Origin of the sequence: Thermus oshimai DSM 12092, from assembly GCF_000373145.1 — a bacterium.
GTDB classification, from domain to species: Bacteria; Deinococcota; Deinococci; order Deinococcales; family Thermaceae; genus Thermus; species Thermus oshimai.
Map to the genome: position 1 here is coordinate 1 of NZ_KB890602.1, position 49,332 is coordinate 49,332.

Sequence of the window (49,332 nt, forward strand, 5' to 3'; positions counted from 1 at the left end):
ACATGGTGGACGACCCGGAGCTTTTGGACCTGGTGGAGATGGAGGTGCGGGACCTTCTGAACCAGTACGAGTTTCCTGGGGACGAGGTTCCGGTGATCCGTGGGAGTGCGCTTTTAGCGCTGGAGCAGATGCACAAGAACCCCCAGACGAAGCGTGGGGAGAACGAGTGGGTGGANCGGATTTGGGAGNTGTTGGACGCGATTGACGAGTACATTCCCACGCCGGTGCGGGACGTGGACAAGCCGTTCTTGATGCCGGTGGAGGACGTATTTACGATCACGGGTCGTGGGACGGTGGCCACGGGCCGGATTGAGCGGGGGAAGGTGAAGGTTGGGGACGAGGTGGAGATTGTGGGGCTGGCTCCTGAGACGCGGAGGACGGTGGTGACTGGGGTGGAGATGCACCGTAAGACGCTGCAGGAGGGGCTGGCTGGGGACAATGTGGGGTTGTTGTTGCGTGGGGTAAGCCGGGAGGAGGTGGAGCGGGGCCAGGTGTTGGCGAAGCCTGGGAGCATTACTCCGCACACGAAGTTTGAGGCGTCGGTGTACATCTTGAAGAAGGAGGAGGGCGGGCGGCACACGGGGTTTTTTTCGGGGTACCGTCCGCAGTTTTACTTTCGGACGACGGATGTGACGGGGGTGGTGGAGTTGCCCCAGGGGGTGGAGATGGTGATGCCTGGGGACAACGTGACGTTTACGGTGGAGCTGATCAAGCCGGTGGCGTTGGAGGAGGGCTTGCGGTTTGCCATCCGGGAGGGTGGGCGGACCGTGGGCGCCGGCGTGGTCACCAAGATCCTGGAGTGAGGTGAGGCATGCCCAAGATCCGAATCAAGCTGCGGGGCTTTGACCACAAGACCCTGGACGCCTCGGCCCAGAAGATCGTGGAGGCCGCCCGGCGTTCCGGGGCCCAGGTCTCCGGCCCCGTTCCCTTGCCCACCCGGGTGCGCCGCTTCACCGTGATCCGGGGGCCTTTCAAGCACAAGGACTCCCGGGAGCACTTTGAGCTCCGCACCCACAACCGTCTGGTGGACATCATCAACCCCAACCGCAAGACCATCGAAAGCCTCATGTCCCTGGACCTTCCCACCGGGGTGGAGATCGAGATCAAGACCGTGGGAGGTGGCAAGTGAAGGGCATCCTGGGCACCAAGGTGGGCATGACCCGCATCTACAAAGACGACCGGGCCATCCCCGTCACCGTCATCCTGGCGGGGCCCTGCCCGGTGGTCCAGCGCCGCACCCCCGAGAAGGACGGCTACACCGCGGTCCAGCTGGGCTTTCTGCCCCAGAACCCCAAGCGGGTCAACCGTCCCATGAAGGGCCACTTCGCCAAGGCGGGGGTGGAGCCGGTGCGCATCCTTAGGGAGATCCGGGACTTCAGCCCCGAGAAGGACGTGGTGACCGTGGACATCTTCCAGCCTGGGGAGCGGGTGGACATCACCGGCACCTCCAAGGGGCGGGGCACCGCGGGCGTGATGAAGCGCTGGAACTTCGCGGGCGGGCCCGATTCCCACGGCGCCCACAAGATCCACCGCCACCCCGGCTCCATCGGCAACCGCAAGACCCCGGGCCGGGTGTACAAGGGCAAGCGCATGGCGGGCCGCTACGGGGCGGAGCGGGTTACGGTGGTGAACCTCGAGGTGGTGGACGTCATCCCCGAGGAGAACCTCCTTCTGGTCAAGGGCGCGGTGCCCGGGCCCAACGGAGGCCTCCTCATCGTGCGCGAGACCAAGAAGGTGGCCAAGTAAAGGTGAAGGAGGACATGGTGTACCAGATTCCTGTGCTCTCCTCTTCCGGCACCCGGGAGCTTTCCGCCGAGCTGCCGGCGGAGATCAACCCCCACCTGCTTTGGGAGGTGGTGCGCTGGCAGCTGGCGAGCCGCCGCCGGGGCACGGCCAGCACCAAGACCCGGGGGGAGGTGGCCTACTCCAGCCGCAAGATCTATCCCCAGAAGCACACCGGCCGTGCCCGGCACGGGGACATCGGCGCGCCCATCTTCGTGGGCGGCGGGACGGTCTTTGGGCCCAAACCCCGGGACTACAGCTACACCCTGCCCAAGAAGGTGCGGAAGGCGGGCCTGGCCATGGCCGTGGCCGACCGGGCCCGCGAGGGGAAGCTCCTCCTGGTGGAGGACTTCGCTGGGGTGAACGGCCGGACCAAGGAGTTTTTGGCCTGGGCCAAGGGAGCCGGGCTTAACGGGGAGGAGACGGTGCTCCTGGTGGCCCAAGACGAACGGGTCCGCCGGGCGGCCCGCAACCTGCCCTGGGTGGTCACCCTGGCCCCGGAGGGCCTGAACGTGTACGACATCCTGCGCACCGAGCGCCTGGTCATGGACCTTGCGGCCTGGCAGGCCTTCCAGGCCCGCCTGGGGGGTGAGGCATGAAGACCGCGTACGATGTGATCCTGGCCCCCGTGCTCTCGGAGAAGGCCTACGCCGGCTTCGCCGAGGGCAAGTACACCTTCTGGGTCCACCCCAAGGCCACCAAGACGGAGATCAAGAACGCGGTGGAGGAGGCCTTTAAGGTCAAGGTGGTGGGGGTGAACACCCTCAAGGTGCGGGGGAAGAAGAAGCGCCTGGGCCGCTACATGGGCCGGCGCCCCGACCGCAAGAAGGCCATCGTGCAGGTGGCCCCCGGGCAGAAGATCGAGGCCTTGGAGGGCCTCATCTAAAAGACCATCCGGGAGGGGAGCCCGGGCCCCGATCCGGAGGGAGGAAACCCAATGGGGATCAAGAAGTTCAAACCCTACACGCCGAGCCGCCGCTTCATGACGGTGGCGGACTTCTCCGAGATCACCAAGACCGAGCCGGAGAAGTCCCTGGTCAAGCCCCTGAAGAAGACGGGTGGGCGGAACAACCAGGGCCGCATCACCGTGCGCTTCCGTGGGGGCGGGCACAAAAGGCTTTACCGCATCATCGACTTCAAGCGCTGGGACAAGGCGGGCATCCCCGCCAAGGTGGCGGCCATAGAGTACGACCCCAACCGCTCCGCCCGCATCGCCCTCCTCCACTACGCCGATGGGGAGAAGCGCTACATCATCGCCCCCGAGGGCCTGCAGGTGGGCCAGCAGGTTCTGAGCGGGCCCGATGCCCCCATCGCCGTGGGCAACGCCCTCCCCTTGCGCTTCATCCCCGTGGGCACCGTGGTGCACGCGGTGGAGCTGGAGCCCAAGAAGGGGGCCAAGCTCGCCCGCTCCGCGGGGACCAGCACCCAGATCCAGGGCCGGGAGGGGGACTACGTGATCCTGCGCCTGCCTTCTGGGGAGCTCCGCAAGGTCCACGGGGAGTGCTACGCCACCGTGGGGGCGGTGGGCAACGCGGACCACAAGAACATCGTCCTGGGCAAGGCCGGGCGCACCCGCTGGCTTGGGCGCAAGCCCCACGTGCGCGGTGCGGCCATGAACCCGGTGGACCACCCCCACGGCGGTGGTGAGGGCCGGGCCCCCCGGGGCCGTCCCCCCGCTTCCCCCTGGGGCTGGCAGACCAAGGGGCTTAAGACCAGGAAGCGCCGCAAGCCCTCCAGCCGCTTCATCATCGCCCGGCGCAAGAAGTGAGGTGAGGTATGCCGCGTAGCTTGAAGAAAGGCGTCTTCGTAGATGACCACCTCCTGGAGAAGGTGCTGGAGCTGAACGCCAAGGGCGAGAAGCGGCTCATCAAGACCTGGAGCCGCCGCTCCACCATCGTCCCGGAGATGGTCGGCCACACCATTGCCGTCTACAACGGCAAGCAGCACGTGCCCGTCTACATCACGGAGAACATGGTGGGCCACAAGCTGGGTGAGTTCGCCCCCACCCGCACCTACCGGGGGCACGGCAAAGAGGCCAAGGCCACCAAGAAGAAGTAGCCATGGAAGCGAAAGCCATTGCCCGATACGTGCGCATCGCCCCCAGGAAGGTCCGGCTGGTGGTGGACCTGATCCGGGGGAAGAGCCTCGAGGAGGCCCGCGCCCTCCTGCGCTACACCCCCAAGCGGGGGGCCTACCACGTGGCCAAGGTGCTGGAGTCCGCCGCCGCCAACGCCGTGAACAACCACGACATGCTGGAGGACCGCCTCTACGTGAAGGCGGCCTTCGTGGACGAGGGCCCCGCCCTCAAGCGGGTTCTGCCCCGGGCCCGGGGCCGGGCGGACATCATCAAGAAGAAGACCAGCCACATCACCATCATCCTGGGGGAGAAGCATGGGAAATAAAATCCACCCCATCGGTTTTCGGCTCGGCATCACCCGGGACTGGGAGTCCCGCTGGTACGCGGGCAAGAGGCAGTACCGCCACCTTCTGGTGGAGGACCAGAACATCCGCGAGTTCCTCACCAAGGAGCTCTACCCCGCGGGGCTGGCCCGGATTGACATCGAGCGGGCGGCGGACAACGTGGCCGTGACCGTGCACGTGGCCAAGCCCGGCGTGGTCATCGGCCGGGGGGGGGAGAAGATCAAGGTCCTCCGCGACCAGCTCTCCAAGCTCACCGGGAAGAACGTGGCCCTGAACGTCCAGGAGATCCACAACCCCAACCTCTCCGCGCCCCTGGTGGCCCAGCGGGTGGCGGAGCAGATCGAAAGGCGCTTCGCCGTGCGCCGGGCCATCAAGCAGGCGGTGCAGCGGGTCATGGAGTCCGGGGCCAAGGGGGCCAAGGTCATCGTTTCGGGCCGCATCGGCGGGGCGGAGCAGGCCCGCACCGAGTGGGCCGCGGAGGGCCGGGTGCCCCTTCACACCCTGCGTGCTAACATAGACTACGGCTTTGCCCTGGCCCGCACCACCTATGGGGTGCTGGGGGTTAAGGCGTACGTCTTCCTGGGCGAGGTGATCGGCGGCCAGAAGTCCAAGGCCCGCCCCGAGGCCCCGAAAGGGGAGGAGCGGCCCCGCCGCCGCCGCCCGGCCGTGCGCGTGAAGAAGGAGGAGTAGGCCATGCTGATGCCCAGGCGCATGAAGTACCGGAAGCAGCACCGCGGCCGCATGCGGGGGGCCGCCAAGGGTGGGGACTACGTGGCCTTCGGGGACTATGGCCTCGTGGCCCTCGAGCCCGCCTGGATCACCTCCCAGCAGATCGAGGCCGCCCGTGTGGCCATGGTGCGCCACTTCCGGCGCGGCGGGAAGATCTTCATCCGCATCTTCCCCGACAAGCCCTACACCAAGAAGCCCCTGGAGGTGCGGATGGGTAAGGGGAAGGGCAACGTGGAGGGGTACGTGGCCGTGGTCAAGCCGGGCCGGGTGATGTTTGAGGTGGCGGGGGTCACGGAGGAGCAGGCCCTCGAGGCCCTGCGCATCGCCGGCCACAAGCTCCCCATCAAGACCAAGATCGTGCGGAGGGACGCCTACGATGAAGCTCAGTGAGGTCAAAAAGGCCCTGGAGGAGGCCCGCAAGCTCTCCCCGGTGGAGCTGGAGAAGCTCATCCGGCAGAAGAAGCGGGAGCTCATGGAGCTCCGCTTCCAGGCCTCCATCGGCCAGCTCTCCCAGAACCACAAGATCCGGGAGACGCGGAAGATGATCGCCCGGCTCCTCACGGTCTGGAACGAGAAGAGGAGGCAGAATGCCTAAGAAGGTGCTGACCGGGGTGGTGGTGAGCGACAAGATGCAGAAGACCGTGGCGGTCCTGGTGGAGCGCCAGTTCCCCCACCCCCTTTACGGCAAGGTCATCAAGCGGTCTAAAAAGTACCTGGCGCACGACCCCAACGACGAGTACAAGGTGGGGGACGTGGTGGAGATCATCGAGGCCCGCCCCATCTCCAAGCGCAAGCGCTTCCGGGTCCTGCGCCGGGTGGAGGAGGGCCGGATGGACCTGGTGGAGAAGTACCTGGTCCGCCGCCAGAACTACCTGAGCCTTTCCAAGCGGGGAGGTAAGGCATGATCCAGCCCCAGACCTACCTGGAGGTGGCCGACAACACCGGGGCCCGCAAGATCATGTGCATCCGGGTGCTCAAGGGGAGCAACGCCAAGTACGCCACCGTGGGGGACGTCATCGTGGCCAGCGTCAAGGAGGCCATCCCCCGGGCTTCGGTGAAGAAGGGGGACGTGGTCAAGGCGGTGGTGGTGCGCACCAAGAAGGAGGTCAAGCGCCCCGACGGCTCCGCCATCCGCTTTGACGACAACGCCGCGGTGATCATCAACAACCAGCTGGAGCCCAGGGGAACCCGGGTCTTCGGCCCCGTGGCCCGGGAGCTCAGGGAGAAGGGCTTCATGAAGATCGTCTCCCTGGCGCCGGAGGTGCTCTGATGCAGCCCAAGCTACACGTGAAGAAGGGGGACACCGTCTTGGTGGCCTCCGGGAAGTACAAGGGGCGGACCGGTAAGGTCAAGCAGGTCCTGCCCAAGAAGTACGCGGTCATCGTGGAGGGGGTGAACATCGTCAAGAAGGCGGTGCGCCCCAGCCCCAAGCACCCCCAGGGCGGCTTTGTGGAGCAGGAGGCCCCCCTGCACGCCTCCAAGGTGCGGCCCATCTGCCCTTCCTGCGGCAAGCCCACCCGGGTGCGCAAGAAGGTTCTGGAGGACGGCCGTAAGGTGCGGGCCTGCGCCAAGTGCGGCGGCGTTCTAGACGTGGAGGAGTGAGATGCCTCTGGAAGTGGCCCTGAAGAAGAAGTACTACGAGGAAGTCCGGCCCGAGCTCATCCGCCGCTTCGGGTACCAGAACATCTGGGAGGTGCCCCGCCTGGAGAAGGTGGTGGTGAACCAGGGGCTGGGGGAGGCCAAGGAGGACGCCCGCATCCTGGAGAAGGCGGCTCGGGAGCTGGCCCTCATCACCGGCCAGAAGCCCGCCGTCACCCGGGCCAAGAAGTCCATCTCCAACTTCAAGCTCCGCAAGGGCATGCCCATCGGCCTTAGGGTCACCCTGCGGGGGGATCGGATGTGGATCTTCCTGGAGAAGCTCCTCAACGTGGCCCTGCCCCGCATCCGCGACTTCCGGGGCGTGAACCCGAATAGCTTTGACGGCCGGGGGAACTACAACCTGGGCCTCCGGGAGCAGCTCATCTTCCCCGAGATCACCTACGACATGGTGGATGCCCTGAGGGGGATGGACATCGCGGTGGTCACCACCGCCAAGACCGACGAGGAGGCCCGGGCCCTGTTGGAGCTTTTGGGCTTCCCCTTCCGCAAGTGAGGGCGAGATGGCGAGAAAAGCGCTGATTGAGAAGGCCAAAAGGACCCCTAAGTTCAAGGTGCGGGCCTACACCCGGTGCGTGCGCTGCGGGCGGGCCAGGAGCGTTTACCGCTACTTCGGCATCTGCCGGCTTTGCCTGAGGGAGCTCGCGCACAAGGGGCAGCTGCCCGGGGTGAGGAAGGCCAGCTGGTAGGGCGGTGGCCGGTCGGGGGGTTTCCCTCGAGACCGCACGGCCTAAGGGCATGAGGTAAAAGGAGAGAGGAAATGCTGACGGACCCCATCGCCGACATGCTGACCCGGATTCGGAACGCCACCCGGGTCTACAAGGAGAGCACGGAGGTGCCCGCCTCCCGCCTCAAGGAGGAGATCCTCAGGATCCTGGCGCGGGAGGGCTTCATCAAGGGGTACGAGCGGGTGGAGGTGGACGGCAAGCCCGTCTTGCGCATCCACCTCAAGTACGGTCCCCGGCGCCAGGGCCCCGACCCCAGGCCCGAGCAGGTCATCAACCACATCCGCCGCATCAGTCGGCCCGGGCGGCGGGTGTACGTGGGGGTGAAGGAGATCCCCCGGGTGCGCCGGGGCTTGGGGATCGCCATCCTTTCCACGTCCAAGGGCGTCCTCACCGACCGCGAGGCCAGGAAGCTCGGCGTGGGCGGCGAGCTCATCTGCGAGGTGTGGTGATGTCTAGGATCGGCAAGATGCCCATTCCCTTGCCCAAGGGGGTGACCGTGGAGGTGACCCCGGGGCTCGTGAGGGTGAAGGGGCCCAAGGGCGAGCTTTCCGTGCCCGTGAGCCCCGAGATGAAGATCACGGTGGAAGACGGGGTGGTCCGGGTGGAGCGCCCCTCGGACGACCGCCGCCATCGAAGCCTCCACGGCCTCACCCGCACCCTCATCGCCAACGCGGTGAAGGGGGTGGCCGAGGGGTACGCCAAGGAGCTCCTCATCAAGGGCATCGGCTACCGGGCCCGGCTGGTGGGGCGGGCGGTGGAGCTTTCCGTGGGCTACAGCCACCCGGTGGTGGTGGAGCCCCCGGAGGGGATCACCTTTGAGGTGCCCGAGCCCACCAAGATCCGGGTCCTGGGGATTGACAAGCAGAAGGTGGGCCAGGTGGCCGCCAACCTGAGGGCCATCAAGAAGCCCAGCGCCTACCACGAGAAGGGCATCTACTACGCGGGCGAGCCCGTCCGCCTCAAGCCCGGCAAGGCTGGGGCCAAGAAGTAGGAGGAGGCATGGCACGGCTAACCGCTTTTGAGCGTCGGAAGTTCCGGGTGCGCAACCGCGTCAAGCGCTCCGGGCGTCTCAGGCTTTCCGTTTTCCGCAGCCTCAACCACATCTACGCCCAGATCATCGACGACGAGAAGGGCGAAACCCTGGTGGCCGCTTCCAGCCTGGCCCTGAAGCTGAAGGGCAACAAGACGGAGGTGGCCCGGCAGGTGGGGCGGGCCTTGGCGGAGAAGGCCTTGGCCAAGGGGATCAAGCAGGTGGCCTTTGACCGCGGGCCTTACAAGTACCACGGCCGGGTGAAGGCCCTGGCCGAGGGGGCCCGGGAGGGTGGCCTCGAGTTCTAAGGAGGGACCATGCCCGAGACCGATTTTGAGGAGAAGATGATCCTGGTGCGGCGCACCGCCAAGACCTACCAGGGCGGCCGCCGCTTCCGCTTCGGCGCCCTGGTGGTGGTGGGGGACCGGCAGGGCCGGGTGGGCCTGGGCCTGGGCAAGGCCAAGGAGGTGCCCCTGGCGGTGCAGAAGGCGGGGTACTACGCCCGCCGCAACATGGTGGAGGTGCCCCTTCTGAACGGCACCATCCCCCACGAGGTGGAGGTGGAGTACGGGGCCTCCAAGATCCTCCTCAAGCCCGCGGCCCCCGGCACCGGGGTGATCGCGGGGGCCGTGCCCCGGGCCATCCTGGAGCTTGCCGGGGTGACGGACATCCTCACCAAGGAGCTGGGGAGCCGCAACCCCATCAACATCGCCTACGCCACCCTCGAGGCCCTGCGCCAGCTTAAGACCAAGGACGAGGTGGCCCGCCTCAGGAAGGGCAAGGAGGAGTGATGCCCAGGCTCAAGGTCAAGCTGGTGAAAAGCCCCATCGGCTACCCCAAGGACCAGAAGGCGGCCCTTAAAGCCCTGGGGCTCACCCGCCTGCAGAAGGAGCGGGTGCTGGAGGATACCCCCGCCGTCCGGGGCAACGTGGAGAAGGTCCGCCACCTTCTCCAGGTGGAGGTGCTGGAATGAAGCTCACGGATCTAAAGCCCAATCCAGGGGCCAACAAAAAGCGCAAGCGCGTGGGCCGGGGGCCGGGCTCCGGGCACGGCAAGACGGCCACCCGGGGCCACAAGGGCCAGAAGTCCCGCTCCGGCGGGCTTAAGGACCCCCGCCGCTTTGAGGGCGGGCGCTCCACCACCCTGATGCGCCTGCCCAAGCGGGGCATGCAGGGCCAGGTGCCCGGGGAGATCAAGCGCCCCAAGTACCAGGGGGTGAACCTCAAGGACCTGGCCCGCTTTGAGGGGGAGGTGACCCCGGAGCTTCTGGTCCAGGCCGGCCTCCTCAAGAAGGGGTACCGGCTGAAGGTCCTGGGGGAAGGGGAGGCCAAGCCCCTTAAGGTGGTGGCCCACGCCTTCTCCAAGAGCGCCTTGGAAAAGCTGAAGGCCGCGGGCGGCGAGCCCGTCCTTCTGGAGGCCTAAGATGCTGAAGGCCTTCCGGAGCGCCCTCCAGATCCCCGAGCTCCGCCAGCGCATCCTCTTCACCCTCTTGGTGCTGGCCGCCTACCGCCTGGGGGCCTTTATCCCCACCCCGGGGGTGGACCTGGACAAGATCCAGGAGTTCCTGCGCACCACCCAGGGTGGGGTGTTCGGCATCATCAACCTCTTCTCCGGCGGGAACTTTGAGCGCTTCTCCATCTTCGCCTTGGGGATCATGCCCTACATCACCGCGGCCATCATCATGCAGCTTCTGGTCACGGTGGTCCCGGCCCTGGAGAAGCTCTCCAAGGAGGGGGAGGAGGGCCGCCGCGTCATCAACCAGTACACCCGGATCGGCGGCATCGCTCTGGGGGCCTTCCAGGGCTTCTTCCTGGCCACGGCCTTCCTGGGGGCCGAAGGGGGGCGGTTCCTCTTGCCCGGCTGGTCCCCGGGGCCCTTCTTCTGGATGGTGGTGGTGGTCACCCAGGTGGCGGGCATCGCCCTCCTCCTCTGGATGGCGGAGCGCATCACGGAGTACGGCATCGGCAACGGCACCAGCATGATCATCTTCGCTGGCATCGTGGTGGACTGGCTGCCCCAGCTCCTGCGTACCGTGGGCCTCATCCGCACCGGGGAGGTGAACCTGGTGGCCTTCCTCTTCTTCCTGGCCTTCATCGTCCTGGCCTTTGCCGGGATGGTGGCGGTGCAGCAGGCAGAACGGCGCATCCCCGTCCAGTACGCCCGCAAGGTGGTGGGCCGCCGGGTGTATGGGGGGCAGGCCACCTACATCCCCATCAAGCTGAACGCCGCCGGGGTCATCCCCATCGTCTTCGCCGCGGCCATCCTGCAGATCCCCATCTTCCTCGCCGCCCCCTTCCAGGACAACCCCGTCCTCCAGGCCATCGCCAACTTCTTCACCCCCACCCGCCTCTCCGGCCTCCTCATCGAGGTGGTCCTCATCGTCCTTTTCACCTACGTGTACACCGCGGTGCAGTTTGACCCCAAGCGCATCGCGGAAAGCCTCCGGGAGTACGGGGGCTTCATCCCCGGCATCCGCCCGGGGGAGCCCACGGTGAAGTTCCTGGAGCACATCGTCTCCCGCCTCACCCTGTGGGGGGCGCTCTTCTTGGGGCTGGTGGCCGCCCTGCCCCAGATCATCCAGAACCTCACCGGGGTCCAGAGCATCGCCTTCTCTGGGATAGGGCTCCTCATCGTGGTGGGCGTGGCCCTGGACACCTTGAGGCAGATTGAAAGCCAGCTGATGCTCCGGAACTACGAGGGGTTCCTCTCCAAGGGCCGCATCCGCGGCCGCACCCGCTAGGAGGCAGCATGGGGGAAGCGGTGATCTTCTTGGGGCCGCCGGGGGCGGGGAAGGGCACCCAGGCGGCGAGGCTTTCCGAGGAGCTGGGCTTTAAGAAGCTCTCCACGGGGGACCTCCTCCGGGACCACGTGGCCCGAAAGACCCCTTTGGGGGAACGGGTGCGCCCCATCATGGAGCGGGGCGACCTGGTGCCCGACGACCTCATCCTGGACCTCATCCGGGAGGAGCTCTCGGAGCGGGTGATCCTGGACGGCTTCCCCCGCACCCTGCCCCAGGCCGAGGCCCTGGACGAGCTCCTTAAGGAGACGGGGATGAGGCTTCTTGGGGTGGTGCTGGTGGAGGTGCCGGAGGAGGAGCTTATCAAGCGCATGCTCAGGCGGGCGGAGCTCGAGGGCCGCGCGGACGACAACGAGGAGACCATCCGCCGCCGCCTCGAGGTCTACCGGGAGAAGACCGAGCCGCTGGTGCGCTACTATGGGGAGCGGGGCGTGCTCCGGCGGGTGGAGGGCTTAGGGACCCCCGATGAGGTCTACGCCCGCATCCGGGCCGCCCTGGGAATCTGATGGCCATCAAACTGAAAAGCCCCTGGGAGATCGAGCGCATGCGGGAAGCGGGCGCCCTCCTCACCGAGGTGGTGGAGGAGGTGGGCCGCCACGTGGAGCCCGGCATCACTACCAAGGAGCTGGACCGGATCGCCTACGAGGCCATCAAAAGGCGCAAGGCCAAGCCGGCCTTCCTCGGGCTTTACGGCTTCCCCGCCACCTTGTGCACCTCGGTGAACGAGGTGGTGGTCCACGGCATCCCCTCCGACGAGCCCCTGAAGGAGGGGGACATCCTCTCCGTGGACGTGGGCCTCATCTACGGGGGCTTCGCCGCGGACATGGCCCGCACCTTCCCCGTGGGGCGGGTCTCCCCGGAGGCGGAAAGGCTCATCCGCGACACGGAGGAGGCCTTCTGGGAGGGGTTTAAGTACCTCCGGCCGGGCTACCGCACCGGGGACGTGGGCCACGCGGTGCAGACCTTTTTGGAAGCCCGGGGCTACGGGGTGGTGCGGGAGTTCGTGGGCCACGGGGTGGGGCGGGAGATCCACGAGGACCCCAAGCTCCCCAACTTCGGAAAACCCGGCACCGGCCCCAAGATCCGCCCCGGCATGACCCTGGCCCTGGAGCCCATGGTGACCCTAAGGCCAGCCCCTGTGGTAATATTGGAAGATGGCTGGACGGCGAGCGCCGGTAAGGGCAACCTCGCCGCCCACTACGAGAACACCGTCTTGGTGACGGAGGAGGGCCCGGAGCTTCTCACCGGGAAGCCCCTGGTGCGGGCGAGGTAGGGTATGGCGAAGGAGAAGGACACCATACGGGCGGAGGGCGTGATTACGGAGGCGCTTCCCAACGCGACCTTTCGCGTGAAGCTGGACTCGGGGCCGGAGATTCTGGCCTACATCTCCGGCAAGATGCGCATGCACTACATCCGCATCCTGCCCGGGGACCGCGTGGTGGTGGAGATCACGCCGTACGACCCCACCCGGGGGCGGATCGTCTACAGGAAGTAGGAGGCAAGATGAAGGTACGGGCTTCGGTCAAGAAGATGTGCGAGAAGTGCAAGGTGGTGCGCCGGCACGGCCGGGTGTACGTGATCTGCGAGAACCCTAAGCACAAGCAGCGTCAGGGCTAAGGAGGCGAGCGTGGCGAGGATTGCAGGGGTAGAGATTCCGAGGAACAAGCGGGTGGATGTGGCCCTCACCTACATCTACGGGGTGGGGCCGGCGCGGGCCAAGGAGGCGTTGGAGAAGACGGGGATCAACCCCGCCACCCGGGTCAAGGACCTCACCGAGGCCGAGGTGGTCCGCCTCCGGGAGTACGTGGAGAACACCTGGAAGCTGGAGGGTGAGCTCCGCGCGGAGGTGGCCGCCAACATCAAGCGGCTCATGGACATCGGCTGCTACCGGGGCCTGAGGCACCGCCGGGGCCTTCCCGTGAGGGGCCAGCGCACCCGCACCAACGCTCGCACCCGCAAGGGCCCCCGGAAGACCGTGGCCGGCAAGAAGAAGGCCCCCAGGAAGTAAGGCTGGGCCAGTGGATACTCCGTAGAGGGAGAGTATGGCCAGGAAAGTCACCAAGAAGAAGGTCAAGCGCCAAGTCGCCAGCGGCAAAGCCTACATCCACGCCTCCTACAACAACACCATCGTCACCATCACCGACCCGGACGGCAACCCCATCACCTGGTCCTCGGGCGGGGTGATCGGCTACAAGGGCACCCGCAAGGGGACCCCCTACGCCGCCCAGCTTGCGGCCATGGACGCGGCCAAGAAGGCCATGGCCTACGGCATGCAGAGCGTGGACGTCATCGTCCGCGGCACCGGGGCGGGCCGGGAGCAGGCCATCCGCGCCCTCCAGGCCTCCGGCCTCCAGGTGAAGTCCATCGTGGACGACACCCCCGTGCCCCACAACGGCTGCCGTCCCAAGAAGAAGTTCCGCAAGGCTTCGTAAGGAGAGGAGAAGATGGGTCGTTACATTGGACCAGTTTGCCGCCTTTGCCGCCGGGAAGGTGTGAAGCTTTACCTGAAGGGGGAGCGCTGCTACAGCCCCAAGTGCGCCATGGAGCGCCGGCCCTACCCCCCGGGCCAGCACGGCCAGAAGCGGGCCCGCCGCCCCTCCGACTACGCGGTGCGCCTGAGGGAGAAGCAGAAGCTCCGCCGCATCTACGGCATCTCGGAAACCCAGTTCAGGAACCTCTTTGAGGAGGCGAGCCGCAAGAAGGGCGTCACGGGCACGGTCTTCCTGGGGCTTTTGGAGTCCCGGCTGGACAACGTGGTCTACCGCCTGGGCTTCGCCCAAAGCCGCCGCCAGGCCCGGCAGATGGTGCGCCACGGGCACATCACCGTGAACGGCCGCCGGGTGGACCTGCCCGCCTACCGCGTGAAGCCGGGGGACGAGATCGCCATCGCCGAGGGGAGCCGGAACCTGGACTTCATCCGCCAGAACCTCGAGGCCATGAAGGGCCGCAAGGTGGGGCCCTGGCTCTCCCTGGACGTGGAGGCCATGAAGGGCAAGTTCCTCCGCCTCCCCGACCGGGAGGACCTGGCCCTGCCGGTGAACGAGCAGCTGGTGATTGAGTTCTACTCCAGGTAGGCCTAAGGAGGGCTATGTTAGAGAGCAAGCTGAAAGCCCCGGTCTTTACCGTGCGCACCCAGGGGCGGGAGTACGGGGAGTTCGTCCTCGAGCCCCTGGAGCGGGGCTTCGGGGTGACCTTGGGGAACCCCCTAAGGCGCATCCTCCTCTCCTCCATCCCGGGCACCGCGGTCACCAGCGTCTACATTGAGGACGTCCTCCACGAGTTCTCCACCATCCCCGGGGTGAAGGAGGACGTGGTGGAGATCATCCTGAACCTCAAGGAGCTGGTGGTCCGCTTCCTGGACCCCAAAATGCAGACCGCCACCCTCCTCCTCAAGGCGGAAGGGCCTAAGGTGGTGCGGGCGGCGGACTTCGTGCCCCAGGCGGACGTGGAGATCCTGAACCCCGACCTGCCCATCGCCACCCTGGAGGCGGGGGGGAGGCTCCACATGGAGGTGCGGGTGGACCGGGGGGTGGGCTACGTGCCCGCGGAGCGCCACAACACCAAGGACCGCATCAACGCCATCCCCGTGGACGCCATCTTCTCCCCGGTGCGCCGGGTGGCCTTCCAGGTGGAGGACACCCGTCTGGGCCAGCGCACGGACCTGGACAAGCTCACCTTGCGCATCTGGACTGACGGGTCCATCACCCCCATGGAGGCCCTGGAGCAGGCGGTGAACATCCTGAAGGAGCACCTCTCCTACTTCGCCAACCCCCAGACCACCGCCCTCCCCGAGGAGGCCCCCGCCCCCAAGCTCGAGGAGAAGGAGGAGGAGCTGGACCTCCCCTTGGAGGAGCTCGGCCTTTCCACCCGCGTCCTCCACAGCCTGAAGGAGGAGGGGATCGAGTCCGTGCGGGCCCTTCTGGCCCTGAACCTCAAGGACCTGAAGAACATCCCCGGCATCGGGGAAAGGAGCCTGGAGGAGATCCGCGAGGCCCTGGAGAAGCGGGGCTTCACCCTGAAGGAGTGAGAGCATGCGCCACCTCAAGTCCGGCCGCAAACTAAACCGCCACTCGGCCCACCGTCTGGCCCTTTTCCGTAACCAGGCCAAAAGCCTCCTGACCCACGGCCGCATCACCACCACCCTTCCGAAGGCCAAGGAGCTCACCGGCTTTGTGGACCACCTCATCCACCTGGCCAAGCGGGGCGACCTGCACGCCCGTCGCCTGGTTCTCAGGGACCTGCAGGACGTGAAGCTGGTGCGGAAGCTCTTTGACGAGATCGCCCCCAAGTACCAGAACCGCCCCGGGGGCTACACCCGGGTCCTCAAGCTGGCGGAGCGCCGCCGGGGGGACGCGGCGCCTTTGGCCCTGGTGGAGCTGGTGGAGTAGCCCGAGAAGACCCCAGGCCCCGCCCGCGGGCGGGGCTTCCTATTCTTTTTTCAGGAGCTTCAAAAGCTGGTCTTCCAGCTCGCCGATGTAGGCGGCTAGGGTGTTCCCGTGCTTTTCCAGAATGTCCACCAGGCGGGCTTCCAGGGCCCGGATCTCCTCCTTTTCCGCCTCTCCTAGCCGGGCGAACTCCGCCTCCAGGTAGCGCTTAAGCTCGGTGTAGCGGCTTTCCTCGGCCTCCTCCGCCAGCTTCTTGTAGTGGAGGAGCTCCCGGGCGTAGCGCTTCACCTCCAGAAGGGCCGCGGTCTCGAGGCCGATGGTGAAGAGGAGGTAAAGCAGGGTCACCAGGAAGAGGGCCACCACCAGCACCAGCCCCAAGGGGGCCTCCACCCGGGTGAGGCCCAAGGAGAGGGCGGTGGGGCGGGTGATCTCCCCCCAGTTGAGCCAGCTGAAAAGGCCGAGGAGGAGGAGGAAGACCAGGGCGAAAAGGGTTCGTGCGCTCATGATAGGCCTCCTTCGGGCACCGGGGGGATTATACACTTTTCAGCATGGGCTACCTCTACCTGCTCCTGGCCGCTTCCCTGTGGGGCCTCCTGGGCCCGGTGAGCCGGGTGGCCTTCGCCGAAGGGGTGACCCCCCTCACCGTGGCCTTCTTCCGCGCCCTTGTGGCCTGGGCCTTCTTCGCCCTGCACGCGGCCCTTCTCGGCCAGACCCGGGTGGCCCCCAAGGACCTTCCCGTGCTCCTGGGCTTCGGGCTTTTGGGGGTTTCCCTCTTCTATGGGGCCTACCAGCTGGCCGTGGGCTACGGGGGGGCCGCCTTGGCCTCCGTCCTCCTCTACACCGCCCCCGCCTGGGTGGCCCTCATGGCCCGGCTTTTCCTAAAGGAGCCCTTGGGGCGCCGGGGGGCGCTTGCGGTCCTCCTCACCCTCCTCGGGGTGGGCCTCATGGGCCTGGGGGGCGGCCAGGGGGTGCGCCTGGGAGCCCTCGCCCTTTTCTTCGGCCTCCTTTCCGGCTTCACCTACGCCCTGTACTACATCTTTGGCAAGGTCTACCTGCCCCGTTACGCCACGCCCACCCTCTTCCTCTACGCCCTCCCCGTGGGGGCTTTGGGGCTTTGGCCCTTCGTGGACTGGCCCGCCCTTTCCCCCAAGGCCCTTGGGGCCCTCCTCTTTTTGGGGGTCTTCTCCACCTACGGGGCCTACCTGGCCTACTACGCGGGGCTTAGGCGCCTCTCCGCCACCCGGGCCAGCGTGGTGGCCACCCTCGAGCCCGTGGTGGCCAACCTGGCGGCCTACCTGCTCTTCGGGGAGGTTTTGGCCCCCCTGGCCTACCTGGGGGCGGGGCTCGTCCTCCTGGCCGTCCTCCTCACCCTGGGGAAGGAGTAGGGCTCTAGGCCATCTGCAAGAAAGGCTGCCAGGCCTCGGGGATTTCCTTAAGGTCGGCCAAAAAAAGGGGCGCTTTGGGCGCCCTAGGCGGCTTTAGAAGGCGCATGCCGGCCTCCTCGGGGGTGCGGTCCCCCTTTTTCAGGTTGCAGGCCCGGCAGGCGGCCACCAGGTTTTCCCAGGTGCTCTTCCCCCCCCGGCTTTTGGGGAGGACGTGGTCCACCGTGAGGTCCCCCCCCTGGCGGCCGCAGTACTGGCAGGTGTACCGGTCCCTCCGGAGGACGTTCCTGCGGTTTAGGGGTACCCGGCTTGGCCCCCGGCGCACCAGGCGCTTCAAGCGGATCACGCTGGGCACGGGGATGCGGGTGGAGGGGGTGTGGAGGTAAAGCCCGCTTTCCGCCACCATCTCCGCCCCCCCGCCCAGGACCAGGAGGACGCTGCGCTTGATGCTGGCCAGGCCCAGCACCTCGTAGGTGGCGTTCAGGACCAGGACCCGGGGAGCGTCCAGGTTCACGGGTTCAGCATACCAAAAAGCGTTCCGTGCTATGCTAAGGCCAAGGTTGGGGTTGGGAGGGTTCCCTATGGCGAAAAGGCTCTTTTGGTCCTTCTTTCTGGTATTTTTGGGCGGGTTTTCCTCCTTGTCCTGGGCGGAGGATGCCCTCCTGGAGAAGGCGGAGGCCTTATTGAAGGCGGGTTCCTATGAGGAGGCCGCGTTGGCCTACGAGGCCTACCTGGCCCAGGACTACGGCCGCCTCGAGGCCCACCTGGGCCTGGGGGTGGCCCTGGCCAAGGCGGGCCGTCTGCAGGAGGCCCGCTTCGCCTTTGACCAGATGACTCGCCTCTTCCCCGAGCGCTACGAGGGCTTCTTCAACCTGGGCCAGGTCCTCCTCCTTCTGGGCAAGCCCCAGGAGGCGGCGGAGGCCCTGGCCCGGGCGGCGGAGCTTAGGCCTACGGAGGAGGCCTACCTGGCCCTGGCCCAGGCCCTGGCCCAGGCCGGGAATGCCCAGGGGGCGGCGGAGGCCTTGAGGAAAGGCCTCGCCCCGGAGCGGAGCGCGGCCTACCGTCTGGCCCTGGCCCAGGCCCTCTACGCCTCGGGGGCCCGGTCGGAGGCGGTGCCCGTGCTCTACGCCCTCCTCAACCGCGAGCCCAAGGTGGCCGAGGCCTGGGACCTCCTGGCCCTGATCCTCGCGGAGGAGGGCCTGAAGGGGCGGGCCTTAAGGGAGCTGGACCGGGGCCTGGCCCAGGTGGAGGGGAAGGGAAGGGCCAGGCTCCTTCTTCGCAAGGCCCTCCTTTCCCCTAACCCCGAACCCCTCCTCAAGGAGGCCTACGCCCTGGACCCGGGGCTTTGGACCGCCGCCTACCTCCTGGGCCGGTCCCGCCTCGAGGCCAAAGACCCCAAGGGGGCCCTCCCGTACCTCCTCTCCGCCTACCGCACCGCTCCTGAGCCCGAGGTGGCCCTGGCCCTGGCGGGGGCCTACTGGGCCTTGGGGGACTACAAGAACGCCTACCGCTACGCCGGCGAGGCCGGCCCCGCGGGGCGCTTCCTGAAGGCCCAGGCCGCCCACCGCCTGGGGAGGAGGGAGGAGGCCTTGGCCCTCCTGGAAGGCCTCGCCACCCCCGAGGCCTTGAGCCTTAGGGGGGTCCTGCTTTTGGAGCTCGGCCGGGCGGAGGAGGCCGTGGCCGCCTTGGGCCAGGCCTACCAGGCCACCCCAAGCCCCGAGGTGGGGGCCAACCTGGGGGCGGCCCTGGTGGCCCTCCGCCGCTACGGGGAGGCGGAGGTGGTCTTGCGGGAGGTCCTCCTCAAGGCCCCTCGCTTGAGCGCGGCCTGGTACAACCTGGGCCTGGCCTTAAGGGCCCTGGACCGCCAGGCGGAGGCGGAGCGGGCCCTGAGGCAGGCGGCCCTCCTGGGCTCCAAGGAAGCCGAGGCCCTTCTTAGGAGGTAGGATGCGCTGGCTTAGGGAGAACTGGCTGGATTTCCTCATCTTCCTCCTCATCGCTTTGGTGGCCGCGGGGGTGGTGCTCTACCTCACGGGGGTCAATCCCTTCGCCCGTCCCAGGCCGGAGGGGGTGGCCCCCCCGCCTGCGCCCAGCGTTCCCGCGGCCCCCGCCCCCTCCGGGCCAGCCTCCCCCGAACCCCCTCCTAACGCCCCAGCCCCGGAACCCGTGGTGACGGTCCTCCCCCTGCCCCAAGCCCCCAGGGAGGCTCCCACGCCTCCAGAACCCCAGAAGCCCACCCACGGGGCCCCACGGCCCGCCCCGCCCCAGGCCTCCCCCACGGGGGCCTACCGGGTGGTGGTGGGTGCCTTTGCCGACCCCAAGAACGCCACCCGGCTGGCCCAGGAGCTCTCCGCCCAGGGGTACCCCGTGCGCCTCGAGGCCGCCGGCGCCCTCACCCGCGTGGCGGTGGGCCCTTACGCCTCGGAGGCGGAGGCGGCCCGCGTGGCCCAAGCCCTCCAGGCCTACGGGGCCCGGGTCTACCGGGGCCAGGGCCCCCTGCCCCCCCAAGGGGGGTCTTACCTCCAGGTGGGGGCCTTCCAGAAGGAGGAAAACGCCCTGGCCCTGGCGGAGAAGCTGAAAGGGGAGGGCTTTCCCGTAACCCTGGTCCGGGACGGCCTTTACCGGGTGCGGGTAGGCCCCGTGGCTGAGGGGGAGAAGGAAGGCTACCTCAACCGGCTTAGGGCTTTGGGCCTGGAACCCGTGGAGGTGCGATGAAGGTTCCCAGCGCCGCCATCAGCCGACTGGTCACCTACCTGCGGATCCTAGAGGAGCTGGAAGCCAAGGGCATCCACCGCACGAGCTCTGAGCAGCTGGCGGAGGAGGCCCAGGTCACCGCCTTCCAGGTGCGCAAGGACCTCTCCTACTTTGGCTCCTACGGCACCCGGGGGGTGGGGTACACCGTCCCCGTCCTGAAGCGGGAACTCCGCCACATCCTGGGCCTGAACCGGAAGTGGGGCCTCTGCATCGTGGGCATGGGCCGCCTGGGGAGCGCCCTGGCGGACTACCCGGGCTTTGGGGAAAGCTTTGAGCTCCGGGGCTTCTTTGATGTGGACCCGGAGAAGATCGGCCGGTCCGTGCGGGGGGGGGTCATAGAGCCCTTGGACCTCCTGCCCCAACGGGTGCCGGGGCGCATAGAGATCGCCCTCCTCACCGTGCCCCGGGAGGCGGCCCAGGAGGCCGCGGACCTCCTGGTGCGGGCAGGGATCAAGGGCATTTTGAACTTCGCCCCGGTTATCCTGGAGGTGCCCAAGGAGGTGGTGGTGGAGAATGTGGACTTCCTCGCTGGACTTACCCGGCTCAGCTTCTTTATACTTAACCCTAAGTGGCGCGAGGAGATGATGGAGTGAGGAGGTGGCGGATGTATAGAGCAGGGCTTTTCCTATTGGCGCTGGCCTTGGCGGCCTGCGGGCAGCTTTCTATCTTTTTTAACCCCGAGCCCTACCGGGTGCGCCTCGAGCCCACCCAGTTGGGGTACGAGGTGGACGACGAAGGCAATATTATCGTGGTTCAAAACAGCGCGGTTGTTGAGGTGGCTCCTGGGGCACCGGAAGGGGTTTTGGAGCGGTACGAATACGTGGTGGTGGACGATAGCGGCCAGGAAGTCTTCCCCGGTGCCTCCTTGGGAAGCGGCGTGGTGGGGATTCCCTTCCCTCCGGGCCGCGAGGAGGTGAACGGGCAGATTCGGTACGCCTGGGGTCGTTCGCAACCGTTTACCTTCTCCTTAGACGGCGCTGTGGCGGCTGAGCACCTGAGCCAGGGCGCTCCGCTGAACTGGCGCGTCCAGGTTACTTGGTACGCTCGGCTTACCGACGGCAAGGAGATTTCTTGGGAACAGACTTATCAGATTAAGTTCCCCTTGACTGGGGGCGATTAGCAATCCAACCAAAACTTCTGTGTGGAAACCCAAGGTGAAGGGGCCCCGGGGTGGGGCCCTGGTGTTTTGGGTAAAGGGCCTGGGGCTGGCGGGCCTTATACTGGGCCAGGTGGGGACGAATCTGCCCGAGCTAAACCCCTTCCTCCTTCGCTTTGAGGAGGCCTTGGGCCAGCTGGTCCGGTCCGAGGTCCTCTTCATCCGCCTCATCCACCAGGACCTGGTCACCGCCGGGGGAAAGCGCATCCGGCCGCGGCTGGCCTTCCTGGCCTCCCGGGCCTTGGGGGGCGCTCCTTTTGAGCTGGAGCTGGCGTTGGCGGTGGAGCTCCTCCACTCCGCCACCCTCCTCCACGACGACCTCATAGACGAGGCCGAGCTCCGCCGGGGCAAGGAGGCCGCCTACCGGCGGTACGGGAACGCGGTTTCCGTGCTCTCCGGGGACTTCCTCCTTTCCCGCCTCCTCCACGTCATCGCCAAGACGGGGAGCCTCGAGCTCGTGGAGATGTTCGCCGAGACCGCCCGGGTGCTTTCCGAGGGGGAGGTCCTGCAGTTCCAGGTGGCGGCCCTGGAGGACTACAGCCTGGAGAACTACGAGCGCATCATCACCGCCAAGACCGCGGTCCTCATGGCCCTGGCCACGGAAGGGGCGGCGGTCCTCAAGGGGGTGAACGGGGCGGTGCGGGAGGCCCTAAAGCGCTTCGGCCTCCTCTACGGGCAGGCCTTCCAGATGCGGGACGACTACCTGGACCTCATGGGAAGCCCTGAGGTCCTGGGCAAGCCCGTGGGGGGGGACGTTAGGGAGGGGAAGGCCACCCTCATCACCCTCCTCCTCATGGAGGAGGCCCCCTGGGTGCGGGAGGTGCTGAAGCGCCGGGCCTCGGAGCCGGGGGACCTGGAGAGGCTTAGGGCCCTGGCCCGGGAAAGCGGGGTGGCGGAGGAGGTGGAGCGGCGGATCCGCCTCCGGGCCGAGGCCGCGCAACAGGCCCTAGACCCCCTGCCCGACTCCCCCTACAAGGAGGCCCTGAAGGGGCTGGCGCAGGCGGAAGGGGAGCGCTTGGCCTAGGCTTACCCTGGAAGGTGTATGCTAAGGGCGCATGCGCGTGGTCTTGGCCACCTCTAACCCCGGCAAGGTGCGGGAGCTCCAGGCGGGGCTCGCCCCCTTGGGCTGGACCCTCCTTTCCCTGGCGGACTTCCCCTTGCGCATGCCCAAGGAGGAGGGGGCCACCTTCCTGGACAACGCCCTCCTCAAGGCGGCCTATGTGGCCAAGGCCACGGGCCTTCCCGCCTTGGCGGACGACTCCGGCCTGGTGGTGCCGGCCCTCGGAGGGGAGCCTGGGGTCTACAGCGCCCGCTACGGGGGCAAGGCCACGGACCAAGAGCGGAACGTCTACCTCCTGGAGAGGATGCGCGGCCTTAAAGGGGAGGCGCGGCGGGCCTACTTCGTGGCCGTCTTGGTCCTGGCCTACCCCGATGGGCATGCGGAGAGCTACGAGGGGCGGGTGGAGGGGGTGATCCTCGAGGCCCCCCGGGGGGAGGGGGGCTTCGGCTACGACCCCCTGTTCTACGTGCCCGAGGCGGGCAAGACCTTCGCGGAGATGACCCTGGAGGAGAAGGCCCGCTACTCCCACCGGGGCCGGGCCCTGGAGGCCCTCCTCAAGGCCCATGAGCACGGCCCCCCGCCCCGGGAGATCTCCAAGCTGGAATGAGGCTCCTTTCCCCCCACATCGCCCTCTACCGCCTCTACGACCTGGCGGACGAAATCGACCTCTCCCGCCTCTCCGTGCCCCGGTTAAGGCTTTCCCGGGCGCGGCTCGGGGCGGTGCGGTTCCAGAACCCTCCGGCGGAGCTGGAGCTTGGGGTGCGGATGGTGGAGGGGCTTTCCGGCCTCCTCACCGCCCGGCTCTACGAGTTTGGGGTGGCCTCCCTCTCCTTCCGCGTCCACCTGGGAGAGGCCTTGGACTGGCCGGACTTTTTAGAAAAGGCCCTGGACCTGCCCAACCTGCCCTTCTGGGACGGGTTTTTCCTGGCCGAGCTCGCCGCCCTCGAGCCCTACCTGCAAGGGGCCCTCCTCCGCCCCGAGGAGAAGCGGCTTTCCGAGGAGTTCGTGGTCTACCACGCCCTGGGCTTCCAGGGCCACCCGGCCCACGAGCCCCCGGTGGACCTCACCCCCCTTTGGATGGGGGCGGCGGAGGCCTTCGCCCCCGAGGTGCGCCGGGAGATGGAGCGCTACCGCTACAGCTACTCCACGGAGGACCTGGCCCTTTTGGGCTTTGACCGGGTGCTCATCCTGGACTCCGAGGGCATCTGGGACGTGGCCGACCTGGTGGAGTTCGTCCACGCCCAGCTTTTGGAGCTCTCCTACTACGACCGCATCCTCGCGGAGGCCCTGGAAACCGTCCCCCAGGTCCTCCGCCACCGCGGGCTTTTGGGCTACGGCCGCCTCCAGCGCCTCCGCCGCCGCCTCATGGCCCAGCACGCGGAGATCGCCGACGTGAAGGCCCGCATGGAGGGGGCCCTTCGCATCACCGAGGACCTCTTCTACGCCAAGATCTACCGGGCCGCCTTGGAGCTTTACGGGGCCTACGAGCTGGAAAAGAGCGTGGAGGAGAAGCTTAGGGTCCTGGAGGCCACCTACGAGATGGTCACGGAGGAGGTGATCCACCTGCGGAGCCAGGCGGTGGAGGTGGGCATCCTGGCCTTGATCGCCTTTGAGGTGGCCCGGGCCCTCTTGCACGGCCTATAGACCGGATATAGAATCTCTGCGGAAGCGCTACCAGCGCTCGAGGAGGTGCGGTATGAAAAAGTGGCTCACCGCGACGCTCTTGGGTCTGGGTCTGGCCCTGGCCCAGGGCAAGGTTACGGTCTGGACCCACTTCGGGGGCCCGGAGCTGGAGTGGCTCAAGGCCCAGGCCAAGGCCTACGAGAAGACCTCCGGGGTCCGGGTGGAGGTGGTGGAGGTCCCCTTCGGGGACATCAAGCAGAAGTTCATCCTGGGGGCGCCCCAGGGCCAGGCCGCGGACCTCATCGTCTCCATCCCCCACGACTGGCTGGGGGAGATGGCCCAGGCCGGGGTGCTGGAGCCCATGGACAAGTACGTGACCCAGGCCTACCTCGCCGACCTCCAGGGGGTGGCCATCGAGGCCTTCACCTTCGGGGGGAAGCTCTTCGGCCTCCCCGCCTTCGCGGAGAGCGTGGCCCTCATCTACAACAAGAAGTACGTGAAGGAGCCCCCCAAGACCTGGGACGAGTTCCTTAGGCTCGCCCAAAGCCTCACCAAGGGCAACACCTTCGGCTTCCTCTACAACATCGGCGACCCCTACTTCAACTTTGGCTTCTTCAAGGCCTTTGGGGCGGAGAACGTGTTCGCCAAGGACGCCAAGGGCAACCTGGACCCCTCCAAGCTCCTCCTGGGCGGCGAGGTAGGGGAGAAGGCCCTCCAGTTCATCAAGGATCTCCGCTACCGGTACAACCTGGTGCCCGAGGGGGTGGACTACGGGGTGGCGGATGGGGCCTTCAAGGACGGGGCCCTGGCCATGATCATCAACGGCCCCTGGGCCCTTGGGGACTACAAGAAGGCCAAGATTGACTTCGGCATCGCCCCCTTCCCCACGCCCCCTGGGGCCAAGGCCCCTTGGGGCCCCTTCCTGGGCGTCCAGGGGGTGGTGGTGAACGCCTACTCCAAGAACAAGACCGCCGCGGTGAACTTCGCCAAGACCCTGGTCACCGGCAAGAACCTGGTGTCCTTCAACCAGGCGGGCGGGCGGATCCCCGTGTCCAAGAGCGCGGTGAAGACCCTGGAGAAGGACCCCGTGGTGGCGGGCTTCGCCCAAGTCTTCCCCTTGGGCACCCCCATGCCCAACATCCCCGAGATGGGCAAGGTCTGGGGCCCCTGGGGGAACGCCATCAACCTCGCCATCCAGAAGCCCGACTCCAACGTGAAGAAGATCGTGGAGGACATGGTGGCCGAGATCAAGAAGGCCATCGGGCGCTAAGGGCAATGAAGGCCCTCCAGGGGACATCCTTCGCCCCTGGGGGGCTTTATGTTTAGGTCATGCGACACCCACCCGGTTTAAAAGGCTTCCTCCTCGCCCTGGGGCTCGTCCTCCTCCTCCTTTTCCTGAGCACTGGGGTGGGGCTTCTCGGGTACTTCCTCCTCTCCGCCTACCTGCCCGTGCCCGGCTGGGCGGTCCTCCTGCTCGGCCTTCTGGTCCTGGTGCCGGGGGCCCTCCTCCTAGCCCGGCTTTTCCCCTGGCTTACGGACTGGTACTACCTCCTCCCCGCCTTAAGCTTCCTCCTGGTCTTCACCCTTTACCCCATCGGCCTCACGGTCTACCTGGCCTTCACCGACTACTCGGGGGCCAAAAACGGCTTCCCCGACCGCTCCACGGAGGTGGCGGTGCTGGAGGCCCAAGGGGCCACCCTGCGCCTGGAGGTGCCCCTGGAGGAGGCCTTCCGCTGTAGCCCCTGCGCGGGGCTATGGGTGGAGGGGGAGCGGGAGGGGCGCCGCTTCCGGGCCAGGGTCCTCGAGGCCCGGGGGGAGGAGGTGGTCCTGGACCGCACCCCGCCCTTCCCCCCCGCCTACCTCTACCGGATCAACACCTTCGGCTTTGTGGGCTTCCAGAACTTCGCCCGCATCCTGGCCCAGGCCAACCAGGCCCTGTGGCCGGTGTTCCTGTGGAACGTGGCCTTCGCCGGCCTCACGGTGCTCCTTAACGCCTTCTTCGGCCTCATCCTGGGCCTCATCCTGAACAACAAGGCCCTGAAGTTCCGGAACCTCTACCGGACCCTTCTCGTGGTCTCCTGGGCCCTTCCGGGGGTGATCACCGTCCAGGTCTGGGTGGCCCTTTTGAACTACAACTTCGGGGCCATCAACCGCCTGCTCGGGGTCTTGGGGGTCTACCCCATCCCCTGGCTCAACGACCCCGACTGGGCCAAGGTGGCCGTGCTCCTGGTGAACCTCTGGCTCGGCTTCCCCTACATGATGACCGCCACCCTAGGGGCCCTTTCCACCATTCCCGACGAGCTCTACGAAGCGGCCCGGGTGGACGGGGCCACCCCCTGGCAGGCCCTTTGGGGGATCACCCTGCCCCTTTTGGAAAAGCCCATGATGCCCATCCTCCTCTCCTCCTTTGCCTTTAACTTCAACAACTTCTACATCATCTACCTCCTCACCGGGGGCGGGCCCGCAGAGGAGGGGCGCCTGGCCACCGCCCAGGCCACGGACATCCTCATCTCCTGGGCCTACAAGACCGCCTTCAGCGCCGAGGGGCAGTCGGCCTACGGGCTGGGGGCGGCCATCAGCATCCTCATCTTCTTCCTCACCGTGGCCATCAGCCTGGTGAACTTCCGCCTCACGGGGGCCTTGAGGGAGGTGCGCTGATGCGGAGGCTCTTTTACGCCCTTTTCGCCCTCTTGGGCCTGTATGGGCTTTACTGGTACGCGGCGAACCGCCTGTTTGACGAGGGCTCCTACCAGAGGCGGGTGGCCTTCGGGAGCGTCTTCGTGCCCTACGGCTGGGCCTACGCCCTTTTGGGCTACCTGGGGCTTGCCCTCCTCGTCCTCCTCTATAGCCTCCTCTACACCGCCTTCCTCCGCCAGAAGGGGAGGCGGTTGAGCCCCTGGCCCCTCTTCCTCCAGGGCCTGACCCACCTCTTCCTCTGGACCGTGGTCCTTTTGGCCTACTACCCCGTGGTCCAGGTGGTGGCGGCGAGCTTTGACCCCACCAACAACCTCTTCAGCTTCCGCCGCCCCGAGACGGGCTTCCTCCTCCTGGACGCCAAGGTCATCCCCTACCTCCCGAACCCCTCCCTGGAAAACTACGCCCGGCTGGTGGAAGGGGTGGTGCTCTACCCCTACCAGCTCCTCCTTCTCCTGGTGGCGGGGCTTAGCCTTCTTGGGGTGGGGGCTCTGGCCCTCCTCCGCCGGATGGTGGGGGATGGGGAAGGGCTCGAGCGCGGGCAGGGGCGGCTTCTCCTCCTCCTCGCCCTTTCCGTGTTTGCCCTGGCCCTTTCCCTTTCCCCGGGGCAGTTTACGGGTCAGGGCACGGAGACCAAGTTCCTCCTCTGGGTGCGGAACACCTTCCTCATCTCGGGGATGACCGGGCTCCTCGCCGTCCTCCTCACGGCCACCGCGGGGTACGCCTTCGCCCGCTTCCGCTTCCCTGGCCGCTACCCCCTCCTCCTCTTCTTCATCTTCGTGCAGATGTTCCCCGGGTTTTTGGCCCTGGTGGCCATCTACTACCTCCTTTCCCGCCTGGACCTCCTGAACACCTTCACCGGGCTGGTCCTGGCCTACTCGGGAGGGATCATCAGCTTCGGGACCTGGGTGTACAAGGGGTACCTGGAGAGCATCAGCCCGAGCCTCGAGGAGGCGGCCATGGTGGACGGGGCCACCAAGTGGCAGGTCTTCACCAAAATCCTCCTCCCCCTTTCCGCCCCCATGTTCGTCTTCATCTTCCTCCTGCAGTTCGTGGGCACCTACTCGGAGTTCGTCCTGGCCAACCTGGTCCTCACGGGGGTGGAGAGCTGGAACGTGGGGGTGGGCCTGAGGAGCTTCACCACCGGCCAGTTCCAGACCAAGTGGGGGGTCTTCGCCGCGGCGAGCGTCTTAGGCTCCCTCCCCATCCTCTTTCTCTTCTACGGCTTCCAGCAGTACTTCGTGTCCGGCTACACCGCGGGGGCGGTGAAGGAATGAGGCACGACCTGGAGCACCTGGACCCCCCGTTCCCTGGGCTTGGGGAGGAGGTGGAGTTCCGCCTGGAAACCCGCGCCCGGGAGGGCCTTTTCCTCTACCAAAGGGACGGGGAGGTGCACGCCAAGCCCATGAGCCCCTTCCCCGGGGGGCTTCGGGTGCGGGTCCGGGTGGGGGAGAGCCCCTTTCGCTACCTCTTCCGCCTCCCGGAGGGGTTTTTCGGAAGCCACGGCCTGGAAAAGACCCTGCCCCGCTATGACCGCTTCTTCCACCTCCTGGCCGGTCCCCCCTTGCCCCCTTCCTGGGCCTTGGGGGCCGTGTTCTACCAGATCTTCCCCGACCGCTTCCGGCAGGGGCGGCCTGGGCTCGCCCCAAAGGACGGGGCCTGGACCCTCGGGGGAAGGCCCATCCGCAGGAAGGCCTGGCACGAGCCTCCGGGGCCGGAAGGGGCCTTGGAGTTCTACGGGGGGGACCTCTTCGGGGTGGTGGAGGCCCTTCCCTACCTGAAGGCCCTGGGGGTGGAGGTCCTCTACCTCACCCCCATCTTCCAAAGCCCCTCCAGCCACCGCTACGACACCGAGGACTACCTGCGGGTGGACCCCCACCTGGGGGGCGAGGAGGCCCTGAGGGCCCTGTACGAGGCCTTGGAGGCGGGGGGCATGCGGCTCGTGCTGGACGGGGTCTTCAACCACGTGGGGGCCACCCACCCCTGGTTCCGCCGCGCCCTGGAGGAGCCGGAAAGCCCCGAGCGGGGGATGTTCACCTTTTACCCCGATGGGAGCTACGCCAGCTTTTGGGGGGTAAAGAGCATGCCCAAGCTGGACTACGCCTCCCCGCTCACCCAGGAGCGCTTCGTCTACGCCCCCAAGGCCCCCATCCGCCACTGGATGCGCCTCTGCCACGGCTGGCGGCTGGACGTGGCCCATTCCATCGGGGAGGGGGGGACGGACCGGGAAAACCCCCGCTGGCTTAGGGCCCTGGCCCTGGCGGCCAAGGAGGCCCGGGAGGACGCCTTGGTGTTTGGGGAGCTCTCCTACGACACCATCCCCACCTTGAGGGCCCACACCCTGGACGGGGCCATGCACTACGCGGGCTTCGCCCACCCGGTCATGGCCTGGCTTTCGGGCCGGGACCACGAGGGAAGGCCGGTGGACCTGGACGCGGAGGGGCTTTGGGGGGTGCTCTTCGACCACTACGCCGCCCTTCCCCTAGGGCTCCGCCAGAGCATGTACACCCTCCTCTCCTCCCACGACATCCCCCGGGCCCTGTGGCGGCTTAAGGGGGACAAGGACCGCCTCCGGCTGGCCTACGCCCTCCTCTTCGCCTTCCCGGGAAGCCCGGCCATCTACTACGGGGACGAGGTGGGCCTCTCCCAGCCGAACCCCTACGGGGAGTGGCGGGGGGACCCCTACTGCCGCGCCCCCTTCCCCTGGGACGAGTCCCTTTGGGATAAGGGCCTTCTCGCCTTCATCCAAAGGCTCGTGGCCCTGAAGAAGGGCCTCCTCCCTTTGCGGCAAGGAAGCCTCCTTCCCCTCAAGGCCCCTAAAGGGGTGCTGGCCTTCAGGCGGCGCCATGGGAAAGAGGAGGTCTGGGCCTTTTTCGCCCCGGAAGGGGCTAGGCTTCGGCTTCCTAGGGGGGAGGACCTCCTCACGGGGGAGGTCCTGGAGGGGGAGGTGGAGCGCAGTTTCCTCCTCTTCCGGCCCGCCCCGGTATCCTGAAGGCATGGGCATCCGGAGGCTCTGGCGGGCCCTGGTCCTTTGGGGACGCGTCTTGGGCGGGGTGCGGGCCTTTTGGCGGAGGTTACCCCCCGGGCGGCGGGCTGAGCTTCTCGCCTTCCTCCTAAGCCTCCTCCCCTTTAGGCCCCTCCGCTGGCTGGGGGCCCTCCTGGGGCTCTTGGCCGCCCTCAGAAGGTGATACCCTAAGGGCCATGATCGCCCGCTACCAGACGGAGGAGATGCGGGCCCTCTGGTCGGAGGCCAGCCGCTACCGGACCTGGGCCCGGGTGGAGGCCTACGCCCTCGAGGCCTGGGAGGCCCTGGGGGAGGTGCCCAAGGGCACCGCGGCCAGCCTCCTCAAGGCCCTAGAGGAAAAGCCCCTGGACGAGCGCTTCGCCCTGCGGGTGGCGGAGCTTGAGGAGGTCACCCGGCACGACCTGGTGGCCTTCACCCGGGCCCTGGTGGAGTGGACGGGGGACGAGGAGGTGGCCCGCTACCTCCACCTCGGCCTCACCAGCTCGGACATCGTGGACACCGCCCAGAACTTCCTCCTGAAGGAGGCCCTGGGCCTGGTCCTGGAGGAGCTTAAGGGGGTGGAGGAGGCCCTAAAAGCCCTCGCCCTCCGCTACAAGAAGACCCCGGCCATCGGCCGCACCCACGGGGTGCACGCGGAGCCCACCAGCTTCGGCCTCCGCTTCCTCTCCTTCTTTTCCGCCTTCCTCCGGGACGAGGAAAGGCTGAAGAGGGCGCGGGAGGGGATTGGGGTGGCCATGCTCTCGGGCTCCGTGGGCAACTACGCCCACGTGCCCCCCGAGGTGGAGGCCCACGTGGCCCGGCGGCTGGGCCTCGTCCCGGAGCCCATCTCCACCCAGGTGGTCCCCCGGGACCGGCACGCGGAGGTCCTCGCCGCCTTGGCCCTCCTCGGGGGGAACCTGGAGCGGGTGGCGGTGGAGCTCCGCCACCTCCAGCGCACGGAGGTCCTCGAGGCCCAAGAGCCCTTCCGCGAGGGGCAGACGGGAAGCTCCTCCATGCCCCACAAGAAGAACCCCGTGGGCCTGGAAAACCTCACCGGGATGGCCCGCCTCCTTAGGGGCTACCTGGGGCCGGCCCTGGAGAACATCGCCCTCTGGCACGAGCGGGACATCGCCCACTCCTCCGTGGAGCGGGTGGTCCTCCCGGACGCCACCACCCTGGCCCACTACGCCCTGAGGCGGCTTAAGGGGATCCTGGATGGCCTGGTGGTCTTTGAGGACCGCATCCGGGCCAACCTGGACCTCACCCGGGGCCTGGTCTACTCCCAAAGGGTCCTCAACGCCCTCATCGCCCACGGGCTTCCCCGGGACCGGGCCTACGCCCTGGTGCAGCGGAACGCCCTTAAGAGCTGGGAGGAGGGGGTTTCTTTCCGGGAGCTACTGGAAAGGGACCCGGAAAACCCCCTGAAGGGGGAGGCCTTGGCCGCCCTCTTTGACCCCGGCTACTACCTCCGCCACGTGGACGCCATCTACGCCCGGTTTGGGCTTTAAGATGGGGGTATACCCCAGTTCCCGCGCATCGCCGTGGCCGCCCTTCTCCGGCGCCTGGCCCATGGGGAGCGCCCGGAAGACCTTCTCCGGGATTATCCCCAGCTCACCCTCGAGGACATCCAGGAGGCTTTGGCCTACGCCGCTTGGCGTTTGGAGGAGGAAGCGCACGCCCTTGCATGAGGCTTTTGGTGGCCATGAACCTCTCCCCTAGGTGGCGGGAGGCCCTTTGGTGGGGGGAAGTGGGCCCGCCCGATGAGGTGCTTTTCGCCTGGGCGCGCGAATCGGGCTACATTATCCTTACCGCCGATCTAGACTTTTCCCGCCTTCTTGCCTTGACCGGAAGCAAAGGGCCCAGCGTGATCCTCCTTCGGCGGAGCCCCCGGAGGCCCTGGAGCCGGTTCTGGAGATTTGGCCAGGCCTTGGAGGAAGGGGCCATCGGACGGCACCCGCCTCCTTCCCCTTTAGGGGCGGGGTAGAATGGCCTAAAGGGCTTTCGCGCCCGGGGGCAGGCATGGAGAAGCTATACGAGGGCAAGGCAAAGATCCTCTACCCGGAAGGGGAGCACCTCCGCGTCTACTTCAAGGACGAGGCCACGGCCTTCAACGCCCAGAAAAGGGGGGTCATCCCGGGCAAGGGGGTGGTGAACAACAAGGTCTCCGCGGCCCTTTTCCGCCTCCTCATGGCCCAGGGCATCCCCACCCATTTCCTGGAGGAGCTTTCCGACCGGGAGATGCGGGTGAAGCGGGTGGAGATCATCCCCCTCGAGGTCATCGTCCGCTACCGGGCGGCGGGCAGCTTCGCCCGGCGCTACGGCCTGGAGGAGGGCATGCCCCTTAGGGCCCCTTTGGTGGAGTTCTCCCTCAAGAACGACGCCTTAGGGGACCCCTTGATCTGCAAGGAGGCGGTGCTCGCCCTGGGGCTCGCCACGGAAGAGGAGGTGGAAACCCTCACCCGCCTGGCCCTAAGGACGGGGGAGGTCCTAAGGGCCTTCTTCCTGGAGCGGGGGCTTGAGCTTGTGGACTTCAAGCTGGAGTTCGGCCGCCACGGGGGGGAGATCCTCCTCGCGGACGAGATCAGCCCGGACACCATGCGGCTTTGGGACCTGAAGACCGGCGAGCCCATGGACAAGGACCGTTTCCGCAAGGACCTGGGGGGTGTGGAGGAGGCCTACCAAGAGGTCCTGAGGCGGGTGTTGGGGTGAAGATGCGCTACCAGGCGACCATTCTCATAGAGCTCAAAGAGGGCATCCTGGACCCCCAGGGCCGGGCGGTGGAGGGGGTCCTAAAGGGCCTAGGCCACGAGGTGGAGGCGGTGCGGGTGGGGAAGGTCTTGGAGGTGGTCTTCCCCGCAAGCGGCGAGGCGGAGGCCCGGGAAAAGGCCCAGGCCATGGCCCGCCTCCTGGCGAACCCCGTGATGGAAACCTGGACCCTGGAGGCCTTGAAACCCCTATGAGGTGGGCCATCGTCCGCTTCCCCGGCTCCAACTGCGACGAGGACGCCCGCTTTGCCTTTGAGCGGGCGGGGATGGAGGCGGAGTTCGTCTGGCACACGGAGCGGGAGCTAAAGGGCTTTGACGGGGTCTTCCTCCCCGGGGGGTTCAGCTACGGGGACTACCTCCGTGCGGGGGCCCTGGCCGCCAAGAGCCCCATCATGGAGGAGGTCCGGCGGTTCGCCCGGGAGGGGCGGTACGTGATCGGGGTGTGCAACGGCTTCCAGGTCCTCACGGAGGCCGGGCTTCTCCCCGGGGCCCTCCTCGCCAACCTCAACCTCCACTTCACCTGCAAGTGGGTGGGGGTGCGGGTGGAGCGGAACGACCTCCCCTTCACCCGGCGGTACGAGAAGGGCCAGGTCCTGAGGCTGCCCATCGCCCACGCGGAGGGGCGGTACTACGCGGACCCCGAGACCTTGAGCCGCTTGGAGGGGGAGGGCCTCATCCTCTTCCGCTACGCCCCCTTAAAGGGGGAGGAGGACTATAATCCCAACGGGAGCCTTCTGGACATCGCGGGCATCGTGAACGAAGGGGGGAATGTTCTGGGGATGATGCCCCACCCCGAGCGGGCGGTGGACGAGGTCCTGGGGGGGACGGACGGCCTGCCCCTTTTCCTGGGCCTGAAGGAGGGAAGATGAAACCCAAAGCCATCACCTTTGATTTCTGGGGCACCCTCTTCACCGAGGGGCCGGCGTTTTTGGAAAAGGTCATGCCCGCGCGGTACGAGATCCTCCTGGACGCCCTTTCCGAGGCCGGGCACCCCGCGGAGGAGGGGGAGGTGCGGGAGGCCTACCGGCAGGCGGCCCTGGCCTTTGAGGAGGCCTGGCGGGCGGGGGAGCACCTGTCCACCTACGACCGGGTGGCCCGCATCTTCGCCCTGCTGGGGGCCCCCCACGACCCCGGCCTCATCGCCCTCACCGCGAGGAGGCTGGAGGAAAGCTCCCTCCTCGTGGACCTCACCCCCTTGCCGGGGGTTTCCGCCCTGAAGGAGCTCGCCAAGAGGTACCCGCTCGCCCTCGTCTCCGACACCGGCGTGACCCCGGGAAGGCTCCTCCGGGAGCACCTGAAAAGGCAGGGCCTGGACCTCTTCCAGGCCTATAGCTTCTCCGACGAGACCGGGTACGTGAAGCCCCGCCCGGAGGCCTTCCGGGTGGCCCTCGAGGCCCTGGGGGTGGCCCCGGAGGAGGCCCTCCACGTGGGGGACCTGCCCCACACGGACATCAAGGGGGCCTTCGGCGCGGGCTACCCCTGGGCGGTCCAGTACGTGGGCCTGAAGGAGGTGAACGGGGAGGTGAAGCCCACGGCCAAGGTGAAGGACCACCGCGAGCTCCTCCCCCTCCTCACGTGATGGAGACCCTGGCCCGCGAGCTCGGCATCCCCGAGGGGGAGTACCGGGAGATCCTGAGGCGCTTGGGCCGCGCCCCGAACCGGGTGGAGCTCCACCTCTTCAAGGTCATGTGGAGCGAGCACTGCGCCTACAAGAACTCCCGCCCCCTCCTCAAGGAGCTCCCCAAGGAGGGGGAGGCGGTCCTCCAGGGCCCGGGGGAGAACGCGGGGGTGGTGCGCATCGGGGAGGGGTGGGCGGTGGCCTTCAAGATCGAGAGCCACAACCACCCCTCCGCGGTGGAGCCCTTCCAGGGGGCGGCCACAGGGGTAGGGGGGATCATCCGGGACGTGATGAGCATGGGGGCCCGGCCCATCGCCCTCCTGGACTCCCTGCGCTTTGGCCCTCCTCTGGAGGCCAAGGGCCGCTACCTCCTCAAGGGGGTGGTCTCGGGCATCGCCTTCTACGGGAACGCCATCGGGGTGCCCACGGTGGGGGGGGACCTCTACTTCCACGAGGGCTACCGGGAAAACCCCCTGGTGAACGCCATGTGCATCGGCCTCCTGCGGGAGGACAAGCTCAAGCGGAGCCGGGCCTCCTTGGGCCGGCCGGTCTACTACGCCGGGGCCAAGACGGGGCGGGACGGGATCGGCGGCGCGGCCTTCGCCAGCGAGGAGCTCTCGGAGGACAAGGAGAAGGACCGGCCCGCGGTCCAGGTGGGGGACCCCTTCCTGGGGAAGCTCCTCCTGGAGGCCACCCTCGAGGCCATCGAGGCCGATCTGGTGGAGGGCGTGCAGGACATGGGGGCGGCGGGGCTTACCAGCAGCCTGGCGGAGCTCGCCCACAAGTCCGGCCTCGGGGTGGAGCTCTTCCTGGACCGGGTCCCCACCCGGGAGGAGGGGATGGGGCCCATGGAGCTCCTCCTTTCCGAAAGCCAGGAGCGCATGGTCCTGGTGCCGAAGGAGGGGAAGGAGAAGGCCCTGGAGGAGGTCTTCCGCAAGTGGGGCTTGGACTGCGTGCCCGTGGCCCGCACCATCCCCGAGCCCGTCTTCCGGGTCCTCTTCCGGGGGGAGGTGGTGGCCGAGGTCCCCACGGAGGCCCTGGCCGAGGCCCCCACCTACGTGCGCCTGGCCCAGGAGGACCCGGAGATCCGGAGGAGGCGGGAAACCCCCATCCCCCCCCTTGCGGTGGACCCCAGGGAGGCCCTCCCCAAGCTCCTCGCCTCCCCCAACCTCGCAAGCCGGGAGGCGGTCTACGAGCGCTACGACCACCAGGTGGGCACCCGCACCGCCCTCTCCCCGGGCCAGGGGGACGCGGCCGTGCTCTGGATCAAGGGCACCCACCTGGCCATCGCCGCCAAGGTGGACCAGAACCCCCGCTACAGCCTCCTGGACCCCTACCTGGGGGCGGTCCACGCCCTGGCCGAGGCCAGCCGCAACGTGTCCGTGGTGGGGGCGAGGCCGCTTGCCTACACCGACGGGCTCAACCTGGGAAGCCCCGAGACTCCGGAGGGCTACCACGAGCTCCGGGAGACGGTGCGGGGGCTGAAGGAGGCGAGCCTGGCCCTGGGGCTTCCCGTGGTCTCGGGGAACGTCTCCCTCTACAACGAGTCGGGGGGGCGGCGCATCCTCCCCACGGCCATGGTGGGGGTGGTGGGGGTTTTGGACGTGCGCCGGAGGGCGGGGATGGGCTTTAGGAGGCCCGGGGAGGTGGTCCTCCTCATCGGGGAGGAAAGGGGGCACCTGGGGGCCAGCGAGGCCCTTTGGGTCCTCCTGGGCCTCGAGGTGGGAAGCCCCCCGCCCATAGACCTCGCCCGGGAGAAGGCGGTGCAGGAGGCCATCCGCACCCTGGTGGCGGAAGGGGTCACGGACACCGCCCACGACGTGGCGGAGGGGGGTCTTTTGGTGGCCCTGGCGGAGATGACCTTCCCCTACGGGATCGGGGCCACGGTGGAGGTACGGGAGCGGGGCCCGGAGGCCCTCTTCGGGGAGGCCCCAAGCCGGGTCCTCTTCACCGTGCCCAAAGAAAAGCTCCCCGAGGCCACGGCCCGCCTCGAGGCCTGGGGCCTCCCCTACCGGGTCCTGGGGGAGACGGGGGGGAGGACGCTCACGGTCCTGACCCCCGAAGGGGTGCTAGAGTGGGGGGTGGACGAGCTCTTGGCGGCCTGGAAGAGGCCCCTACGGGAGGTGCTGGATGGATAAGCCCCAGGAGGAGTGCGGGGTTTTAGGGCTTTGGAGCGGGGAGCCGCTGGATGCGGCCGGGCTTTTGCACCTGGGCCTCCTCGCCCTCCAGCACCGGGGGCAGGAGGCCGCGGGGATCGCGGTTTCCGACGGGCGGGAGTTTGCGGTGGAGAAGGACCTCGGCCTGGTGAACCAGGTCTTCACGGAAGAGCGCCTCTCGCGGCTCCGCCTTCCCGGGGCCCGCTTGGGCCTCGCCCACGCCCGCTACTCCACCACGGGCTCCAACCTGCGCTTCAACGCCCAACCCCTCACCGCCCGCACCGCCCACGGGGTGCTGGCCATCGCCCATAACGGGAACTTTGTGAACGCCAAGCCCCTCAGGGACCGCCTTCTCAAGGAGGGGGCCACCTTCCAGAGCACCACGGACACCGAGGTCATGCTCCTCCTCCTGGCCCGCATGGGCCACCTCCCCCTGCCGGAGGCGGTGGCGGAGGCCATGCGCCTTCTGGAAGGGGGGTACTCCATCCTCCTCATGGACCGCACCACGGTGGTGGCCTTCCGCGACCCCCACGGGGTGCGCCCGCTTTCCATTGGGAAGGCCCCCTGGGGCTACGCCTTCGCCTCCGAGCCCCCGGCCCTCGCCCTCATGGGGGCGGAGTACGTAAGGGACGTCCGCCCCGGGGAGGTGGTCTGGGTGGAGGAGGGGGAGCTCAAAAGCCTCCAGGCCCTTCCCCCAAGCCCCACCCCTTGCGCCTTTGAGTGGATCTACTTCGCCCGGCCCGACAGCCTCCTGGACGGGGTGGAGGCCTACGCCGCTAGGGTCAGGATGGGGGAGGAGCTCTTCCTCGAGGCCCCCGCGGAGGCCGACCTCGTGGTGCCCGTGCCGGATTCCGGCATCGGGGCCGCGGTGGGCTACGCCCGGGCCTCGGGCCTGCCCCTGGAGTTCGGCCTCTACAAGAACCCCTACGCGGGCCGCACCTTCATCCAGCCCACCCAGGAGCTCCGCGACCTGAAGACCAGGCTCAAGCTTTCCCCCACGGGGGCCGTGCGGGGCAAGCGGGTGGTCCTCATCGACGACTCCATCGTGCGGGGCACCACCAGCAAAAGGATCGTGCGCATGCTCAAGGAGGCGGGGGCGCTGGAGGTCCACTTCCGGGTGAGCAGCCCCCCCATCCGCTTCCCCTGCTACTACGGCATCGACACCGCGGCCCGCAAGGAGCTCATCGCCGCGGAGAAGAGCGTGGAGGAGATCCGGGCCTACATCGAGGCGGACTCCTTGGCCTTCCTCTCGGAGGAGGGGGTCTTGAGGGCCATCGGCCGGCCCGTCTGCCTGGCCTGCTTCAACGGCCGCTACCCCGCCGGGGTCCCTCTGGAAGGGGAGAAGCTCGCCCTGGAAACCCTCTAGCCCCGCCTCCGCGCCAGGAACACCCCAAGCCCAAGCCCCCCCAAAAAGCCCAGGAGGAGGAAGGCAAAGGCGAAGGCCCCCGTGGAGGCCAGGTGCCAGCCGAAGAACCAGTAGCTGCACACCGCGTACCGCTCCACCTGCACCCGGACCAGCTCGGGGAGGTCGCGGCTGGTGGTGAAGTTGATCAGAATAATGGTGAAGAGAAGGACGAGCGCGGTGAGGGCAATACCCCATTTGAACCAGGTGAGGGCGTTCCCTTTCATGCCCTAAGCTTACCGGATGCCCCTCCGCTTCGGTATAATCCCCCTATGCTCGGGACCAGGGTGCGGGACGAGGAGATCTTCCGGCTCATCGCCCTCGAGGAGAAGCGCCAGCGGGAGGGGCTGGAGCTCATCGCCAGCGAGAACTTCGTTTCCAAGGAGGTGCGGGAAGCGGTGGGGAGCGTCCTCACCAACAAGTACGCCGAGGGCTACCCCGGGGCCCGCTACTACGGGGGGTGCGAGGTCATCGACCAGGTGGAGAGCCTGGCCATAGCGCGGGCCAAGGCCCTCTTCGGCGCGGCCTGGGCCAACGTCCAGCCCCACTCCGGTTCCCAGGCCAACATGGCCGTCTACATGGCCCTCATGGAGCCGGGGGACACCCTTATGGGCATGGACCTGGCCTCAGGGGGCCACCTCACCCACGGGGCCAGGGTGAACTTCTCCGGAAGGCTTTACAAGGTGGTCTCCTACGGGGTGGACCCCGAGACGGAGCGCATTGACCTCGAGGCGGTGCGCCGGCTCGCCCTGGAGCACCGGCCCAAGGTCATCGTGGCCGGGGCCAGCGCCTACCCCCGCTTCTGGGACTTTGAGGCCTTCCGCAAGATCGCGGACGAGGTGGGGGCCTACCTGGTGGTGGACATGGCCCACTTCGCGGGGCTGGTGGCCGCAGGGCTCCACCCGAACCCCGTGCCCCACGCCCACGTGGTGACCAGCACCACCCACAAGACCCTGAGGGGCCCGAGGGGCGGGCTCATCGTGGGGAACGACCCTGAACTGGGGAAAAAGATAGACAAGCTCATCTTCCCCGGCATCCAGGGCGGCCCCCTGGAGCACGTGATCGCGGGGAAGGCCGTGGCCTTCTTTGAGGCCCTCCAGCCCGAGTTCAAGGAGTATAGCCGCCTGGTGGTGGAAAACGCCAAGCGCCTCGCCCAGGAGCTTGCCGAGCGGGGCTACCGCATCGTCACCGGGGGTACGGACAACCACCTCATGCTGGTGGACCTCCGCCCCAAGGGCCTCACGGGCAAGGAGGCGGAGGAGAGGCTGGACGCGGTGGGCATCACCGTGAACAAGAACGCCATCCCCTTTGACCCCAAGCCCCCTAAGGTGACCTCCGGCATCCGCATCGGCACCCCCGCCATCACCACCCGGGGCTTCACCCCCGAGGAGATGCCCAAGGTGGCCGAGCTCATTGACCGCGCCCTCACCGAGGGGCCCTCCGAGGCCTTAAGGGAGGAGGTGCGGCGGCTTGCCCTGGAGCACCCCATGCCCTAGGGCCGCACCGTGCGGATGAAGGCCGCCGGGGTGAGGACCCTTAGGGGCAGGTCCTCCCGGCCCATGAGGGGACCAAAGTGGCGCAGGTCCCCGGTAAGGAGGTGGGTGGCCCGCGCCGCCACCGCCGCCGCCAGTACAGGAAGGTCCTTTTCCGGGAGTAGGTCCATCATCCAGGGCAGGGGCCTGGCTTCGGGTACCTGTTCTATGGGCTCTAGGAGCGCTTCCCAACGCTGGAGGGCCGAGGGGGCTTTCTGCTCTAGGTTTCGGTGGGCTTCCAGGAGGCAAAATCCGCTGGTGCAGAGCTTGAACCGGCCCCGCTTCCCAGCCTCCCATAGGGTGGAGAACACCGGCCCTCCTAGGGCCATGGAGAAGAGGACGTGGGCGTCCAGAAAAACCTTCACTCCAGGCCCCAGGCCCGTCGGAACTCTGCAAGCTCCTCTGGGCTAACCTCCGCGGCTTTCTGGAACTCCTCTAGACGCTCCTCGGTATAGACCTCGTAGCTGAGGAGAAGGGCAGGTTCCAGGACGATTTTGCCCCCCTCCACCCGCAAGAGGAGGGCATCCCCAGCCTTGAGGCCAAGCTTCTCCCGCACTTCCTTGGGGAGGGTGATCTGGCCCCTTCGGGAGAGGATGAGGGGGGTGGGCATACTTTCAGGATAGCAGAAAATCCGTAGGATCGCTGCGCATTCCGGGTCCGGGGGCCTTTAGAATGGGAGGCGGATGCTCCGCCGCCTCGAGGTGCAAAACCTCGCCGTCATACGGGAGGCCGCCTTGGACCTCGCCCCCGGCCTCAACGTCCTCACCGGCGAGACCGGGGCGGGGAAGAGCCTCTTCGTGGACGCCCTGGCCCTCCTCCTTGGGGGAAAGCCCGAAGGGCTCGTAGGGCCTTTCGGGGATAGCCTCCTGGTCACCGCCTTCTTCCAGGGGGAAGGGGAGGAACGGGTCCTCTCCCGCCGGGTGGGGGCCCGCTCCACCCCCCGCATCGACGGGGAGGTGGTGAGCCTCAGGGAGCTGGCCGAGGAGGCCGAGCGCTGGGCCTCCCTCCACGCCCAGCACGCGGCTTTCGCCCTCCTCCGCCCCAAGCGGCAGGAGGAGGCCCTAGACGCCCTCCTGGACCCCGCCCTGAAGGCGGCCTACCGGGAGGCCTACGCCCGCCACCGGGCCCTTCTGGCGGAGAAGGAGGCCCTGGAAAGGGCTTTAAGGCAGAAGGCGGAGCGGGAGGACCTTCTCCGCTTCCAGCTCAAGGAGATCCGGGAGGCCAAGCCCGCCCCCGGGGAGGACGAGGCCCTGGAGGGGGAGGCCCGCCGCCTGCGCCACCTGGAGACCTTAAGGGCCCGGGCCGGGCGGGCCTACGCCCTCCTTACGGAGGAGGGCGGGGCCGACCTCCTGGCTCAGGCGGCGCGGGAGCTCCAGGCCGCGGCCCGGGTGGACGGGGGCCTGGAGCCTCTCCTTCAGGACCTGGAAGGGGCCCTCAGGGCGGTGCGGGCGGTGGCGGTGGAGCTCGAGGCCTACCTGGAGGGCCTGGAGGCGGACCCCGCGCGCCTCGAGGCCCTGGAGGCCCGGCTCGCCCTCCTGGAGCGCCTGAAGCGCAAGTACGGCCCCACCCTGGAGGAGGTCCTGGCCCACGCAGAAAGGCTGGAGGAGGAGCTTAGGGGCCTGGAGGGGGGGGAGGAAAGGCTTAAGGCCCTGGAGGAGGCCCTAGGGGCGGCCTGGGCCGAGGTGCGCTCCAGGGGGGAGGCCCTGGGCCGGGCCCGGCAGGAGGCGGCGAGGCGGCTGGAGGCGGCCATGGGGGAGGAGCTTGCCGTCTTGGGCCTTGCCCAGGCCCGCTTTCTGGTGGAGCTCATCCCCCTCCCCGAGCCCGGGCCTTCGGGCCTGGAGGAGGTGGCCTTCCGCTTCTCCGCCAACCCCCACCTGCCCCCAGGGCCCCTCTCGGGGGCCAGCGGCGGGGAGCTCGCCCGCCTGGCCCTGGCCCTGGCCCTCCTCACGGGGGCCGAGGCCCCCACGGTGGTCCTGGACGAGGTGGACGCGGGGCTTGGGGGGGAGGCCGCCTGGCGGGTGGCCGAGCGCCTGGCCCGCCTGGCCCAACGCCGCCAGGTCTTGGTGGTGACCCACCTGCCCCAGATCGCCGCCAAGGCGGACCGCCACTTCCGGGTGGTGAAGGAGGGGGAGGGGGTGCGGGTGGAGCTTCTGGAGGGGGAGGCCAGGGTGCGGGAGCTCGCCCGCCTCCTCTCCGGCCAGTACACGGAGGCCGCCCTAGCCCACGCCCGCGGCCTTTTGGAGGGAGGATGATCCGCTACGTGGAGTGCCCCCGCGACGCTTGGCAGGGCTTTCGCCGCTTTATCCCCACGGAGGAAAAGGTGGCCTTCCTGAAGGCCCTCCTGGAGGCCGGCTTCCGCCACCTGGACCTCACGAGCTTCGTCTCCCCCAAGTGGGTCCCCCAGATGGCGGACGCGGAGGAGGTCTTGGCCGCCCTCCCCCCTCCCCAGGGCCGGACCTACCTGGCCATCGTGGCCAACGAGAAGGGTCTGGAGCGCGCCCTGAGGGCCAAAAACCTCACCCACGTGGGCTACCCCCTCTCCCTTTCGGAAACCTTCCAGCGGAGGAACACCAACCGGGGCCTGGAGGAGTCCTGGCCCCTGGTGGAGGCCATGGCGAAGGCGGTGGAGGGGCGGCTGGGCCTGGTGGTCTACCTCTCCATGGCCTTCGGCAACCCCTACGGGGACCCCTGGGACGTGGGGATGGTGGTGGAGGCCGTGGCGCGCCTTAGGGCCCTGGGGGTGAGGGAGATCGCCCTGGCGGACACCTACGGGGTGGCGGACGCGGGGCGGATCCGGGAGGTCTTGGGGGCGGTGGTGGAGCGCTTCGGCCCCGAGGGCATCGGGGCCCACCTCCACGCCCGGCGGGAGGAGGCCTGGGAAAAGGCGGAGGCTGCCCTCGAGGCCGGGGTCTTTTGGCTGGAAGGGGCCCTGGCGGGGGTGGGGGGGTGCCCCTTCGCCGGGGACGAGCTGGTGGGGAACCTCCCCACGGAGCTCCTCCTGCCCCACCTGGAGGCGCGGGGCCTTGCCACCGGGGTGGACCTAAGCCGCCTTCCCGCCCTGGCAGGGGAGGCCGCCCGGCTTAGGGCCCTTTACGCCTAGGCCGCCCGGCGGTAGAGGCCGGGGTCTGCGGGGTTGGCCACCGCCTGGACCCGCTTCAGGAGTTCCTCAGGGGGCAGGCTGAGAAGGGCGGTGAGCTCCCCCGGGGCCACCACCGCCTCGTAGAACTTGCGCGCACCCCCCGCCTCCAAAAGCCGGATGGCCTCCGCTAAGGCCTCCTCCCCCCCGGGGAAGGCGGGGCCGAAGGCGTCCGGTATGAGGAGGTCTTTCTTCCCGTGGAGGAGGAGGGCGTAGCGGGCCTTGTCCCTCCGGTCCTGCCAGTCGGTGATGAGGTAGACCTTGGTCTCGGGGAGCTTCAGGCCGCGGAGGGCCTCCTTTAGGGCCTCGAGGGAAAGCCTGGGTGCCGCGCGCAGGCCGATGCGTTCCATGCCCCTATCCTACCCCCAGGAGCTTGCGGGCGTAGATGATCTGGCCCGCGTGGTGCTGGGCGTGCTCCACCAGGTGGTGGAGGACGTGAACCCTCGGGGCCTCCACCCCTTGGCTCCCCACCCGCACGGGGGCAGGAAGGTCCTCCTCCTTGAGCCCCCTTAGGGCCTCCAGAATGGCCCCCCAGGCCTCCTTAAAGCGGGCCGCCACCTCCTCTTTGGGCTCCGCCTCGCCCAAAAGCTCCCACTCCCGCCCCTTCCTCGCCCATTCGGGAAGGGCCAGGGGAAGGGCGTAGGCGGCGAGGCGCAGGGAGCTTCCCGCAATGTGGCGCACCAGGCCGCCGATGGGGTTCACCCCCTCCTTGGGCCGCCACCAGAAGGCCTCCTCGGGAAGGTCGAAGGCCCACTTCCCCAGATGGGCCTCCACCTCCTTAAGCCCCTTGACCCAGGCGGACACCGCCGGGGGCAGCCCCGGCTCCAGGGGTTCTAGAAAGGGCGCGGGCATGCCCTTACTCTACTCCTCGTGGAGGTCTTTGAGCGGGAAGCACGGGCCCTGGACGAGGCCATCCGGGACTTCCTCGCCTGGAAGGGGCTTGGGGTGTCCTGCCGGGCAGGGTGCTTCGCCTGCTGCTACGGCTGGGTGACCGCCTCCCGCCTCGAGGCGGAGGCCCTCCTCCCCCACCTCACCGAGGCCCAGCGGGCGAGGGTGCGGGCGGAAGGGCAGGCGCGGCTTGCCCTCCTCAAGGAGGCCAAGGACGACCCCCGCTTTCCCGAGCGCTTTTTCCTCCTGAAGCGGCCTTGCCCCCTCCTGGAAGGGGGGCTTTGCGGGGTCTACCCCCACCGCCCCCTGGCCTGCCGGGGGGTGCTTACGGACGAGGACCCCGGCTACTGCCAGCCCGGAAACCCCCATCCCGCCCCCAAGGCCCACCACGGCCCCGGCCACTACCTGAAGGTCCCCCACCGCATGGCCCGCATGGCCATGGAGCGGCTTTGGGAGGAGGAGGGGAGGCGGTACGGCTTCGTGCTCCTGGGGGAGCTTTCCGGCCTCCTCTACCTTCTGGAAGAGGGCCTTCTCTCTTCCCGGGAGGAAACGGAAGCCCGCCTAGGGGCCCTTGGGGTCCTAGGCGGGCGGTTCGGGTACCAGATCGTCTAGGCCTGCCCTTCCGCCACGGGTTCGGGGATGGGCCCGAAGGTCTCCTCGTAGCGGGCCACGTTCTCCGCCAGGCTCCTCAGGAGGGCCTTGGCGTGCTGGGGGCTGGTGATCACCCGGCTCACCACGATGGCCCCGCCCTGGGGCTGGAGGAGGGCGAAGTCCAGGATGAACTCGTTCTTGGTGTGGGCGATGAGGGCCAGGTTGGTGTACCGGCCCAGGGCCGTGTCCTTGTCTATGTTGATGTCCAGCTTCATCTCCGTCATAGGGCCTCCTCAATCTTGGGCAGGGCCTTCTTCAGGCCAAGCCGCGCCCGGCCTAGGCTCCTCATCCCGTCCAGGAAGAGGAGCAGGTGGTGGCCGGAAAGGGGCACCAGGAGCAGGGTGCCCTCGGGGTACTCTACCATGACCTCCTCCACCCCCTCCTGGCCCAGGGCCTGGCCCAAGGCCTTGGCCGTACCCAGCACGGTGGCCGCGCGGGCGGAGAGGAGGTCCGCCTCCGGGGCCCCCTCCTCTTTGAACTCCTCCACCACGAACCCGTCCTCCGAGAGGAGGGCCACCGCCAGCACCCCCCGGACGGCCTTGAGCTCCCTTAAGGCTTCCTCCACCCCTAACCTCCTATAGTCCCACTAGGCGCAGGGCGATGCGGGAAAGCTCGTTGCCGATGGCCTTGCGGTCCATGCCCCGCTCGATCACCGCCCCCAGCACGTACCCCCCCACCTTTACCGCCAGGACCTCCTGGTCCTCCGTGGCCAGGGTGAAGCGCCGCACCTCCCCCCCCAGGGCCTCCGCCAGGGGGGTCATGTGGCGCACCAGGGAGGCCAGCTCCGCGGCCAGCACCTCCGCCGCGGGGGCCCCCCGGCCCAGGGCCTCGATGACCAGCCCGTCCAGGCCGGTGAGCACCGCCCGCTTCACGCCCAGGGGGGCCAGGCTTTCTAGGTACGCCATGCCGCCTCCAGGATGCGCTCCGCCGCCCACCCCGTCATGAGCCGGGCCTGGCCCAGGTTGGCCTCGGGGGGGAGGAGGAGGAGCAGGAAGAGGTCCCCCGTGTTCACGTTCGGTCCACCCCTGACCATCCTGGCATAGCCTACCACATGCCCCCCGTGGACCAGGAGCTCCTCCACCCGGGGGCTTCCCAGGCTTTGGGCGTAGGCCCGCCCCGCCTGGCGGAGAAGGGCCGCGTGCTCGGCGATGGCGGCCTCGAGGTCCACCCGCCGCCGCTTCGCCCCCTCCACCAAAAGCCCGTCCAGGGTGCCCAGGGCCGCCGCCCAGGCCCCCTCCACCCGGTCCAGCAGGGTTTGGAGAACCTCTTCCATCGTTTTTCTGGGGGGGCTTAGAGGGGCCTCCGCCCCTCCAGGGCCTTGCCCAGGGTGACCTCGTCCGCGTACTCCAGGCTCCCCCCCACGGGGAGGCCGTAGGCGGGTCGGCTCACCCTGACCCCCCGCTTCTTGAGCTCCTCCGCCAGGTAAAGGGCGGTGGCCTCCCCTTCCACGGTCATGGAGGTGGCCAGGACCACCTCCTCCACCCCCTGAAGCCGCCGGAAAAGCCCCTCCAGGTTCAGGGCCTGGGGGCCGATACCCTCTAGGGGGTTCAGAGCCCCCCCCAGGACGTGGTAAAGCCCCCGGAACTCCCCGCTCCGCTCCAGGGCGTAGAGGTCGGCCACGGTCTCCACCACGGCGATGGTCCTCCGGTCGCGGCCTTCGTCCTGGCAGATGGGGCAGAGCGCCCCTTCCGCCAGGTTGCCGCACGCCTGGCAGACCCCCAGGGCCTTAAGCCCCTCCAGGGCCTCCCTAAGCCCCTCCGCCTCCTCCTTGTGGAAGGCCAGGAAGAGGGCCAGCTTCTGGGCGGTCTTGGGGCCTACCCCGGGCAGGCGGGCCAGGGCGCGGGAAAGCTTGAGGAGGCTTTCGGGGTAGCGCATCTAGAAAAGCTTGCCCAAGGCCTGGCCCACCCCCCCAAGCTCCCGGGCCATCTCCTTTTCCGAAAGCTCGTGGGCCTTCTTCTGGGCGTCCTGGATGGCCACCAGGAGGAGGTCTTCCAGGCCTTCCGGGTCCTCGGCGAAGGCCTTCAGGGCCTCGGGCTTGACCCGCACCCGGAGGATCCGCCCGTGCCCGTTGGCGTCCACCTCTATAAGCCCCTGGGCCGAGCCCGTGACCACCATTCCCTCCAGCTTTTCCTGGATTTCCGCGGCCTTCTTCTGGGCCTTTTGCGCTTCCTTAAGGAGCTTCTGCAGGTTCATGCCTCGCCTCCTCCCGACAGTATAGTGGAGGCATGGAACGGCCGCGCCGCCTGCGCTCCCCCCTGCTTCGGCCCCTGGTGGCCGAGGTGGAGCTTTCCCCCAGGCACCTCATCCTGCCCCTTTTCGTGAAGGAGGAGGGGGAGAAGGAGCCCATCCCCTCCATGCCCGGGGTCTTCCGCTACCCCCTGAAGGAGCTATCCCAGGTGGCGGAGGAGGCCCTGAGGGCGGGCCTTGGGGGGGTGATCCTCTTCGGCGTCCTCCCCGAAAGCGCCAAGGACCCCTTGGGGCGGGGGGCCTACGCGGAGGACGGGGTGGTGCAACGGGCCCTAAGCCTCCTGAAGAAGGCCTTCCCCGAGCTCCTCCTCATCGCCGACACCTGCCTTTGCGAGTACACGGACCACGGGCACTGCGGGGTGGTGCGCCAAGGTCCCTTGGGGTTTTACGTGGACAACGACGCCACCTTAGAGCTCCTCGCCAAAACCGCCCTGGCCCAGGCCCAGGCCGGGGCGGACGTGGTGGCCCCCAGCGCCATGATGGACGGCCAGGTGCGGGCCATCCGCGAGGCGTTGGACCGGGGGGGATATACCCACGTCCCCATCCTCTCCTACGCGGTGAAGTACGCCTCCGCCTTCTATGGGCCTTTCCGGGAGGCCGCCGCCAGCGCCCCCCAGTTCGGGGACCGCTCCGGGTACCAGATGGACCCCCGGGCGGGCCTCTGGGACGCCCTGCGGGAGGCCCATCTGGACGACCTCGAGGGGGCCGACCTCCTCATGGTGAAGCCGGCTTTGCCCTATCTGGACGTGCTCTTCGCCCTTAAGGGCCGCCTGGCCAAGCCCCTTTTCGCCTACCAGGTCTCCGGGGAGTACGCCATGCTCAAGGCCGCGGCCCTTTCGGGGTACCTGGAGGAGCGCCGGGCCGTTTTGGAAACCCTCTACGCCCTCCGCCGCGCGGGGGCGCAGGGCATCCTCACCTACTACGCCCTCGAGGCCGCCCGCTGGCTAGGGGAGGGCTAGGCCCCGGCCTTCTTGGGCGCGGGGATGCCCCCCGTGAGGAGGGTGTAGAGGGCGGCCAGGCTCACCATGGCCCCCGCCAGGAGGAAGACCTTGGGGGCCCCGATCTGGCCTTCCAAGGCCCCGCCCAGCATGGTGCCGGTGAGGACCGCCCCGTTCATCACCGCGCTGAAGGCGGCGAAGATCCGGCCCCGCATCTCCTGGGGGGTGTTGAGCTGGAGGATGGAGCGGGCGGGGACGATGAAGGCGATGTTCGTAAGCCCCCCCAGGAAGAAGGCCACGAGCACCCAGAAGAAGACGGGGAAGACCCCCACCGAGGCCTCGAGGAGGCCAAAGGTGAGGAGGCCGTAGAGGAAGACCCGTTCGCGGGGCATCCGTTGGGTGAGCCAGGGGACCACCAGGGTGCCTAAGATGGCCCCCAGGGCCATGGCCGCCTCCATGGCCCCAAACCCCGCCGCCCCCACCCCCAGCCACTTGAGGGCCAGGACCACCCCCAAAGCGGTCTCCACCGAGCCGAAGGCCGCGGCCATGAAGAGGGTGCCCACGGCGCGGCGGATGGCGGGGTGGCGCGCCAGGTGGCCTAGGCCCTCCTTCACCCGGGCGAAGAAGGGGAGGGCGGGCTTGGCCTTGGGCCTCAAAGGGGGGAGGCCCAGGAGGATGGCCCCCGAGAGGAGGTAGGTGAGGGCATCCAGATAGAAGGCGAAGGCCGGCCCCACCAGGGCCACCAGCGCCCCCGCGGCCCCCACGAAGAGCACCTCGGAGAGCCTTTCCGCAAGGAGGACCAGCCCGTTGGCCTCGTCCACCTCCTCTTCCGGGACCAGATCCGGGAGGGCGGCGTTTTGGATGGGGTCGTGGAGGTCCCGGAGAAGCTCGATGAGGAAGACCAAGAGGAGGAGAAAGGGGAGGCTCTTGGCGCCCAAAAGGGGGATGAGGGCCACCAGGGGGGCCCTTAGGAGGTCGGACCAGACGAGAAGGGTCTTCCGGTCCTGGGTGTCGGCCCAGGCGGAGAGGAGAGGGGAGAAGACCACCGTCCCAAGAAGCTGCACCCCCAGGGTGAGGGAGACCCAGAGGGCGTTTTCCGTGAGGAGGTAGACCAGGACCAGGAGGGCCACCCGGTGGACCTTGCTCCCCGCCTGGGAAACCAGATAGGCCAGAATCAAACGAAAGAAGGCGGGATGCCGTAACGCTTTCATATTCCCGCCCAGTATAGCAGACCTTAGGGCAGGACCAGGTACGCCACCCGCCGCCCTTCCCGGGCGAGGACCAAGGTGCCCTCCCCGGTGCGGTAGACCAGGAGGTCGGCCACTTTTCTGGGAACCTCCGCCGCCTGGCCCACGTAGACCGCGTCCTCCTTCAGCCTGAGGGAAAGCACGGTCTGGCCCACCCGGAGGGCCTGGGGCTCGGGGGTGAGGGCCAGGAGGTGGACCTCCCCGCCCAGGGTCTCCCGGGTGGGGGGACGGCGGCCCAGGTAGTCCTTGAGCGCGCCCGCCAGGGCCTCCGCCTCGCCCTTAAGCCCCAAAGCCTCCCCCACCTCCAGGAGGAAGGGGGCGGGGTCCTGGGGCCCGAGCCGCTTGAGGGTGAGCTCAAGCCCTTTTCGGGCGAAGTCCTGCAGGGCCTCGGGGGGGGCCTGGCGGTACTTCTCGGCCAGGGCGGGGCCGAAGGCCTCCGGGCGGAACTCCCCCTTGAGCCGGGCGGAAAGGGCCCTTAGGAGGCGGAGGTGGGCGTAGTCCCTCTCCGGGTCTAGGAGGAGGGCCAAAACCCGCCCCTCGGAGAGGAGCTCGTAGAGCCGGAGGCCGCTTCGGGCCTCGAGCCGAAGGTGGACCACCTCCCCCTCCCGCACCGCAAAGACCTCGAGGTCCTCAAAGGGGAGGAGGAGGGTGTCCTCCAGGACCCGGTCCTCCCCCCCAAGCCCCAGGTGCCAGGCCCCTTCCGCCTGGGCCAGGGTGAGGACCAAAGGCCCGATCTGGACGCGCCCCGGGCGGAGGGGGAGGGTGGCCAGGTTCTCCTCCACCACCCCCACTTCCGGCACCCGGGGCCAGGGGGTGTCCCCCTGGGGGGTGGGGAGGAGGGCGAGGAGGGCTAGGACCTTTTCCATGGCCACCCGGAAACGCCCCCTTTCCTCTTCCAAGAGGAGTTCCCTTCGCCTTTCCTCCTGGGCTTCCCGCCTAAGGCGCTCCTCCAGGCGGGCGATCTCGGCCTCCGTGGCCCCCAGGTGCCGGGCCTCCTCCAGGGCCCTTCTGAGGGCCAGGAGGTCCCGCTTGGGGGGGAGGCCGTAGGCCCCGTCCCACTCCAGGATGCGCATGAGGAAGCGGCGGAGGTAGGGCCGGGTTTCCTCTGGGGGGAGGGGGAGGTGCTGGGGGAGGTGGAGGGCGGTTTCCAGAAACTCCAGGAGGAGGGCCTCGGCCACCTTGGGGTCGTCCAGGTCCACCAGGGTGTCGGAAAGGGAGGGGATGGGGTGGGTGGGGGCAAAGCGGGAGAGGTTGAAGTCCCGCTTGAACTCGGGTTTTTCCTTGTATTCCAGGAAGTTCTGCAGGAAAGCGTGGACGAGCCGAAGCTCCTCCCGCCTTCCCGCGAGGAGCTCCTTGGCCCGCACCCGGACTTCGCGCTCCGTGAGGAGCCGCCACACCTTGAGGGCCAGGGCCTTCAGGGGGCTTTCCTCCCCCTTGGGGGGCTCCAGGGGCACGGCCTCCAGGGTGGGGAGCTCCGGGGGAGGAGGCGGGGCCGCCTCCCTCTGGCGCAGGGCCCGGTAGCGGGCGTCCGCCTGGCGGAAGCGCTTGGCCAAG

At 68.2% G+C, this 49,332-nt stretch carries 74 protein-coding genes (1 of these 74 only partly in view); 59 read left to right on the forward strand and 15 right to left on the reverse strand.

Annotation, left to right across the window (positions count from 1 at the left end):
• The 32 genes from B043_RS0100005 to rplQ form a co-directional block, all read left to right on the forward strand.
• A partial coding sequence (locus B043_RS0100005; protein WP_018460488.1) for an EF-Tu C-terminal domain-related protein occupies window positions 1-803 on the forward strand: 803 nt, incomplete at its 5' end.
• An 8-nt stretch (window positions 804-811) separates the two neighbouring features.
• On the forward strand, window positions 812-1,129 hold the full coding sequence (rpsJ, locus tag B043_RS0100010) for a 30S ribosomal protein S10 (RefSeq protein WP_016328552.1): 318 nt from the start codon (window positions 812-814) through the stop codon (window positions 1,127-1,129).
• Window positions 1,126-1,746 (forward strand): 50S ribosomal protein L3, encoded by a 621-nt coding sequence (gene rplC / locus B043_RS0100015; RefSeq protein WP_016328553.1) that lies wholly within the window; start codon window positions 1,126-1,128, stop codon window positions 1,744-1,746. Before rpsJ ends, rplC begins: the two co-directional genes overlap by 4 nt.
• Before the next feature lie 14 nt (window positions 1,747-1,760).
• Window positions 1,761-2,381: a 50S ribosomal protein L4 gene (gene rplD, locus B043_RS0100020; protein ID WP_016328554.1), complete on the forward strand. Its 621-nt coding sequence runs from the start codon at window positions 1,761-1,763 to the stop codon at window positions 2,379-2,381.
• A complete protein-coding gene (locus B043_RS0100025; RefSeq protein ID WP_016328555.1) occupies window positions 2,378-2,668 on the forward strand; it encodes a 50S ribosomal protein L23 in 291 nt (96 codons plus the stop codon). The genes rplD and B043_RS0100025 overlap by 4 nt, the downstream gene beginning before the upstream one ends.
• A 51-nt stretch (window positions 2,669-2,719) precedes the next feature.
• On the forward strand, window positions 2,720-3,550 hold the full coding sequence (gene rplB, locus B043_RS0100030) for a 50S ribosomal protein L2 (RefSeq protein ID WP_018460490.1): 831 nt from the start codon (window positions 2,720-2,722) through the stop codon (window positions 3,548-3,550).
• Between the two features lie 8 nt (window positions 3,551-3,558).
• Window positions 3,559-3,840, forward strand: coding sequence for a 30S ribosomal protein S19 (gene rpsS / locus B043_RS0100035; RefSeq protein ID WP_011173711.1), 282 nt, complete (start codon window positions 3,559-3,561; stop codon window positions 3,838-3,840).
• Window positions 3,841-3,842: 2 nt separating this feature from the next.
• Window positions 3,843-4,184, forward strand: coding sequence for a 50S ribosomal protein L22 (gene rplV / locus B043_RS0100040; RefSeq protein ID WP_016328557.1), 342 nt, complete (start codon window positions 3,843-3,845; stop codon window positions 4,182-4,184).
• Complete coding sequence (rpsC, locus tag B043_RS0100045; RefSeq protein ID WP_018460491.1) at window positions 4,174-4,893, forward strand: 30S ribosomal protein S3; 720 nt, start codon at window positions 4,174-4,176, stop codon at window positions 4,891-4,893. The genes rplV and rpsC overlap by 11 nt, the downstream gene beginning before the upstream one ends.
• A gap of 3 nt (window positions 4,894-4,896) precedes the next feature.
• The gene (rplP, locus tag B043_RS0100050; protein WP_016328559.1) at window positions 4,897-5,322 is read left to right on the forward strand and encodes a 50S ribosomal protein L16; all 426 of its coding nucleotides are present in this window, start codon (window positions 4,897-4,899) and stop codon (window positions 5,320-5,322) included.
• Window positions 5,309-5,527 (forward strand): 50S ribosomal protein L29, encoded by a 219-nt coding sequence (gene rpmC, locus B043_RS0100055; protein ID WP_016328560.1) that lies wholly within the window; start codon window positions 5,309-5,311, stop codon window positions 5,525-5,527. Before rplP ends, rpmC begins: the two co-directional genes overlap by 14 nt.
• Window positions 5,520-5,837 (forward strand): 30S ribosomal protein S17, encoded by a 318-nt coding sequence (gene rpsQ, locus B043_RS0100060; protein WP_016328561.1) that lies wholly within the window; start codon window positions 5,520-5,522, stop codon window positions 5,835-5,837. Before rpmC ends, rpsQ begins: the two co-directional genes overlap by 8 nt.
• A complete protein-coding gene (rplN, locus tag B043_RS0100065) occupies window positions 5,834-6,202 on the forward strand; it encodes a 50S ribosomal protein L14 (RefSeq protein WP_016328562.1) in 369 nt (122 codons plus the stop codon). Before rpsQ ends, rplN begins: the two co-directional genes overlap by 4 nt.
• Window positions 6,202-6,534, forward strand: a complete 333-nt coding sequence (gene rplX, locus B043_RS0100070) for a 50S ribosomal protein L24 (RefSeq protein WP_016328563.1) — start codon at window positions 6,202-6,204, stop codon at window positions 6,532-6,534. The genes rplN and rplX overlap by 1 nt, the downstream gene beginning before the upstream one ends.
• Window position 6,535: 1 nt before the next feature.
• Window positions 6,536-7,084, forward strand: a complete 549-nt coding sequence (rplE, locus tag B043_RS0100075; RefSeq protein WP_016328564.1) for a 50S ribosomal protein L5 — start codon at window positions 6,536-6,538, stop codon at window positions 7,082-7,084.
• 7 nt (window positions 7,085-7,091) lie between these two features.
• Window positions 7,092-7,277 carry a type Z 30S ribosomal protein S14 gene (locus B043_RS0100080; protein WP_016328565.1) on the forward strand — a complete coding sequence of 62 codons (186 nt, stop codon included), beginning with the start codon at window positions 7,092-7,094 and terminating at the stop codon, window positions 7,275-7,277.
• Window positions 7,278-7,348: 71 nt separating this feature from the next.
• Window positions 7,349-7,765 (forward strand): 30S ribosomal protein S8, encoded by a 417-nt coding sequence (gene rpsH, locus B043_RS0100085; RefSeq protein ID WP_016328566.1) that lies wholly within the window; start codon window positions 7,349-7,351, stop codon window positions 7,763-7,765.
• A complete protein-coding gene (gene rplF / locus B043_RS0100090; protein WP_016328567.1) occupies window positions 7,765-8,307 on the forward strand; it encodes a 50S ribosomal protein L6 in 543 nt (180 codons plus the stop codon). Before rpsH ends, rplF begins: the two co-directional genes overlap by 1 nt.
• Before the next feature lie 8 nt (window positions 8,308-8,315).
• Entirely contained in the window at window positions 8,316-8,654 is a 339-nt protein-coding gene (gene rplR, locus B043_RS0100095) for a 50S ribosomal protein L18 (protein WP_016328568.1), read from the forward strand.
• Window positions 8,655-8,663: 9 nt separating this feature from the next.
• The gene (rpsE, locus tag B043_RS0100100) at window positions 8,664-9,137 is read left to right on the forward strand and encodes a 30S ribosomal protein S5 (protein ID WP_016328569.1); all 474 of its coding nucleotides are present in this window, start codon (window positions 8,664-8,666) and stop codon (window positions 9,135-9,137) included.
• Window positions 9,137-9,319 (forward strand): 50S ribosomal protein L30, encoded by a 183-nt coding sequence (gene rpmD, locus B043_RS0100105; RefSeq protein ID WP_016328570.1) that lies wholly within the window; start codon window positions 9,137-9,139, stop codon window positions 9,317-9,319. Before rpsE ends, rpmD begins: the two co-directional genes overlap by 1 nt.
• Window positions 9,316-9,768 (forward strand): 50S ribosomal protein L15, encoded by a 453-nt coding sequence (gene rplO, locus B043_RS0100110; RefSeq protein ID WP_016328571.1) that lies wholly within the window; start codon window positions 9,316-9,318, stop codon window positions 9,766-9,768. The genes rpmD and rplO overlap by 4 nt, the downstream gene beginning before the upstream one ends.
• Before the next feature lies 1 nt (window position 9,769).
• Window positions 9,770-11,086, forward strand: a complete 1,317-nt coding sequence (gene secY, locus B043_RS0100115) for a preprotein translocase subunit SecY (RefSeq protein WP_016328572.1) — start codon at window positions 9,770-9,772, stop codon at window positions 11,084-11,086.
• An 8-nt stretch (window positions 11,087-11,094) separates the two neighbouring features.
• Window positions 11,095-11,649: an adenylate kinase gene (locus B043_RS0100120; RefSeq protein WP_016328573.1), complete on the forward strand. Its 555-nt coding sequence runs from the start codon at window positions 11,095-11,097 to the stop codon at window positions 11,647-11,649.
• On the forward strand, window positions 11,649-12,416 hold the full coding sequence (gene map / locus B043_RS0100125) for a type I methionyl aminopeptidase (RefSeq protein WP_016328574.1): 768 nt from the start codon (window positions 11,649-11,651) through the stop codon (window positions 12,414-12,416). The genes B043_RS0100120 and map overlap by 1 nt, the downstream gene beginning before the upstream one ends.
• A 3-nt stretch (window positions 12,417-12,419) precedes the next feature.
• Window positions 12,420-12,638: a translation initiation factor IF-1 gene (infA, locus tag B043_RS0100130; RefSeq protein ID WP_016328575.1), complete on the forward strand. Its 219-nt coding sequence runs from the start codon at window positions 12,420-12,422 to the stop codon at window positions 12,636-12,638.
• 8 nt (window positions 12,639-12,646) lie between these two features.
• Entirely contained in the window at window positions 12,647-12,760 is a 114-nt protein-coding gene (gene rpmJ / locus B043_RS0100135) for a 50S ribosomal protein L36 (protein WP_014514895.1), read from the forward strand.
• A gap of 10 nt (window positions 12,761-12,770) precedes the next feature.
• Window positions 12,771-13,151 carry a 30S ribosomal protein S13 gene (rpsM, locus tag B043_RS0100140; protein ID WP_015718087.1) on the forward strand — a complete coding sequence of 127 codons (381 nt, stop codon included), beginning with the start codon at window positions 12,771-12,773 and terminating at the stop codon, window positions 13,149-13,151.
• Window positions 13,152-13,185: 34 nt separating this feature from the next.
• A complete protein-coding gene (gene rpsK / locus B043_RS0100145; protein ID WP_016328576.1) occupies window positions 13,186-13,575 on the forward strand; it encodes a 30S ribosomal protein S11 in 390 nt (129 codons plus the stop codon).
• A gap of 12 nt (window positions 13,576-13,587) precedes the next feature.
• Window positions 13,588-14,217: a 30S ribosomal protein S4 gene (gene rpsD / locus B043_RS0100150; RefSeq protein WP_016328577.1), complete on the forward strand. Its 630-nt coding sequence runs from the start codon at window positions 13,588-13,590 to the stop codon at window positions 14,215-14,217.
• Between the two features lie 14 nt (window positions 14,218-14,231).
• Entirely contained in the window at window positions 14,232-15,170 is a 939-nt protein-coding gene (locus tag B043_RS0100155) for a DNA-directed RNA polymerase subunit alpha (RefSeq protein WP_016328578.1), read from the forward strand.
• A gap of 4 nt (window positions 15,171-15,174) precedes the next feature.
• Window positions 15,175-15,531 carry a 50S ribosomal protein L17 gene (gene rplQ, locus B043_RS0100160; RefSeq protein WP_016328579.1) on the forward strand — a complete coding sequence of 119 codons (357 nt, stop codon included), beginning with the start codon at window positions 15,175-15,177 and terminating at the stop codon, window positions 15,529-15,531.
• Window positions 15,532-15,570: 39 nt separating this feature from the next.
• On the opposite strand, the gene B043_RS0100165 is transcribed toward rplQ, so the two are convergent.
• Window positions 15,571-16,032 carry a hypothetical protein gene (locus B043_RS0100165; protein WP_016328580.1) on the reverse strand — a complete coding sequence of 154 codons (462 nt, stop codon included), beginning with the start codon at window positions 16,030-16,032 and terminating at the stop codon, window positions 15,571-15,573.
• 44 nt (window positions 16,033-16,076) lie between these two features.
• Between B043_RS0100165 and B043_RS0100170 the strand changes: the two genes are divergently transcribed.
• A complete protein-coding gene (locus B043_RS0100170; protein ID WP_016328581.1) occupies window positions 16,077-16,913 on the forward strand; it encodes a DMT family transporter in 837 nt (278 codons plus the stop codon).
• A 4-nt stretch (window positions 16,914-16,917) separates the two neighbouring features.
• Here the strand turns inward: B043_RS0100170 and B043_RS0100175 are convergent, their stop codons facing one another.
• Window positions 16,918-17,424, reverse strand: coding sequence for an HNH endonuclease (locus B043_RS0100175; RefSeq protein ID WP_016328582.1), 507 nt, complete (start codon window positions 17,422-17,424; stop codon window positions 16,918-16,920).
• Window positions 17,425-17,491: 67 nt separating this feature from the next.
• Between B043_RS0100175 and B043_RS0100180 the strand changes: the two genes are divergently transcribed.
• The 21 genes from B043_RS0100180 (at window position 17,492) to purF (ending at window position 37,103) form a co-directional block, all read left to right on the forward strand.
• The gene (locus B043_RS0100180) at window positions 17,492-18,853 is read left to right on the forward strand and encodes a tetratricopeptide repeat protein (protein ID WP_018460492.1); all 1,362 of its coding nucleotides are present in this window, start codon (window positions 17,492-17,494) and stop codon (window positions 18,851-18,853) included.
• A 1-nt stretch (window position 18,854) separates the two neighbouring features.
• Window positions 18,855-19,622, forward strand: coding sequence for an SPOR domain-containing protein (locus B043_RS0100185; protein WP_018460493.1), 768 nt, complete (start codon window positions 18,855-18,857; stop codon window positions 19,620-19,622).
• Window positions 19,619-20,254, forward strand: coding sequence for a redox-sensing transcriptional repressor Rex (locus B043_RS0100190; RefSeq protein ID WP_018460494.1), 636 nt, complete (start codon window positions 19,619-19,621; stop codon window positions 20,252-20,254). Before B043_RS0100185 ends, B043_RS0100190 begins: the two co-directional genes overlap by 4 nt.
• A gap of 11 nt (window positions 20,255-20,265) precedes the next feature.
• Window positions 20,266-20,781 (forward strand): hypothetical protein, encoded by a 516-nt coding sequence (locus B043_RS0100195; RefSeq protein ID WP_018460495.1) that lies wholly within the window; start codon window positions 20,266-20,268, stop codon window positions 20,779-20,781.
• Between the two features lie 109 nt (window positions 20,782-20,890).
• Window positions 20,891-21,841, forward strand: coding sequence for a polyprenyl synthetase family protein (locus tag B043_RS0100200; RefSeq protein WP_211207608.1), 951 nt, complete (start codon window positions 20,891-20,893; stop codon window positions 21,839-21,841).
• A 31-nt stretch (window positions 21,842-21,872) separates the two neighbouring features.
• Window positions 21,873-22,484, forward strand: a complete 612-nt coding sequence (gene rdgB / locus B043_RS0100205; protein WP_016328588.1) for an RdgB/HAM1 family non-canonical purine NTP pyrophosphatase — start codon at window positions 21,873-21,875, stop codon at window positions 22,482-22,484.
• Window positions 22,481-23,521 (forward strand): hypothetical protein, encoded by a 1,041-nt coding sequence (locus B043_RS0100210; RefSeq protein WP_016328589.1) that lies wholly within the window; start codon window positions 22,481-22,483, stop codon window positions 23,519-23,521. The genes rdgB and B043_RS0100210 overlap by 4 nt, the downstream gene beginning before the upstream one ends.
• A 52-nt stretch (window positions 23,522-23,573) precedes the next feature.
• The gene (locus tag B043_RS0100215; RefSeq protein WP_016328590.1) at window positions 23,574-24,770 is read left to right on the forward strand and encodes a sugar ABC transporter substrate-binding protein; all 1,197 of its coding nucleotides are present in this window, start codon (window positions 23,574-23,576) and stop codon (window positions 24,768-24,770) included.
• 59 nt (window positions 24,771-24,829) lie between these two features.
• Window positions 24,830-26,158 (forward strand): ABC transporter permease subunit, encoded by a 1,329-nt coding sequence (locus B043_RS0100220; protein ID WP_018460497.1) that lies wholly within the window; start codon window positions 24,830-24,832, stop codon window positions 26,156-26,158.
• Complete coding sequence (locus B043_RS0100225) at window positions 26,158-27,471, forward strand: sugar ABC transporter permease (protein ID WP_018460498.1); 1,314 nt, start codon at window positions 26,158-26,160, stop codon at window positions 27,469-27,471. Before B043_RS0100220 ends, B043_RS0100225 begins: the two co-directional genes overlap by 1 nt.
• Window positions 27,468-29,186 (forward strand): alpha-amylase family glycosyl hydrolase, encoded by a 1,719-nt coding sequence (locus B043_RS0100230; RefSeq protein ID WP_018460499.1) that lies wholly within the window; start codon window positions 27,468-27,470, stop codon window positions 29,184-29,186. Before B043_RS0100225 ends, B043_RS0100230 begins: the two co-directional genes overlap by 4 nt.
• 4 nt (window positions 29,187-29,190) lie before the next feature.
• Entirely contained in the window at window positions 29,191-29,382 is a 192-nt protein-coding gene (locus B043_RS0100235) for a hypothetical protein (protein WP_018460500.1), read from the forward strand.
• 13 nt (window positions 29,383-29,395) lie between these two features.
• Entirely contained in the window at window positions 29,396-30,706 is a 1,311-nt protein-coding gene (gene purB / locus B043_RS0100240) for an adenylosuccinate lyase (protein WP_018460501.1), read from the forward strand.
• Window positions 30,707-30,739: 33 nt separating this feature from the next.
• Complete coding sequence (locus tag B043_RS12535; protein ID WP_018460502.1) at window positions 30,740-30,886, forward strand: DUF433 domain-containing protein; 147 nt, start codon at window positions 30,740-30,742, stop codon at window positions 30,884-30,886.
• 14 nt (window positions 30,887-30,900) lie between these two features.
• Window positions 30,901-31,182: a DUF5615 family PIN-like protein gene (locus tag B043_RS12875; RefSeq protein ID WP_245538866.1), complete on the forward strand. Its 282-nt coding sequence runs from the start codon at window positions 30,901-30,903 to the stop codon at window positions 31,180-31,182.
• 35 nt (window positions 31,183-31,217) lie between these two features.
• On the forward strand, window positions 31,218-31,907 hold the full coding sequence (purC, locus tag B043_RS0100255) for a phosphoribosylaminoimidazolesuccinocarboxamide synthase (RefSeq protein WP_016328597.1): 690 nt from the start codon (window positions 31,218-31,220) through the stop codon (window positions 31,905-31,907).
• A gap of 2 nt (window positions 31,908-31,909) precedes the next feature.
• A complete protein-coding gene (purS, locus tag B043_RS0100260) occupies window positions 31,910-32,158 on the forward strand; it encodes a phosphoribosylformylglycinamidine synthase subunit PurS (RefSeq protein ID WP_016328598.1) in 249 nt (82 codons plus the stop codon).
• Window positions 32,155-32,832, forward strand: a complete 678-nt coding sequence (gene purQ / locus B043_RS0100265; RefSeq protein ID WP_016328599.1) for a phosphoribosylformylglycinamidine synthase subunit PurQ — start codon at window positions 32,155-32,157, stop codon at window positions 32,830-32,832. Before purS ends, purQ begins: the two co-directional genes overlap by 4 nt.
• On the forward strand, window positions 32,829-33,542 hold the full coding sequence (locus tag B043_RS0100270) for an HAD family hydrolase (RefSeq protein WP_016328600.1): 714 nt from the start codon (window positions 32,829-32,831) through the stop codon (window positions 33,540-33,542). The genes purQ and B043_RS0100270 overlap by 4 nt, the downstream gene beginning before the upstream one ends.
• Window positions 33,542-35,719, forward strand: coding sequence for a phosphoribosylformylglycinamidine synthase subunit PurL (purL, locus tag B043_RS0100275; protein WP_018460505.1), 2,178 nt, complete (start codon window positions 33,542-33,544; stop codon window positions 35,717-35,719). Before B043_RS0100270 ends, purL begins: the two co-directional genes overlap by 1 nt.
• Window positions 35,712-37,103, forward strand: coding sequence for an amidophosphoribosyltransferase (gene purF / locus B043_RS0100280; RefSeq protein ID WP_016328602.1), 1,392 nt, complete (start codon window positions 35,712-35,714; stop codon window positions 37,101-37,103). Before purL ends, purF begins: the two co-directional genes overlap by 8 nt.
• Here the strand turns inward: purF and B043_RS0100285 are convergent.
• Window positions 37,100-37,366: a hypothetical protein gene (locus B043_RS0100285; protein WP_018460506.1), complete on the reverse strand. Its 267-nt coding sequence runs from the start codon at window positions 37,364-37,366 to the stop codon at window positions 37,100-37,102. The two genes, purF and B043_RS0100285, sit on opposite strands and share 4 nt — an antisense overlap.
• A 45-nt stretch (window positions 37,367-37,411) precedes the next feature.
• Here B043_RS0100285 and glyA point away from each other — a divergent pair, with 45 nt between their 5' ends.
• Window positions 37,412-38,635, forward strand: a complete 1,224-nt coding sequence (glyA, locus tag B043_RS0100290) for a serine hydroxymethyltransferase (RefSeq protein WP_018460507.1) — start codon at window positions 37,412-37,414, stop codon at window positions 38,633-38,635.
• Here glyA and B043_RS0100295 read toward each other — a convergent pair.
• Together B043_RS0100295 and B043_RS0100300 are read right to left on the reverse strand one after the other, a co-directional pair.
• Window positions 38,632-39,036, reverse strand: a complete 405-nt coding sequence (locus B043_RS0100295) for a PIN domain-containing protein (RefSeq protein ID WP_018460508.1) — start codon at window positions 39,034-39,036, stop codon at window positions 38,632-38,634. The genes glyA and B043_RS0100295 overlap by 4 nt on opposite strands.
• A complete protein-coding gene (locus B043_RS0100300; protein ID WP_018460509.1) occupies window positions 39,033-39,281 on the reverse strand; it encodes an AbrB/MazE/SpoVT family DNA-binding domain-containing protein in 249 nt (82 codons plus the stop codon). Before B043_RS0100300 ends, B043_RS0100295 begins: the two co-directional genes overlap by 4 nt.
• A gap of 73 nt (window positions 39,282-39,354) precedes the next feature.
• Here B043_RS0100300 and B043_RS0100305 point away from each other — a divergent pair, with 73 nt between their 5' ends.
• Both B043_RS0100305 and B043_RS0100310 read left to right on the forward strand, forming a co-directional pair.
• Window positions 39,355-40,923, forward strand: coding sequence for a DNA repair protein RecN (locus tag B043_RS0100305; protein ID WP_018460510.1), 1,569 nt, complete (start codon window positions 39,355-39,357; stop codon window positions 40,921-40,923).
• Window positions 40,920-41,771: a hydroxymethylglutaryl-CoA lyase gene (locus tag B043_RS0100310; RefSeq protein ID WP_018460511.1), complete on the forward strand. Its 852-nt coding sequence runs from the start codon at window positions 40,920-40,922 to the stop codon at window positions 41,769-41,771. The genes B043_RS0100305 and B043_RS0100310 overlap by 4 nt, the downstream gene beginning before the upstream one ends.
• Here the strand turns inward: B043_RS0100310 and B043_RS0100315 are convergent.
• Both B043_RS0100315 and B043_RS0100320 read right to left on the reverse strand, forming a co-directional pair.
• A complete protein-coding gene (locus tag B043_RS0100315) occupies window positions 41,768-42,157 on the reverse strand; it encodes a DUF3197 domain-containing protein (RefSeq protein WP_018460512.1) in 390 nt (129 codons plus the stop codon). The two genes, B043_RS0100310 and B043_RS0100315, sit on opposite strands and share 4 nt — an antisense overlap.
• 4 nt (window positions 42,158-42,161) lie before the next feature.
• Complete coding sequence (locus B043_RS0100320) at window positions 42,162-42,659, reverse strand: DinB family protein (RefSeq protein WP_016328610.1); 498 nt, start codon at window positions 42,657-42,659, stop codon at window positions 42,162-42,164.
• An 18-nt stretch (window positions 42,660-42,677) separates the two neighbouring features.
• On the opposite strand from B043_RS0100320, the gene B043_RS0100325 reads away from it, so the two are divergent.
• Window positions 42,678-43,307 carry a YkgJ family cysteine cluster protein gene (locus tag B043_RS0100325; RefSeq protein WP_016328611.1) on the forward strand — a complete coding sequence of 210 codons (630 nt, stop codon included), beginning with the start codon at window positions 42,678-42,680 and terminating at the stop codon, window positions 43,305-43,307.
• Here the strand turns inward: B043_RS0100325 and B043_RS0100330 are convergent.
• Genes B043_RS0100330 through B043_RS0100355 form a run of 6 tightly spaced genes read right to left on the reverse strand, consistent with a single transcriptional unit; the run spans window position 43,304 to window position 45,539 of the window.
• On the reverse strand, window positions 43,304-43,570 hold the full coding sequence (locus tag B043_RS0100330) for a DUF3467 domain-containing protein (RefSeq protein WP_016328612.1): 267 nt from the start codon (window positions 43,568-43,570) through the stop codon (window positions 43,304-43,306). The two genes, B043_RS0100325 and B043_RS0100330, sit on opposite strands and share 4 nt — an antisense overlap.
• On the reverse strand, window positions 43,567-43,911 hold the full coding sequence (locus B043_RS0100335) for a roadblock/LC7 domain-containing protein (protein WP_016328613.1): 345 nt from the start codon (window positions 43,909-43,911) through the stop codon (window positions 43,567-43,569). Before B043_RS0100335 ends, B043_RS0100330 begins: the two co-directional genes overlap by 4 nt.
• 10 nt (window positions 43,912-43,921) lie before the next feature.
• On the reverse strand, window positions 43,922-44,251 hold the full coding sequence (locus tag B043_RS0100340; protein ID WP_016328614.1) for a roadblock/LC7 domain-containing protein: 330 nt from the start codon (window positions 44,249-44,251) through the stop codon (window positions 43,922-43,924).
• Entirely contained in the window at window positions 44,239-44,619 is a 381-nt protein-coding gene (locus B043_RS0100345; RefSeq protein WP_016328615.1) for a roadblock/LC7 domain-containing protein, read from the reverse strand. The genes B043_RS0100340 and B043_RS0100345 overlap by 13 nt, the downstream gene beginning before the upstream one ends.
• A 17-nt stretch (window positions 44,620-44,636) precedes the next feature.
• Window positions 44,637-45,221, reverse strand: coding sequence for a recombination mediator RecR (recR, locus tag B043_RS0100350; RefSeq protein ID WP_016328616.1), 585 nt, complete (start codon window positions 45,219-45,221; stop codon window positions 44,637-44,639).
• Window positions 45,222-45,539: a YbaB/EbfC family nucleoid-associated protein gene (locus B043_RS0100355; protein WP_016328617.1), complete on the reverse strand. Its 318-nt coding sequence runs from the start codon at window positions 45,537-45,539 to the stop codon at window positions 45,222-45,224.
• Between the two features lie 32 nt (window positions 45,540-45,571).
• Here B043_RS0100355 and hemB point away from each other — a divergent pair, with 32 nt between their 5' ends.
• Window positions 45,572-46,552, forward strand: a complete 981-nt coding sequence (gene hemB, locus B043_RS0100360) for a porphobilinogen synthase (RefSeq protein ID WP_018460513.1) — start codon at window positions 45,572-45,574, stop codon at window positions 46,550-46,552.
• Here the strand turns inward: hemB and B043_RS0100365 are convergent.
• Together B043_RS0100365 and B043_RS0100370 are read right to left on the reverse strand one after the other, a co-directional pair.
• Window positions 46,549-47,742, reverse strand: a complete 1,194-nt coding sequence (locus B043_RS0100365; RefSeq protein WP_026234051.1) for an MFS transporter — start codon at window positions 47,740-47,742, stop codon at window positions 46,549-46,551. The genes hemB and B043_RS0100365 overlap by 4 nt on opposite strands.
• Before the next feature lie 23 nt (window positions 47,743-47,765).
• Window positions 47,766-49,332, reverse strand: partial view of a hypothetical protein gene (locus B043_RS0100370; RefSeq protein ID WP_018460515.1) — the 3' portion only. The gene runs 137 nt beyond the window's last position; 1,567 of the gene's 1,704 nt are visible here — the last part of the coding sequence; its start codon lies beyond the right edge, outside the window; its stop codon occupies window positions 47,766-47,768.

Excerpts from the sequence above, each read along its gene's own strand:
- rpsJ (WP_016328552.1), top strand. The coding sequence starts at position 812 with ATGCCCAAGATCCGAATCAAGCTGCGGGGCTTTGACCACAAGACCCTG.
- rplD (WP_016328554.1), top strand. The coding sequence starts at position 1,761 with ATGGTGTACCAGATTCCTGTGCTCTCCTCTTCCGGCACCCGGGAGCTT.
- B043_RS0100025 (WP_016328555.1), top strand. The coding sequence starts at position 2,378 with ATGAAGACCGCGTACGATGTGATCCTGGCCCCCGTGCTCTCGGAGAAG.
- rplB (WP_018460490.1), top strand. The coding sequence starts at position 2,720 with ATGGGGATCAAGAAGTTCAAACCCTACACGCCGAGCCGCCGCTTCATG.
- rpsS (WP_011173711.1), top strand. The coding sequence starts at position 3,559 with ATGCCGCGTAGCTTGAAGAAAGGCGTCTTCGTAGATGACCACCTCCTG.
- rplV (WP_016328557.1), top strand. The coding sequence starts at position 3,843 with ATGGAAGCGAAAGCCATTGCCCGATACGTGCGCATCGCCCCCAGGAAG.
- rpsC (WP_018460491.1), top strand. The coding sequence starts at position 4,174 with ATGGGAAATAAAATCCACCCCATCGGTTTTCGGCTCGGCATCACCCGG.
- rplP (WP_016328559.1), top strand. The coding sequence starts at position 4,897 with ATGCTGATGCCCAGGCGCATGAAGTACCGGAAGCAGCACCGCGGCCGC.
- rpmC (WP_016328560.1), top strand. The coding sequence starts at position 5,309 with ATGAAGCTCAGTGAGGTCAAAAAGGCCCTGGAGGAGGCCCGCAAGCTC.
- rpsQ (WP_016328561.1), top strand. The coding sequence starts at position 5,520 with ATGCCTAAGAAGGTGCTGACCGGGGTGGTGGTGAGCGACAAGATGCAG.
- rplN (WP_016328562.1), top strand. The coding sequence starts at position 5,834 with ATGATCCAGCCCCAGACCTACCTGGAGGTGGCCGACAACACCGGGGCC.
- rplX (WP_016328563.1), top strand. The coding sequence starts at position 6,202 with ATGCAGCCCAAGCTACACGTGAAGAAGGGGGACACCGTCTTGGTGGCC.
- rplE (WP_016328564.1), top strand. The coding sequence starts at position 6,536 with ATGCCTCTGGAAGTGGCCCTGAAGAAGAAGTACTACGAGGAAGTCCGG.
- B043_RS0100080 (WP_016328565.1), top strand. The coding sequence starts at position 7,092 with ATGGCGAGAAAAGCGCTGATTGAGAAGGCCAAAAGGACCCCTAAGTTC.
- rpsH (WP_016328566.1), top strand. The coding sequence starts at position 7,349 with ATGCTGACGGACCCCATCGCCGACATGCTGACCCGGATTCGGAACGCC.
- rplF (WP_016328567.1), top strand. The coding sequence starts at position 7,765 with ATGTCTAGGATCGGCAAGATGCCCATTCCCTTGCCCAAGGGGGTGACC.
- rplR (WP_016328568.1), top strand. The coding sequence starts at position 8,316 with ATGGCACGGCTAACCGCTTTTGAGCGTCGGAAGTTCCGGGTGCGCAAC.
- rpsE (WP_016328569.1), top strand. The coding sequence starts at position 8,664 with ATGCCCGAGACCGATTTTGAGGAGAAGATGATCCTGGTGCGGCGCACC.
- rpmD (WP_016328570.1), top strand. The coding sequence starts at position 9,137 with ATGCCCAGGCTCAAGGTCAAGCTGGTGAAAAGCCCCATCGGCTACCCC.
- rplO (WP_016328571.1), top strand. The coding sequence starts at position 9,316 with ATGAAGCTCACGGATCTAAAGCCCAATCCAGGGGCCAACAAAAAGCGC.
- secY (WP_016328572.1), top strand. The coding sequence starts at position 9,770 with ATGCTGAAGGCCTTCCGGAGCGCCCTCCAGATCCCCGAGCTCCGCCAG.
- B043_RS0100120 (WP_016328573.1), top strand. The coding sequence starts at position 11,095 with ATGGGGGAAGCGGTGATCTTCTTGGGGCCGCCGGGGGCGGGGAAGGGC.
- map (WP_016328574.1), top strand. The coding sequence starts at position 11,649 with ATGGCCATCAAACTGAAAAGCCCCTGGGAGATCGAGCGCATGCGGGAA.
- infA (WP_016328575.1), top strand. The coding sequence starts at position 12,420 with ATGGCGAAGGAGAAGGACACCATACGGGCGGAGGGCGTGATTACGGAG.
- rpmJ (WP_014514895.1), top strand. The coding sequence starts at position 12,647 with ATGAAGGTACGGGCTTCGGTCAAGAAGATGTGCGAGAAGTGCAAGGTG.
- rpsK (WP_016328576.1), top strand. The coding sequence starts at position 13,186 with ATGGCCAGGAAAGTCACCAAGAAGAAGGTCAAGCGCCAAGTCGCCAGC.
- rpsD (WP_016328577.1), top strand. The coding sequence starts at position 13,588 with ATGGGTCGTTACATTGGACCAGTTTGCCGCCTTTGCCGCCGGGAAGGT.
- B043_RS0100155 (WP_016328578.1), top strand. The coding sequence starts at position 14,232 with ATGTTAGAGAGCAAGCTGAAAGCCCCGGTCTTTACCGTGCGCACCCAG.
- rplQ (WP_016328579.1), top strand. The coding sequence starts at position 15,175 with ATGCGCCACCTCAAGTCCGGCCGCAAACTAAACCGCCACTCGGCCCAC.
- B043_RS0100165 (WP_016328580.1), bottom strand. The coding sequence starts at position 16,032 with ATGAGCGCACGAACCCTTTTCGCCCTGGTCTTCCTCCTCCTCCTCGGC.
- B043_RS0100170 (WP_016328581.1), top strand. The coding sequence starts at position 16,077 with ATGGGCTACCTCTACCTGCTCCTGGCCGCTTCCCTGTGGGGCCTCCTG.
- B043_RS0100180 (WP_018460492.1), top strand. The coding sequence starts at position 17,492 with ATGGCGAAAAGGCTCTTTTGGTCCTTCTTTCTGGTATTTTTGGGCGGG.
- B043_RS0100185 (WP_018460493.1), top strand. The coding sequence starts at position 18,855 with ATGCGCTGGCTTAGGGAGAACTGGCTGGATTTCCTCATCTTCCTCCTC.
- B043_RS0100190 (WP_018460494.1), top strand. The coding sequence starts at position 19,619 with ATGAAGGTTCCCAGCGCCGCCATCAGCCGACTGGTCACCTACCTGCGG.
- B043_RS0100195 (WP_018460495.1), top strand. The coding sequence starts at position 20,266 with ATGTATAGAGCAGGGCTTTTCCTATTGGCGCTGGCCTTGGCGGCCTGC.
- rdgB (WP_016328588.1), top strand. The coding sequence starts at position 21,873 with ATGCGCGTGGTCTTGGCCACCTCTAACCCCGGCAAGGTGCGGGAGCTC.
- B043_RS0100210 (WP_016328589.1), top strand. The coding sequence starts at position 22,481 with ATGAGGCTCCTTTCCCCCCACATCGCCCTCTACCGCCTCTACGACCTG.
- B043_RS0100215 (WP_016328590.1), top strand. The coding sequence starts at position 23,574 with ATGAAAAAGTGGCTCACCGCGACGCTCTTGGGTCTGGGTCTGGCCCTG.
- B043_RS0100220 (WP_018460497.1), top strand. The coding sequence starts at position 24,830 with ATGCGACACCCACCCGGTTTAAAAGGCTTCCTCCTCGCCCTGGGGCTC.
- B043_RS0100225 (WP_018460498.1), top strand. The coding sequence starts at position 26,158 with ATGCGGAGGCTCTTTTACGCCCTTTTCGCCCTCTTGGGCCTGTATGGG.
- B043_RS0100230 (WP_018460499.1), top strand. The coding sequence starts at position 27,468 with ATGAGGCACGACCTGGAGCACCTGGACCCCCCGTTCCCTGGGCTTGGG.
- B043_RS0100235 (WP_018460500.1), top strand. The coding sequence starts at position 29,191 with ATGGGCATCCGGAGGCTCTGGCGGGCCCTGGTCCTTTGGGGACGCGTC.
- purB (WP_018460501.1), top strand. The coding sequence starts at position 29,396 with ATGATCGCCCGCTACCAGACGGAGGAGATGCGGGCCCTCTGGTCGGAG.
- B043_RS12875 (WP_245538866.1), top strand. The coding sequence starts at position 30,901 with ATGAACCTCTCCCCTAGGTGGCGGGAGGCCCTTTGGTGGGGGGAAGTG.
- purC (WP_016328597.1), top strand. The coding sequence starts at position 31,218 with ATGGAGAAGCTATACGAGGGCAAGGCAAAGATCCTCTACCCGGAAGGG.
- purS (WP_016328598.1), top strand. The coding sequence starts at position 31,910 with ATGCGCTACCAGGCGACCATTCTCATAGAGCTCAAAGAGGGCATCCTG.
- purQ (WP_016328599.1), top strand. The coding sequence starts at position 32,155 with ATGAGGTGGGCCATCGTCCGCTTCCCCGGCTCCAACTGCGACGAGGAC.
- B043_RS0100270 (WP_016328600.1), top strand. The coding sequence starts at position 32,829 with ATGAAACCCAAAGCCATCACCTTTGATTTCTGGGGCACCCTCTTCACC.
- purL (WP_018460505.1), top strand. The coding sequence starts at position 33,542 with ATGGAGACCCTGGCCCGCGAGCTCGGCATCCCCGAGGGGGAGTACCGG.
- purF (WP_016328602.1), top strand. The coding sequence starts at position 35,712 with ATGGATAAGCCCCAGGAGGAGTGCGGGGTTTTAGGGCTTTGGAGCGGG.
- B043_RS0100285 (WP_018460506.1), bottom strand. The coding sequence starts at position 37,366 with ATGAAAGGGAACGCCCTCACCTGGTTCAAATGGGGTATTGCCCTCACC.
- glyA (WP_018460507.1), top strand. The coding sequence starts at position 37,412 with ATGCTCGGGACCAGGGTGCGGGACGAGGAGATCTTCCGGCTCATCGCC.
- B043_RS0100300 (WP_018460509.1), bottom strand. The coding sequence starts at position 39,281 with ATGCCCACCCCCCTCATCCTCTCCCGAAGGGGCCAGATCACCCTCCCC.
- B043_RS0100305 (WP_018460510.1), top strand. The coding sequence starts at position 39,355 with ATGCTCCGCCGCCTCGAGGTGCAAAACCTCGCCGTCATACGGGAGGCC.
- B043_RS0100310 (WP_018460511.1), top strand. The coding sequence starts at position 40,920 with ATGATCCGCTACGTGGAGTGCCCCCGCGACGCTTGGCAGGGCTTTCGC.
- B043_RS0100315 (WP_018460512.1), bottom strand. The coding sequence starts at position 42,157 with ATGGAACGCATCGGCCTGCGCGCGGCACCCAGGCTTTCCCTCGAGGCC.
- B043_RS0100320 (WP_016328610.1), bottom strand. The coding sequence starts at position 42,659 with ATGCCCGCGCCCTTTCTAGAACCCCTGGAGCCGGGGCTGCCCCCGGCG.
- B043_RS0100330 (WP_016328612.1), bottom strand. The coding sequence starts at position 43,570 with ATGACGGAGATGAAGCTGGACATCAACATAGACAAGGACACGGCCCTG.
- B043_RS0100340 (WP_016328614.1), bottom strand. The coding sequence starts at position 44,251 with ATGGCGTACCTAGAAAGCCTGGCCCCCCTGGGCGTGAAGCGGGCGGTG.
- B043_RS0100345 (WP_016328615.1), bottom strand. The coding sequence starts at position 44,619 with ATGGAAGAGGTTCTCCAAACCCTGCTGGACCGGGTGGAGGGGGCCTGG.
- recR (WP_016328616.1), bottom strand. The coding sequence starts at position 45,221 with ATGCGCTACCCCGAAAGCCTCCTCAAGCTTTCCCGCGCCCTGGCCCGC.
- B043_RS0100355 (WP_016328617.1), bottom strand. The coding sequence starts at position 45,539 with ATGAACCTGCAGAAGCTCCTTAAGGAAGCGCAAAAGGCCCAGAAGAAG.
- hemB (WP_018460513.1), top strand. The coding sequence starts at position 45,572 with ATGGAACGGCCGCGCCGCCTGCGCTCCCCCCTGCTTCGGCCCCTGGTG.
- B043_RS0100365 (WP_026234051.1), bottom strand. The coding sequence starts at position 47,742 with ATGAAAGCGTTACGGCATCCCGCCTTCTTTCGTTTGATTCTGGCCTAT.